Here is a 52732-nt window from a genome sequence, read left to right as displayed (position 1 = left end):
TAATTGTTTATCTTTACTTAATTTACTGCGTTTCATACTTAAATTTTAACAAATTTAAGTTATCTAGGACAGCCCCCTAATTTATAATATTTTTAGATAAAACTACATATTTTTTTGATTAATTTTGATTGATTTTGATTATTTTTGATTGATTTTTTATGAAAATTTTATATACTATAATTATAAAGAGGTAAAAATGCTAAAAGTAAGCAGATATGAACTAATATTAGAAGTTATAAAAGAGAAAAGAAACATAAAAGTAGAAGAATTAATTGAAAGGCTAAATGTATCAGAGGCTACAATTAGACGAGATTTAACATTTCTTGAAAAAGCAGGAAAAATAAGAAGGGTTCATGGCGGTGCGATATCAATTGATACACAGGAAGAGAGTTTATTATACAAAAAAGAAATATACTCAGAAGAAAAAGAAAGAATAGGAAAGTTTGCTTCTTCATTAGTAGAAAGCGGAAGCACTATATATTTAGATGCTGGCACAAGTGTTTTTGCTATGATTAAATATTTAGCTGGAATAGAAAATATAAGAGTAGTAACTAACGGGCTTAGCCATATAGAAGAACTTTATAACAAAAAAATAGAAACTTACCTCATTGGCGGCAAGATAAAAATGCTTACTGGTGCTTTAGTTGGTGCTAGTGCTGTTTTATCTCTAAAAAGTTTTAATTTTGATTTGGCATTTATGGGGGCAAATGGAATGGATGTTAACGGATATTCTACTCCTGACAGCGAAGAGGCATTGATAAAAAGTGAAGCTGCTTCAAAGGCAAATAAAACTTACTTCTTATGCGATGAATCAAAATTACAAAAAAAGAGTTTAATTAATTTTTACAACTTAGAAGATTCCTACTTAATAACAAATGCTAAAGAAATAAATGAAGAGATAAAAAGCAAATTAAAAGGCTTATATATTGTTAATTGATAAAATAAATAAAAGAAAGAAAAAATAAAAACAAGGAGGATTAACTATGATATATACTTTAACATTAAATCCTGCCGTTGATTATTATATAGACATAGAAAACTTTGAAGAGGGTGATTTAAACAAAGTTAATAATGCCTATACATTAGCAGGCGGCAAGGGAATAAATGTTTCTAAGGTACTTAAAAATTTTAATGTTGAATCTACTGCATTAGGTTTTTGCGGAGGCTTTACAGGAGATTATATAAAAAAACATCTTAAAGAATACGGCATTAAAGAAAGTTTTATTTATTTAGAGGAAGATACAAGAATAAATATTAAATTAAAAACAAAAAAAACGGAAAGCGAAATAGCAGGAAAATCTCCTAATATTTCAAAAGAAAAAGTTAATGAACTTATAAACTACATAAAAAATAATGTAAAAGAAAATGATGTTTTAGTATTATCTGGAAGCGTTCCTAATTCTATTGACAGTTCTATATACAAAGATGTTATATCAAATTCAAATAAAAATATAAAAGTGATATTAGATGCAAGAGATGAAGCATTTAAAATAGGATTAAGAGAAAAAGTATTTCTCACAAAACCTAATAAAAAAGAATTAAGCGAATACTTTAATAAAAATATAGAATCAACAGATGACATCATAAAATATGCCAGAGAATTAATAAAAGAGGGAAGCGAAAATGTAATAGTTTCTTTGGGTAAAGATGGTTCTATACTCGTAACAAAAGATGAGGCTTATATTGGAAATGCTCCTGATGGCAAATTGATAAGTTCTGTTGGTGCAGGGGATTCTATGGTTGCTGGTATAGTTTATGGATTAAGCAATAATTTAAGTATAGTTGATTCTTATAAATATGCTATAGCAAGTGGAAGCTCTACTGCATGTTCTGAAATGTTAACTACATTTGAAAATATGAATAAGTTTTTAGAAAAAGTTGAAATAAAAAAAATTAATTAAAGTTTATATAAATGGAGGCTAAAAATGCTAAAAGATGTTATAACTTTAGATTGTATTAATATAGATTTAAAGGGACAAACAAAATCAGAAATTATAGATGAAATGATAGATATTCTCTATAATAACGGTAAATTAAATAATAGAGAAGAGTATAAAAAAGAAATATTAAAAAGAGAAGCTCAAAGCTCAACGGGTATGGAAGAAGGTATAGCAATACCCCATGGTAAAACTAATGCAGTAAAGATTCCTACAGTTGCAATAGGTATTTCTAAAAAAGGTGTTGATTATGAATCATTAGACGGAGAGCCTTCTCATTTATTTTTTATGATAGCAGCTCCAGAAAACTCTAACGATTCTCATATTGAATTATTATCAAAAATAACAACACTTCTTCTTGAAGATGATATAAGAGAGGCACTTCTTAATGTAAAAAGCAAAGAGGAAGTATTAGATATATTAATAAAGAATGCTGAAAAAGATAATGAAAACTCATCATTAAATCAGGAAAATAATAACAGCAGCGATTCATATCAAGTATTAGCAGTAACAGCATGCCCTACAGGAATAGCACATACTTACATGGCTGCTGATGCTTTGCTTAAAAAAGGTAAAGAACTTGGCATTACTATAAAAGGTTCAAGCGGTGTAAAAAATGAACTTACAAAAGAAGAGATAAAAAATGCAAAAGGAATAATAGTAGCAGCTGACAAAAATGTTGCTATGGAGAGATTTGATGGAAAGAATGTTGATATAGTAGGAGTAAAAGAGGCGATAAAAGACCCTGAAAGATTAATAAATAATGCCATAAATCAAACAGCTCCTATATATCATAGCAGTGAAGACAGTAGTCAAACTTCAAATAAATTTGCTAAAAAGCCAAAAACAGGAGTATATAAACATCTAATGTCAGGGGTATCAAATATGCTTCCATTTGTTGTAGGCGGAGGTATATTAATAGCATTTTCATTTATGTTTGGTATTAATGCAAGCAACCCTAATGACCCTTCATACAATTATTTTGCTAAACTTTTAAATGATATAGGAGGAGGAAATGCATTCTTCTTAATGGTTCCTGTAATGGCAGGATTTATTGGTATGAGTATTGCTGACAGACCTGGTTTTGCTCCTGCTATGGTTGGAGGTTTGATATCATTAAATAGCGGCGGCGGATTTTTAGGCGGTTTAATAGGCGGATTTCTAGGAGGATACATCACTCTTTTATTAAAAAAAGTATTTAATAAATTGCCTGAAAGTTTAGACGGAATTAAGCCTGTTTTATTATACCCTTTATTTGGTATATTTTTTACTGGTGCTATAATGTATTTATTCATTGTTAATCCAATAGCTGCAATTAATACAGGAATATCAAATTTCTTAAAAAACTTAGGCACAGGAAACTTAATATTATTAGGTGCTTTGCTTGGTGCTATGATGTCTACTGATATGGGAGGACCTATAAACAAGGCTGCTTTTACATTTGGTATAGCAATGATAGCTTCCGGTCAATATGCCCCTCATGCTGCAGTTATGGCTGGAGGTATGGTTCCGCCTTTAGGTATAGCATTGGCTACTACTATATTTAAAAATAAATTCTCTGCTGATGAAAGAGATGCTGGAAAAACTTGCTATGTTATGGGATTATCATTTATTACAGAAGGAGCAATACCTTTTGCCGCATCAGACCCTATAAGAGTTATTCCTTCTTGTATGATTGGTGCTGCAATTTCTGGAGCTTTGTCTATGGCTTTTCATATAGAGTTAAGAGCTCCTCATGGAGGAATATTTGTTTTGCCTATAGTTAATAATCCTATAATGTATTTGCTTGCTATAGTAATAGGTTCTGTAGTTACAGCGGTGATTCTTGGATTTATCAGAAAGAATGTTAACGATTAATAATTAAATAAATATATATAAAAAGAAGTATAGTATTATTTTTTACTATACTTCTTTTTTAACTTAATTTTTAATTCGCTTTTTTAACTCACTCTGTCAGTTTTCATTTTATAAACTTTGTCAGCTATGTTAAGCGTAGAGAGTCTATGCGAAACCAAAACAACGGTTCTATCTTTGCTATTATCTTTTACAGATTTTAATATAACAGCTTCGTTTAAAATATCAAGATTGCTTGTAGGCTCATCAAGAAGCATAAATGGTGCTTTATGTAAGAAACTTCTTGCTATTCCTATTCTTTGTTTTTCTCCGCCGGATAAAGTGTCCCCGAGTTCGCCTACATTGGTATCATATCCATTTGGAAGACTCATTATAAAGTCATGTAATGATGCCTTTTTGCAGGCTTCTATAACTTCTTCTCTTGTGGCATTTTTATCTGCTATTTTTATATTATTTTCTATAGTGTCTTTAAAAATAGATGTTTCTTGTGTTACATAGCTTTCAATATCTCTTAAGCTATCAGTGTTAATATTTTTTATGTTAGAGCCAGATATTTTTAAGTTTCCTTCTTTTATATCCCAAAAACGCATGAAGAGTTTTAAAAGCGTTGATTTTCCGCTTCCGCTCTTTCCGCTTATACCTATTATCTTATTAGGCTCTATCTCTAAATTATAATTATTTAATATCTCTTCGCCTTCATAATCAAAGCATACATTTTCGCATTCAAGCCCATTAAACTCTAAATCTTTCTCGCCGTTATAAACTTCTTCTACAATAGGCTTTTCTGCAAGTAAATTAAGAACCCTCTCTCCGCTTGCTAATGTCATAAATAAATTGTTTGATAAATTACTCAATGCTATCACAGGTCCGAAAGAACTCGCCATTGCTATAGTGGGGATTAATATGTTAGATAAATTTTTGTCTTTTGATATTAACACACTTACTACAAGAATAGCCAATGTGAATAATGATACAGCAGAAGCGGCAAGTCCTGATATTATGCCTTCATATTTTTTTAATTTTTTGTTTAAATCCATTAAGTCATCAGTTTTGTTTTCTATTGTTTGTATTCTTTTCTCACCGTATCCAAATTGGAGTATCTCTTTTATACCCCATAAACTATCAAGAAAATAGCTGTTTAATTTACCAAAATTATTTCTGTATTCCATTCCGTCATTCTTTCCAAACTTTGATGAAAAATAAGGAATGATAAACCCTATAGTAAAATATCCAAGTAAAGCAATAGCACCCAACACAATATTAAAACTTCCTATAAATATTGTCATTATTATTGAAGTTAATACGCCTATAGCTATTGGTGAAATTGTATGAGCATAAAACACTTCAAGAAGTTCAATGTCGCTTGTGATAAGTGCTATTAAATTTCCTTTATCTCTTCCTTCAAGTTTGGCAGGGGATAATTTTCTTAGAGCCCTAAAAACCTTATCTCTAATCAATGCCAGCAGCTTAAAAGCTATAAAGTGATTGCTTAACTGTTCAATATAGTGAAGCAAGCCTCTTAAAGCTGCAAGCACCAAAACAGTAATAAATATTGTTTTTATTGTAAAGAAATTATTTAACCCCAAAAAAGTTAATATGGCATATCCGCCAAGTATTGTTATAGATATAGCACACAAGAATCCCAACACTCCTGTAGTTATTGCTAATATCATAACATGCATAAGCGGAGCAATTAGTCCGATTAATTCTGCCATAATTTTAATACCGCTTCTTCGCATCGTGTAAACTCCTATTAATTTTTATTGACTATACTTTATATAAAGTAATATTAAGTATCATTAATTATATATTTGCACTTTTTGGTTCTTTGACGAAGTCCGCACAGCGAAGGCGGGAAAAGAACAACAAAAAATAATAAAATTTAATAAGTTTATATTTATTAAATAATTAAATTTTATTAAAAATAAATTTATATTCTATTTTTATATTTGGGGCTTTGCCCCCTGCGAAGCGTACCCGTAGGGTAAAACCCCACTTCTTTTACCGAGTAGGTACCTTTCGGTATTGGTATAAAAGAAGCAAAAGAACTGCATTTTTTTATCAAAACTAATTATTTTATGCTAAATTATTATATTCATAAAAAATCAGAAATTAATAAAATAAAATTTTTAAAATATATAATTATATCGCTATGCTTAAACTCTCTCCTTTTGTTATGCTCTCTAAATTTGTTTGCTCATTAAATATTCTCGCATACTCTCCATTTATACTCATCAATTCATTATGTGTGCCTTCTTCCTCTATAACGCCGTCTTTTAAAAAATATATCTTGTCTGAAGGTATGCAGTTATAAAGCCTATGAGATATTAATATAACTGTCTTCTCTCTGGCAATATCTCTTATCACCTCCATAATGCTCTCCTCACTTTCAACATCAACATTAGAAGTAGCCTCATCAAATATATATATATCAGCATTAAAAAGTATAGCCCTTGCTAATGCTAATCTTTGTTTTTGTCCTCCCGATAGGTTGGAAGCTTTCTCCATTATCTTTGTATTAAGACCATCTTCAGTTTGTAAAAAATCATAAAGCTCCACTTTTTTTAATGCTTCATTCATCTTTCTTTCTGTGATAGTGCTTCCTGCCATTTTTAAATTATCATATACAGTGCCTTCAAATAAATAACTGTTATGATCAACTACCACTATTTTTTTATATAAATCATCTTTGTCTATTGTAGAAAGTTCTATATCACCTATTTTTATAGAGCCTTTATAATTTTCATTTTTTAAAGATATGAGTCCTGCAATGGTGCTTTTTCCAGAGCCAGAAACCCCTACTATAGAAACAAATGATTTTTCTTTTATATTGATATTTATATTTTTTAATATAGTTTTATCTTCGTTGTAGGCAAAACTTACATTGTTAAAAATAATCTCTTCATTGTCTTTATTTATTTTGTTTATTCTGTTTTTGTCTTCTTCCATATCAAGTATTTCAAACATCTTATCGCTTGCAGATATTCCATTCATAGCTATATGGAAGAATGAACCCAAAAGTCTTAAAGGAATAAAAAACTCTGCAGAAAGCATTATTATAGTGAATGTGCCTGCAAGGTTAATATTTCCTTTCATATATTCAAGTATAGATATTATTACCCCTAAAGCAGCTCCGCCATAAGCTATTATATCCATTATAGTTGTAGAGTTTAATTGCATAAATAGCAGATTCATTGTAGCAATTCTAAACTTTTCTGCCTCTATATTCATCTCTTCATTTTTCTTTTCATCAGCCTTATATATTTTTAGAGTGGTAAGCCCTTGTACATCTTCTAAAAATATCTCTCCCAAATCGCTGTAGCTTCCCCAGTATTTTTTTAATATTTTCTTAGCAATTTTTACTATAGCAACAATTGATAAAGGTATAAGCGGCACACATATTAAAAGTATAACCGAAGCCTTTAAGCTCACTGTAGAAAGCACACAAAAAAGTACAATAGGAGCTATCATACTATAAAAAAATTGAGGCAAGTAACGTCCAAAATAAGTTTCTAATTGATCAACGCCTTCCATTGATATTTGTACTATCTCACTTGTTGAAAACTTTTCTTTGTATCTGCTTCCAAGTGTGAGAAGTTTAGCATACATCTTCTCTCTTAAAGTTTGTTTCACTCTCCCAGAAGCATGATATGACATATTAGCAATTAAAATATTAAACCTAAATCTTAATAATATTATCACAAAAATAGCTATAGATAGTTTTATAATATCTTCTTTTAAAACATTTCCGTTATAAACTTTTTGTATAATATCTGCCATAAAAAATACTGCTGCTATATTAAGTATCAGATTAGCAAGCTGTATTATTACATGCCAAGCTATATATTTTTTGGCCTTGCCCATTAAAGCTATAAGCCTTTTATTAATCATAATTTTTTCTTTATATATTTATTTTTTATTATATTAATAAATAGTTCTCTTAATTATCTCTCTTATAGCAGAACTATCATAATCGCCTTTCATCATAGAGCTCATTATAAATGAAAATATAGTGTCTATAAATTTATTAGCCGTAAAATTATCATCAAATGCATCGCTTCTAACTTTTTTATCATTTGAAAGAGTTTTGTATAATCCATCTTTCATATGCTTTATTATAGTGTTCATCATATTAACACCCTTATCTTTATTTTTACCAAATATCATAGAAGAGTGATAAGAAAAAAAGTTAGGGTATTTTTCATTTCCTTTCTCTAAACTTTGAAAAATTATATCAACACTATCTATAAAACTGTCAGATTCTAAACAAACATTTGCAGGGTGAAATATATCAAACCATACGCTGCCAACAACCGCAATAGTAAGTTCTTCCTTTGAGTTGAAATAGTTATATATAGAACCAACCGCTATATTTGAAGCCTTGGCAACCGAACGTATGTTTATGGCATTAAGCCCATTCTCTTTTATTAATTCTCTGCTTGCTTTTAATATATCTTCTTTTGATGTTATTATATTATTCATAAAAATACCTCAATTAAAAATAATACCTAGTACCTATACTTATTCTTCCAAATCCAATCATATTTAGCTTTCTCGGATATCCAAGTTTAGAGCCATTAATAATATCATGAAGCCCGCCTCCAAATTCTAATACTATAGAAGAATGTCTGCTTACATTAATATTAAAACCAGCTCCTCCGCCTACTTCCCAATAAAAAGGCTCTGCAAATAAAAATTTATGACTCGTATTAGAGTTAAATGATATAAATCCAAAACTTCCAAAAGCAAATCCGTATCTTGATATGCTTATCCTATCCTCATATAAATCCTTGCTGCCAAAAGTAATTTTCTGCATAAACCCTAATTCATATAAATCTGGATTATCATCATATATCTTTGAACCTACTACAGATGTATAGCTTCTCATCTCAAAATTATTATATTTGAAAATCTTAAAACCAACCTCTATATTAACACTTGTCTTTATAGTGTCTGCACTGCTGTATAACCCTATAGAAAAAAATCTGTTATCAATAGGAGATTCAATAGCATTTCTTTTCTCCTCCTCTGTGTAAATAATATCAAAAAAACTAAATACGAAAATATTAACTATAATAATATATCTATTCATAAAAAACTATCCAAATCATTATTTTATTATTCTTCTAATCCAACATTATTTTCTACTCTTTCATCATATTTTATAGTTTTTATACATATGAAAAAATATAAATATTTTACTATTATTAAAATAATTAACGCTATCCTCGCATGCAAGTTATTTACAAATATAAATGCAATTATTAGCATAATAGTTACAGGTATAAGTATGCTAAGTTTAGATTTTAAAGTCATAGATTTTGATTTAACAAAACTCTCTAAATGTTTCTTATAAAGCTTTGTTGATATAAACCAGTCATGAAACTTCTTTGAGCCCTTAGCAAAAAAGAATCCGGACAGAAGTAAAAAAGGAGCAGTAGGAAGTATCGGAATTATCACTCCTATAATGCCTATCCCCATAAATAAAAAACCTAAAACTATAAATAACACTCTCATAATTGCAGCCTTATATTGAACCTTGTTCAGTGTGCAAACAAAATAAAAGTTCAATATATTTTACTTTTCACACCTATATTGAACAATGTTCATTATAAACTATATTTTTGTTTTGTCAATAAAACAACATGTAATTATAAATGTTTTTTATTAATATTATTTCTGTCTAAAGCCTCTTTTAATAATTCTCCCTTTGGATATACCCTTTTACACATATTAATATATTTTTGATAATTTTCTTCATCTTTAGTTTTAAAATAATATTGTGAAAGCCAAATATATGATAAATACTTTTGATATTCTTCTTTAGCATTTATTAAAGCCTTATTAAAATATTCAAAAGCCTTTTTATTGCTTCCGCCTGCTATGGCTGGTGCATGCATATAGCCTACTCCTGTACCAAGAAGAGCAAAAAAGTTTTCACTGTCTTTTTCTAATATTTTTTCATATATATCTCTGCTTTTTGAACCAAAAGAAATTTTTTCTGGAAGATTGCTAAAATAAATTATATAATTCATCAACTCAGATACACTTATTAAATAATCAATATCATCAGACTTTTCATAATCATTATTTTCTTCTATAGCTTTTTTTAAATAATTATACTTCTCTTTTTCGTTAACTATAGTTTTTGAATAAACCAAATGATATATATTTTTATCTGTTTGAGATGAATTATTTTCTATTTCTTTTATATCATAATTAGCAGAATAATAACTGTTATAAAAACTGTTAATATCTTTAGAATTATATGAATATAAAAAGCATGAAAATGCTGATAATATAATAATTAAATATTTCATATACAAATCTCCTAATAAGTTTTTAAGTGAACAGTGTTCAGTTTATACAAAAAAATAAAAGCCCGAATAAATGCAGACCTTTATAATTTATTCTAAATAATTAATTATTTTTTGTCAACATTGAAAAACAAATATGTAAATAAATTATTTAAAAACTTTCATATAATTAATAATTAAAGAGAGAAATATATCTTTCCTGTTTCTATATTTGCTTTTACAACAAAAATCTTAACCATATCTCCAAGCTCATACATCTTAACTTTATCAATATAAATACTTTGCATATCCTCATAAAATCTATAATTTGCACCAACATAAGTGGATTCAATAAAACCCTCTATATCAAGTCCCTCTATCTCAACTGTAATACCATTCCTTGAAAGCAAACTAATAAAGCCGTAATATTCATCTCCAAGCCTATCTTTCATATACCTTGCAGCTTTTATTTGCCTTAAATGCCTTTCTGCCTTCTTTGATGTTCTGTCAAGCAAAGTGCATTCATCTGCTACGGACATATATTTGTTATCATCATTGATATATGTTTTTTTATCTATAATATAATCTTTTACTATTCTATGTATTGTTAAATCAACATACCTTCTTATAGGCGAAGTAAAGTAAGTATAATAATCAAAACCCAAACCAAAATGACTTTTATTAATTACACTATATGATGATGGTGTCATAGAACGCATTAAAACACCTGTAAGAAGTTTTTCTTCTGCCTTTCCTTTTATCTTTTCTAAAAAATCAATTAAATCATAATTATTTTCATCTAATTTTTTTAATTCATAGCCTTTATTATGTGCTAATATCTTAAAATTATTGAATCTGTAATTATCAGGTGCACCATGATAGCGGTATATTACCCCCTCATAATCTCTTAACTTTTTTGCTATTTCACTATTAGCCAAAAGCATTAAAGATTCTATTATAAGCATAGACTCCTTTTTCTCTTCAGCATAAAACTCTATAGGTACCCCATTATCATCTAATACTATATTAATATCATCACTCTCAAACTCTACACCTTTGCTTCTTTTTTTATGCAATATATTTTTTACTTCCAAAGCATTATTTATTAGTTCCATAAGCCAATCTTCATCATTAGCCTTTTTGTTTATAATATCTTCTACGTAATTGTATGATAATTTTTTGTCTGAGTTTATAATGCTTTTAACAAAATCGCTTTGCAAAATATTTCCGTCTTTATCTATAACACAAATTAAAGTCAAAGCAAATCTATCAGCTTTTTCATTGAGTGAAATTATTCCATTTGAAAGAATCTCTGGAAACATGTTATATACTTTATCTATTAAATAGGTTGAGTTTCCTGTTTTTTTTGCTTCTATGTCAAGAGGAGAGTCAGGTTCTATAAAGTGGCTGACATCAGAAATATGCACATACACTTTATAATTATCATCTACCCTTTCTATACTGAATGCATCGTCTAAGTCTTTTGAATGCTCTGAGTCTATTGTAACAGTTTTTAAACTCCTAAAATCAACCCTGTCAGTAGTATCATTAAAATTAGCATTGTTATTAATATTTTCTGCTAACTTCAATAAATCATCAGAAAAGTTTAATTTAATATTATAAGCATCTGCTATTATCTCTGAATCTAATTTCGCATTATCTATATTAATATTTATTTTTTTAGCGTGAACTGGAGTTTTTACGGCTTCTTTGTTGGCACTATTTGGGTTTATAAATAAATGCCCAGCTTTAGTTACTTTAAGTAAATTACTGTCGGTCTTTTGTATATATCCGTCGCTGATTGCTTTTCTTATTAAATTAGTAAGAGAAGTTTTTTCTAACGGTGTTTTGGCATTAAATTTTATAAATACGTTATAGTCCATTTGGTTTTTAGACAATTTTGCTATAAGCTCTTCTATGGTTTTCATAAATACTCTCTAAAAAATAATAATATAAAAATTATACTAAAGTGATTGCATTTTGTCAAAAATTATTTTTATAATTTTGAATACTTGCGGGGACTAGCCCCCGTACCCCCACTTCTTTTACTGGTATAAAAGAAGCAAAAGAACTTTATTTTTAAGAAATCAAGCTTTAGCTGTTACCAAAAATACATATGATATTATTTTATACATATTCCAACATATAAAGCTAAAACATTTGCACTTTTTGGTTCTTTTTGCGGCGGGAAAAAGAACAATAATTTTTTACTTAAAATTTTTCAACATAGACTAAGAATTTCATATTTAAATTTATTGTTTGTGGTGGCTTTGCCCCCACGCCCCCACTTCTTTTATTGGTATAAAAGAAGCAAAAGAACTATATTTTAAATAAATCAAGCTTTAGCTGTTTCCAAAAATACATATGATATTATTTTATATATTCCAACATATAAAGCTAAAACATTTGCACTTTTTGCGGCGGGAAAAAGTTGATTAAAAAATTACATAAAAATACAGTTAATTAATATATAACTATTCGTTTGTAACTAACTTCTCTTCGCTGCCGTTTACAGCTCCGTCTTTATCAACCTTCACTGTAAATATCTTAGATACGCCCTTCTCTTCCGCTGTAATTCCATAATAAGTATCGGCTATAGTGGCAGATACCTCATCATGCGTGATAATTAAGAATTGAGTTTTATCAGATAAGCCCTTAACCATATTCTTATATCTTATAATGTTAGCACCGTCCAAAGCAGCATCCACCTCATCGAGTATACAAAATGGACTAGGTCTATACAAAAATATAGCAAATACCAAAGCAAGCCCTGTCATAGTAAGCTCACCACCAGAGTATGACACTATGTTTTCCATTTTCTTGCCCGGCGGCTGTGCGAATATATCAATAGGACTGTTTAATAAATCTTCTTCGTTTTGTATTTTTAAGCCAGCATTACCGCCGCCAAATAATATCTTAAATGTTTCAGAGAATTTTTTGTTTATTTCGTTAAATGTTTTAAGAAAATCTTCTCCTGCCTTTTTGTTGGCATCAGCTATTATTTTTAATATCTCTTCTTTCGATTTTTCCAAATCCTCTTTTTGTTTGCTTAAAAACTCAAATCTATTTTTTGCCTCTTGATATTCATCGAGTGCCATCTCATTAATATGACCTAAATTCTTAATCTTGTCATTAATAGTGTTGAGCTTGTTTCTAAAAACTTCTTCATCAATCAAGCCTTCAGTAACAGCCTCATACTCTTTCAAATTAATAGCATTGGTTTCATAAAAATTATTATATATATCATTAATCTTATCTTTTGTCTGATTAATTCTTTCGCTTATTCTTGTAATATTCTCATTTGTTTCGTTTAACTTTTTTATATGCTTTGAATGATTAACATCAAAGTTAGATAAAGCAGATTCAGCCTTTTTAATTTCACTAGCCTTTAATCTTGCCTCACTCTCCATTTTTGTTTTTTTCTTTTCTAATTCTTTAAAATTACTTATATTATCTTTAAGCTCTTTATCTAATAATTTATAATCTTCTTCTTGTTTTTGTATCTTATCATTTAATGTTGCAAACTCTTCTTCTACAATGGCTATGCTTTTTATTATCATCTCTTTTCTATCTTCAGAAGCCTTTTTATTTGTCTCATATTTTGCTTTTGATATTGTAAGAGTAGTAAGATTAGAGTTTGACAAATTAATATTTTCTGTTGCTTTTTTTATTTCGTTGTTAAGCTCTTCTATTCTGTCAAGATTGTTTTGAATAGAAGATTCCAAAGAAGCTATCTCTTTATCTATAGCCTCCTTTTGCATATAAGTACCCTCTTTATCAAACAACAAATCAACAAACGGGTCTTTTATTTTAGTATATTCCTTAAAAATATCTTGCAAAAGTAAAGCATCTCTTTTCTCTGTATCAAGCATCTCTTTTAAATTTCTTACAAATGATGATAAAGAATTAAAACTAAGCTCATTGAGATTATCTAAAACACCGTCATCTTCAAACTCTTTTATAGTGTTCATTTTGGTGTTAATAGAACCAAGCAAGTTATTAAAACCTATATCAATATCAGCCTCATGCTTTCCTATATTCTGATAAAAACTATTACCCATTATATCTTTTTTCTTCTCATCAATCTCTGTAATTATTTTATTTATCACTTCAAGCTGTCTTTCTCTCGCATCGGCTATTTTTAAAGTATTGCTTTGATTGTTTTGAGTAAGCATTGCTATTTCATCGTTGCAGCTGGCTATTTTGTTTTGCTCGCTTGCAATATTGCTCTCTTCTACCTCTTGTTCTTTTAATGCTAACTCAATATTTTCTAATATGTTTTTTATGTCTTTATCTAATTCTAATATTTGATTTTTATCTTCTTCTATTCTTTTAGCTAATGTATTTTTTCTATTTATTGTTTCTTCTTTTTCTTTGAACTTATTTTCTAATTGTATTTTTAATTGGCTAGACATTTTTTCTATATGACCAAGCTCTGTTACTATTAATGACACCTGCTTATCAAGCTCTATAGATAAAGTTCTCGTCTCTTCAAATTTCAATAGTTCCTGCTGTTTTTGTTTATCCAAATCTAAGAGGTTCTTTTCAAGTTCTTGCTTTTTACTATTAAACTCTTCAAGATTTTTATTATAATCCTCTAAAGTAATTTTTGCCTTTTTAATCTGATTAACATTTATGCTTATGCTTATCTTTTTCTTTTCATCTATAAGCGAATAATATTTCTCTGTGCGTGCAGCTTGGTCTTTTAATGATTTATAATTTTTCTCAGCATTTTTTATATCTATCTTTACATTATCAAGGTTTCTCTCAGAGTCTTCAAGTTTTTTGGTAGCCTCTCTTCTTCTCTCAAGATATTTACTAATACCCGCAGCATTTTCTATTATATATCTTCTCTCTTCAGGTTTTTGTTTGGCAATCTCAGAAACTGTTCCTTGTTTAATTACAGAATAGGCATTTTTTCCAAGTCCTGTATCAAGAAACATATCCACTATATCTTTAAGCCTAACCTGCTCATCATTGATATAATATTCTGATAAACCCTTTCTATAATACTTCCTTGTAACTATTATCTCATCTTTATCATATTTTTTTATCCATCTTGAAGTATTATCTAAAGTTAAAGCTACTTGAGCCAAAGAAGATGGTTTTCTGGTATCTGTACCATGAAATATAACACTCTCAAGCCCTTTGGAACTGTCTATTCTTAATCTGCTTGCAGACTGCTCTCCCATTACCCATAAAAAGGCCTCTACTATATTACTCTTACCTATACCATTAGGTCCAAGCACTACAGTAACACCCTCATTAAACTCTATATTAGTTTCTATGGCAAATGATTTGAATCCGTGCAAATTAAGATTCTTTATATACATTTTCTTTCCTATTTTTCTATATATACTAATTGTTATTTACAATTTTATAATAATTATCGTCATCTACAATAATTAATTACAGTATAAATACTAAAACATTATAACAATCGTGTTAAAAAAAAGCAATGAATTTATATATAACTAAAAATGATTACATTTTACTAATTAAATATTTTTTTAATAAGTTATCAGCTTTTTGCTGCTATGAAAACGCAGATACTCTCGTTGGTCTCTGTGCGGCTTCATTAAAAGATTGCAAAAAATGCATATATTAAATATAAGCTAATACTATAATTATATAAAAAAATAAAATATTAATAAAAATATATATAAAAAATAAATCTTTCAACGAAATAAACTTAATAACAAAAAATATATTTAACTATATAAAATACTAAAAAGAACAACAAAATGCAATCAATTCATATGTAAAGCATAAATTGATTTTACTCTTCTTCTAAATTCTTTTTAGATACTATAATTCCATAGCCTGTAATTTGTAATTCTACATTATTATTAAGCACAACAGTAAAAAACTTATTTTCTCTCGTTATAGAAGTTATTTTTGAGGAAGGATATTCATTATCTATTACTTTAACCATGCTTCTATGTATACAGCTTCTTGGTATTCCGTTTGGGTTATTTTCTAAATTGTCTATTTTAATGCTTTTCCAAAGTCCGCTTTGATAAAATATGATATTAAAACCCAATTTAGTATTAACTTCATATCCTCCGCCATTTTGATACAAACTAACAGTATCTACAGTATCACCTTCTAAATTAAGATTAATAAAATTTTTAGCTTGAAGCGGCAAAGAAGCCTCTGTGATGCTTTGTGTATATAAAAATGAATACAAAATTATAAAAAACAATAAAACTTTTTTCATATAACAAAAAATGAATATATATTTATATTATATATTCGTATTTTATCTATTTTAATTTAATATATATTATATAAAAATTAAGGCTACAGCAAAAAGCCATAGCCTCAATATGAACACACAACTTGAGAATTATCTTAAAAATTATTTCAAAGCGTTAATTTTCTTCATCATTTCAGATTTTTTAACGCTAGCTCTGTTACTATGAATAACAGATTTTCTAGCAGCTTTATCTAAAGCACTAGCATATTTATTAAATTCAGCTATAGAAGCATTTTTATCATTAGCATCAATAGACTTTAATACTTTCTTTTTTTGAGTATTTAAAAAGCTTTTTATTTTTCTGTTATAAAGATTTCTCGTAACATTTTGTCTTAATCTTTTAGAAGCGGATCTTATATTAGGCATTCATTACTCCAGTGAAAAATAGTTAAAATAAAAATCGGAGTTAACGGGGCTCGAACCCGCGACCTCCTGCGTGACAGGCAGGCGCTCTAACCAAACTGAGCTACAACTCCAAAAAACTTTTTAAGTTTAATTATTATACTACAAACATATTTTTTGTCAAGTGCAAAATTCTTTTTTTACAAACAATTTAAAAATATTTAAAATAAACTTTCATAAATAATAAATATTTAATTAAGATTTTTTGATTTTTTATACTTTTAACTATATAATAAATAAAAATACACTTTTATAAGGAGTTCATTAATGACTAAAGTTGTTTTAATAAGACATGGGGAAAGTGTTTGGAATAAAGAAAACCTTTTTACTGGTTGGGCTGATGTTACTTTATCAGAAAAAGGTATTGAAGAAGCTAAATCTGGCGGAGTAGAACTTAAAAAAGCTGGTTTTACTTTTGATAAGGCTTATACTTCTACACTTACTCGTGCAATCAAAACTCTAAACTTAGTATTAGAAGAAATGGGACTTTTATGGATACCTGTAGAAAAATGCTGGCAGCTTAATGAAAGACATTATGGTGCTTTACAGGGATTAAACAAATCTCAAACTGCTGAAAAATATGGTGAAGACCAAGTAAAAATATGGAGAAGAAGTTATGATACTCCGCCTCCTGCTTTAGAAAAATCTGATGAAAGATATCCCGGAAATGACCCTCGCTACAAAAGCTTATCTGAAAAAGAACTTCCTCTTACAGAATGTTTAAAAGATACTGTTGCAAGAGTTGTTCCTTTCTGGGAAAATGTTATACTTCCAGATATTAAAGCAGGTAAAAAAATTATAATCGCTGCTCACGGAAACAGCTTAAGAGCATTAGTTAAATATTTAGATAATATTTCTGATGCTGACATCACAGAGCTTAATATACCTACTGGAATGCCTTTAGTTTATGAACTTGATGATAACTTCAAAGCTGTTAATAAACAGTATTTAGGAGACCCTGAAGCTGTTAAAAAAGCTATGGAAGCTGTAGCTAATCAAGGCAAGAAAAAATAATTATTAGTTTTTTAATTAAATATTTTATAAAAGCAGTTAATTATTTTCTATAAACACAGAAAATAATCAGCTGCTTTTTTATACAATTTATTAAAGAATTATAAATTTTATCCTACTATAGGTTCAAATATAGGATACTGTTCTTCTAATTCGAGACAAACACAATAATTATATTTATCATACATATCTTTAGGTAAATCAACTTCTATTACACTATTTCCTTCGCAGGCTTTTAAACAATCACATTTTAATTCTCTTTTATCTTTAAGAACATAAGCTTTTTTTACTTTATTTTTTACATTTAGAAGCTCTATATATTTTATAGGGGATAATACATGAACAAACAGCTTATAATCTTTTTGAGTAAATTGAGCCCATTCCAATTCATACGGATATATATCAACTTTCTTGCTTGCAAATATAGCTTCTTCATTATCCTTTACATATTTTCCTACAGTGTCTAATATATCTATACTTTCTTTAGGCACATTGCCCAAACTATCAGGACCAATATTAAGAAGATAGTTTCCGCCTCTGCTTACAATTTTTAAAAGTATCCTTATAATATCATTAGGGTTTTTCCAATTATGATCATCTTTTTTAAATCCCCAAGTATCATTCAAAGTAGCAGGTATTTCCCAATCTCCATCATAAGGAAGCCTAGGTATAAAATTATCACCTGTTGTCATATATTCGCCTATTTGATTGCCTATTCTTCCGCTTACTATACAATTAGGCTGTATTGATTTTACTAAATCATATAATGATTTGCTTTGTTCTGGGGTGCTTTCCATTGGAGTATCAAACCATATTAAAGCTATCTCTCCATATTCTGTCAATATTTCTTTTAACTGAGGTTTTACTTTATGGTCTAAATAATACTGATAATCCTTTTTTGAATTATCTTTACCAGCCATAAGTCCATTAGGGTCATGCCAATCCTGTGCTTGAGAATAATATAATCCTAATTTCATAGAATGTTTTTCGCATGCTAATTGCAGCTGTTTTAATATGTCTTTTTTATATGGTGTTGCTTTTACAACATTATAGCTGCTGCATTTAGAATCATACATAGCAAAACCTTCATGATGTTTGGAGGTAAATACAATATATTTCATTCCCCAATCTTTAGCTTTTTTCACTATATATTCAGCATCAAAATTTACAGGATTAAATTCAGCTGCTAACTTCTCATATTCCTCTACAGGTATATTTAAACTATTCATTATCCATTCGCCTATTCTCTCAGTTTTTTTACCTTTATATTCTCCCGCTAATATAGAGTATAATCCCCAATGTATAAATAAACCGAACTTAGCATCTTTAAACCATTGCTGTTTAGTATCTTTAATCATTTTTAGTTCTCCTATAATTTGTAATTTTTTATTTTAATTTTTAACCTTTAATAGAACCAGCCATCATACCAGCCTGAACTTTTTCATGGAAGAATATATATAATACAAGCATAGGAAGAACGGCTATAATTATGCACGCAAATATAGGTCCTAATCTCTGCTGATATCCGCCTGAAAAAGCAAGCATAGACCTAGCTACAGTATATTTAGACTCATCTGTAAATAATATCATAGAAAAAATCAACTCTCCATATCCTGCTATAAAAGCTAATATAGCCTCTGTAGAAATGATTGGTATTGATACAGGATACAATATTCTAAATAATAATTGAAAATCATTACATCCATCTATAATAGCAGCCTCATCTATTTCCTTGTCTATTCCATCTAAATATCCAGTAAATAAAAACACTGCCTGTGATAATCCGAAAGCTACATAAACTAATATTATAAACCAATATGTATTTTTACCATTAAGTATAGTAGAAAGGCTTGATATAGGTATTATAGTACAATGTACAGGTATCATAACGCCTACAACAAATAATAAATATATTAATGATTTATATTTAAACTTTTTTCTTGATAAAATATATGCAGTAAACATTCCTATTACTATAGTTAGTGCTGTAGATATTATCGCAATAAAAATAGAATTTAATATACCCCTTCCTATTTTTGCCACAGTAAAAGCATCTGTATAATTTTGCCAAATCCACTCTTTGGGCAATGAGAACATACTTAAATATATTCCATTATTGTCTTTAAATGAAGAGAGTAAAGTAATAGCAAGAGGAAATAAAGTTGTTATACCCCATAATATAGCAAAAGCATAAGCTCCGTATTTAAACATTTTTCTGCTCATTTATAATCCTCCGCAATTATTCTTCTTTTTTGAATAAAGTTTTTGTCAATAAAAAACTCAATATAATACCTAACAGCAGCAGTATTACTCCTATGGCACTGCTTGTACCAAAAGATTTAAAAGTAAATGCTTCATTATATAATAATGTGGCAGGTACTTCTGAAGTTCTGTTTGGTCCGCCCTTGGTCATAGCCCAAACTAAATCAAAAACCTTTAAACATCCTGTAATACACAATATAGAAAATATTTTAAAAGATTCTTTAGATAAAGGTATAGAAATGTATATTAATTTTTTAATGCCCGTACATCCGTCTAATTCAGCAGACTCATAAATAGAATTAGGTATAGCTATTAAACCTGCAGCAAATATAAGCATATTATACCCTGCATAAGTCCACTCGTTTACAAGAACAATAGACCATATATTTAAAGTAGGAGTAGAAAGCCATTCTTTTGCTAAAAAATCTAACCCTATTGCTTTTAATATAACATTTAAAGCACCATAAGTAGGATTTAATATATATACCCACATTAAAGCTATTGCTGTACCTGAAAGCATAATAGGCATAAAAAATGAAGTTTTCATTAATTTTGTACCTCTTAGCTTGGAAGTAATAAGTAATGCTAAAATGAATGATAAAGGCATTAATATTAAAAAACCGCCTATCATAAAATAGAATGAATTTAATAATGCTTTAAAAAAACTAGGACTTTTTAAAACATTTATAAAATTATTTAACCCTACAAATTTTAAAGGAGAGCCAAATATCCCTTTCCAGCTGAAAAAAGATAAATATATTGTATTTAAAACAGGATATATTATTAAACCAAAAAATATTATCAAAGCTGGAGCTAAAAATAATATAATTATAAAGGTGTCCTTTCTTTTTTTATTCATAAATTATCCTATTTTTTATTGATTCAAACGTTCTACAATTTGTTTTCCGCACTCTTCAGGAGTATTTCCCATACCTAATCCTTGCAAAGCATTTCTAACAGAGTCTAACATATGTGAAGCAGGGTCAGAATTTTGAACATCTGAGCCTAATGCCTCATAGCTGTTTAATATTTTAAATACTTCATCTAAAACAGGATTCTCAGGTGCATTTTCTGAAGGAGTAAATTTAACAGGAGGTATAGCAGCAGCTACTTCATTTAATCCTCTGAAATATTCTTCTGATGTAATATATTTTAAAAACTTTATAGATGCTTCTATTTCTTCTTCAGATTTATTTAATTTAGAAATATATAGCATATCTGAAGCTCCGCCTTGAGCATGTGTTTTATATTGAGGGTTAATATATGGGAATGGAACAACACCTATTTTATTATATATATCCTTTCCTACAGTTTCTAATACATACCAAGAACCATTCCACATCATAGCAGATTTTTCTGATTCAAATGAAGCTACCTCTGTACCATAATCTGTATTTAATATATCTGTACCTAAATATCCTTTTCCTAACATATCATAAATCTTTTGATAAGTACTTATCATCTCAGGGCTGTCATAAGATAAAGTTCTATCAGCAAGCTTTTTGGCAGCACCTACTCCTAATGTCTTATATACTATATTATTATGCAAATGTCCCAATCTCCAAATATCTTTTTCGCCTGCTTGGAAAGGCTTAATACCAGCCTGTTTTAATTTTTCGCATACTGCCAATAATTGCTCATAAGTTTCAGGAGGAGTCAAACCGTTTTTAGCAAAAATATCTTTATTATAATAAAGTAATATAGTATATGACTTGAAAGGTACTCCCCAAATTCCATCATAATCATCATATTTCAAATCACTGAAAAGAGAAGCATAAAAACTGTCATACCAAGCTTTATCTGTATCAAAATATGTCTGTATATTTACTAAAGCATCTGCCTCTAAATAATCTTTAACTCTTGAACCGCCGTATTCAAGAAAAATATTAGGAGTATCCCCATTAGCAAAAGAAACCCTCAACTTATCCAAATAATTGGCTTCCTGAACAACATAATCTGTAACCACTTTTACACCATTGCTCATATTATTAAACTCTTCTACTTTCTGTCTGAAATAAACCTCATCCGGACTTTCAGAACCGTATCTTGTAAATACTTGAATAATAATACTGCCATCTTCAGCTACATTTTTTGATGACTTGTTACAAGAGATTGCAAGAAACACACTCGTTAAAACAAATAAATAAAACACTATTCTTTTCATATTATTTTCCTATTAAAAAATATAATATACTAAATTAGCATATAAATATAATTACAAATGTCAATAAATATATAATTTTTTTAATTCAAAAAACATTTAATCTCTAAAAAAATAATTAATGAACTAAAATTTTGATGTTTGTTTCATAAATATAAAATTATAAACTCTAATAATTTGAAATAACATATTATAGCAAAATATTTTATAACATATATATATTAATAAAACTATAATTTACAGATAATATTTTTTATTTTTATAATATAAAAATTATATGTATTCAAAATTATTATATCCTTGATTTTTTAGTGCATAACATATAATATAAAAATTAAAATAAATTGATAATGATAAGGAAAATTGATGAAATACCCTGAATTTTTTACTCCGTTTGTATTTCCAGAAAATATACCAGTGCTTGGTGCTATTAGATGGTATGGACTTATGTATATAGTAGGCATTGCAGTTTCTTGCTTGATACTTAATCATTTAGAAAAAAAAGGCTGGATTAAATTTAACAACTCAAAAGACGGCGGAGCTTATGATATGGTTTTTTATGCCGCTGTGGGAGCTATAGTAGGTGCTAGAGTTGGATATTTTTTACTTTACTCACCTTCTTCTTTTTTAAAGCCTTGGGAGATATTAGGTTTTAATCTTGATAATGGAATTACTTTTTTAGGTTTTGCTGGAATGTCTTTTCATGGCGGACTTATAGGAATGATTATTGGAGGGTATATATTCAGCAAAAAATATAAATATGAATTTTTAAATATAGCAGACCATGCAACACTTCCTTCAAGTTTCGCTTTGTTTTTTGGAAGAATAGGCAATTTTATGAATGCAGAGCTTTACGGCAGAGTTACAGATTCACCGCTTGGAATGATATTTCCAGATTATGATACTGTTGGAGGATATGAAAATTGGAAGGAATTAATACCTGCAATTAGACCATATACAGAATTAAGATACCCTTCGCAATTATATGAAGCATTTCTTGAAGGTTTAGTTCTTGCTTTAGTTTCTTATATAATATTAGCATTAAGCCAAAAAAACAAAAATATAAGAAAAGGTACAAGGCTATTTGTATGGATATTTTTATATGGACTTTTTAGAGCTGTAATAGAGCAGTTTTTTAGAGATGTTACAGAATGGACTATAGACAATATCACATCTGGGGCAATATATTCTATAATAATGATGATAGTATCTTTAATAATGCTTGTATATATTTACACAAAAAAGCCAAATACAAAAACATCAAAAACAAAAAAATAACTAATTAAAATAATTAAATAAAGGTTTATTATGTCATTTTCTTTTGAAGTATTAAAAAACTCTAATCAAACACATGCGAGACTTGGTAAAATAGAAGTTAATGGTGTTGTAATAGATACGCCTGTTTTTATGCCTGTAGGAACTAAAGCTACAGTAAAGGCATTAACCCCTGCTATGATAGAAGAAACAGAAAGTAAGATTATACTTGCTAATACTTATCATTTAGTTTTAAAGCCTGGTTTAGAGGTGATAAAAAAGTTTGGCGGTGTAAAAAAGTTTATGAATTGGAAAGGGGCAATGCTTACAGATTCTGGTGGTTTTCAGGTATTTTCACTTGCTCAGCTAAGAAAAATTACCGATGAAGGAGTTGAGTTTAGGTCTCATATAGACGGCTCAAAATATTTCTTTACTCCAAGAAGTGTGATGGAGGCAGAGCATATTATAGGTGCTGATTTTATAATGAGTTTTGATGAATGCTGTAAGGCAGATGCTGATTATAATTATGCTAAAGAGGCAATGCTTAGAACTCATAAATGGGCTAAAGAATGCAAAGAATATCATGACAGCACACCTAACAGTGAATATCAATACTTAGGCGGTATAATACAGGGCGGAATGTTTGATGATTTGAGAAAAGAAAGTGCTGAAACTTTGGTTAATATGGACTTTCCTTTTTATTCTATTGGGGGGCTTTCTGTTGGAGAGACTCCGGAAAAAATGCATGAAGTGCTTTCTAAAGTTATGCTATATACAAACAAGCAAAAACCTCGTTATTTAATGGGGGTGAGTGAGCCTCGTGATATACTTAATGCTGTAATGGAAGGCATTGATATGTTTGACTGCGTGATGCCTACTAGAAATGCTAGAAATGGTGAAGCTTTTACTATGAATGGGGTTGTGAGGATTAGAAACTCAAAATATAGAATGGACGATACTGTGTTAGAAGAAGGCTGCGACTGCTATACTTGTAAAAATTTCTCTAAAGCTTATCTTAATCATCTTGACAAATCGCATGAAATACTGTTTTCTATACTCATGACTATACACAATATAAGATTTATGCAGAGATTTATGAAAGATTTAAGAGCTTCAATAGAAAATGATAATTTTAGCGAATATAGAAATACTATGATGAAAAAATTTTACGATAATGAACAATAATGATTTTTTAAAGGAGGAGGAAATAAAAATTATTAGTAATATTTTAATATAATAATTTTTATTGTTATATATTATGGCAAAAGATTATAGCGAACAGATAAAAAAATATAATGAAATATTAAATAATAACCCTAATGATATTAACGCCCTCACTTCTTTAGCAAGAATATATATAAAAGAAAACAAATTAAATGAGGCTGAAAAATATTATAATAAAATATTAGAAAACAATTCTGATAATACTGAAGCTTTGTATATTATAGGTTTTATTAATATGCAAAGAAATAATTATAAAAAAGCAATAGAGAATTTTATTAAATTAATAGAACTTGGCATAGATAATTCTTTTATATATGAATATTTATCTATAATGGATAAAAACAACAGAGAAACATTTTTAAATAAAGCAATAGAAAAGCATAATACAGACAAATTAAGAAAAAAAGATTATGAAAGAATATCATATATGGCTTATCAAAGCTACAAATGGAGAATGTATGACTTTGCTTTGCATTATGCTGAGCTTGCCTATTCAATAAAGCAAACTAATGATATTATAAACCTTCTTGGCTGTATTTGTTTTTATAAAGGAGAATATGACAAAGCACTTTCATATTTTCATGAGCTTAATTTTAATTGCAATAAAACAAATATATATGCATTATGCAATATTGCTTCTTGTTACAGAAAGAAAAACAGCAATAATATGGCTATAAAATATTTAGATAAAGCAAAAGAATTAGATGATAGTAATAAATTAATATATTTTAACATAGGAACTATATACGATAAACTTGGAAATAGAAAATCAGCATTAGAAAACTTCAACAAAGCTATAGAGATAGATTCTAATTATACTGAAGCAATAGATGCCAAAAACTTAATATCTATATAATTTTTTTATAAAAATTTAATAAAAAAACATAAAAATATATATAATGTCTATTGACATTTTTATAAATAGTATTACAATTAATAGTAAGAAAATCAAATTAGGAGATAAAAATGAATAAGATGTATTTTTCTACACTTCAATTATCACAATTCTCTTCTCCTAAACATCACCATCATCATCAATAATCATTTCTTTAATAAACAAATATAAAAAACAATTTTAAAAACATTATTTTTTTATTACGTTTATATAGATTAATTTTAAAAAAAATTATTTAACTTAGGAGGAAAAAACTATGAAACGTATATTAATTTTATTTTCTATGATTATTTTTGCTATATCTTGTTCAAAAACAGAAACGCAAAACACACAAGCAGGAGCTGACAATTCTTTACAAAAAGTAAAAGAGAGCGGCAAATTGATATTAGGTTTAGATGACACTTTTGCCCCTATGGGTTTTAGAGATGAAGCTGGAAATGTAGTTGGTTTTGATATTGATTTAGCTCAGGAAGTTGCTAATCGTTTAGGAGTAAAATTAGAAGTTAAGCCTATAGATTGGGCAAGCGGTATATTAAGCTTAAACAAAGGAGATGTTGATATGTTATGGAACGGCTTTACAATTAATGAAAGCAGAAAACAACAAATTAATTTCTCTAAGCCATATCTTAATAACAGACTTATAATAGTAAAATCTTCCGACAGAACAGATATTAACAGCAAAGAAGATTTGAAAGGAAAAGTTTTAGGTGTACAGGTTGGAAGCAATCAGGAAGCATTAGAAGCTGACCCTATTAGCAAAGAGGCTAAAGAGGTTAGACCTTATGATGTTAATGTTAATGCTTTCTTAGATTTACAAGCTAAGAGAATAGATGTTGTTGTAATAGATGAAGTAGCAGCACGTTATTATATAGCTGAAGAAAATGTTAATTTTGAGGTTGTAGAAAATAGCCCATTAACTGAAGAGCTTTATGGTATAGGTTTTAGAAAAAATGATGTAGAATTATTAAATGCTGTTGACAAAGCTTTAGATGATATGAGAGCTGATGGAAAAGCAGCAGAGATTTCTACTAAATGGTTTGGTAAAGACATCGTTGTAAAATAACAAAAAATTAATGGGGGCTAAAAAACAATATAAAGCCTCCATTAAATAAATAATAAAAAAACAAATAATTCAAAAAAATAGGAGATAAAAAAATGAATAACAGCAAATGCTTTTTCAAAGTTCAATTCTTAAAACAATATTCTCCTAAACATCATCATCATCAATAATAATCATTTCTTTTATAAACAACTTTAAATTTTAAAAACATTATTTTTTTTATTACGTTTATATAGATTAATTTTAAAAAAAACAATTATTTAACTTAGGAGGAAAAAACTATGAAACGTATATTAATTTTATTTTCTATGATTATTTTTGCTATATCTTGTTCAAAAACAGAAACGCAAAACACACAAGCAGGAGCTGACAATTCTTTACAAAAAGTAAAAGAGAGCGGCAAATTGATATTAGGTTTAGATGACACTTTTGCCCCTATGGGTTTTAGAGATGAAGCTGGAAATGTAGTTGGTTTTGATATTGATTTAGCTCAGGAAGTTGCTAATCGTTTAGGAGTAAAATTAGAAGTTAAGCCTATAGATTGGGCAAGCGGTATATTAAGCTTAAACAAAGGAGATGTTGATATGTTATGGAACGGCTTTACAATTAATGAAAGCAGAAAACAACAAATTAATTTCTCTAAGCCATATCTTAATAACAGACTAATAATAGTAAAATCTTCCGACAGAACAGATATTAACAGCAAAGAAGATTTGAAAGGAAAAGTGTTAGGTGTACAGGTTGGAAGCAATCAAGAGGCATTAGAAGCTGACCCTATAAGCAAAGAAGCTAAAGAAGTTAGACCTTATGATGTTAATGTTAATGCTTTTTTAGATTTACAAGCTAAGAGAATCGATGTTGTTGTAATAGATGAAGTGGCAGCACGTTATTATATAGCTGAAGAGAATGTTAATTTTGAAGTTGTAGAAAATAGCCCATTAACTGAAGAGCTTTATGGTATAGGTTTTAGAAAAAATGATGTAGAATTATTGAATGCTGTTGACAAGGCTTTAGATGATATGAGAGCTGATGGAAAGGCAGCAGAGATTTCTACTAAATGGTTTGGTAAAGACATTGTTGTAAAATAACAAAAAATTAATGGGGGCTAAAAAAATAATATAAAGCCTCCATTAAACAAATAATAAATAAAAACATATAGGAGATTAAAAATGAATAACATCAAATGCTTTTTCAAAGTTCAATTCTTAAAACAATATTCTCCTAAACATCATCATCATCATTAATAATTTCTTTTTATTATATAAACTTATATAAACATCAATTTTAAAACAACATTATATTTATTAAAAATTTATTTAAAAATTATAATTTAAAAAATTAAAATAACAGGAGAAGACTATGAAACGTATAATAACTTTATTCTTTATATTTATTTTTGCTTTATCTTGTTCAAAAACTCAAACACAAAATACAGAAGCGGATAATTCTCTGCAAAAAGTAAAAGAGAATGGAAAACTTGTATTAGGTTTAGATGACACTTTTGCCCCTATGGGTTTTAGAGATGAAGAAGGAAATATAGTTGGTTTTGATATAGACTTAGCCAAAGAAGTTGCAAACCGCCTCGGGGTGGAGTTGGTGGCTAAACCTGTAGATTGGTCTAGCGTCGTATTGAGCTTAAAGAAAGGCGATGTTGATGTGGTATGGAATGGATTTGCTATTAATGAAACTAGAAAAGAGCAAGTTAATTTTACTAAACCATATCTTAATAACAGACTTATGATAGTGAAAAATGCAGATAGGGCTGATATTAAAACTAAAGATGATTTAAAAGGAAAAATATTAGGAGTACAAACAGGAAGCAGCAATTATGAATCATTAGAAGCTGACCCTATAAGCAAAGAAGCTAAAGAAGTTAGACAATATGATATTTATGCTAATGCTTTTTTAGATTTAGAGGCTAAGAGAATAGATGCTGTAGTGGTAGATGAAATAGTAGGACGCTATTATATATCTAAAGAAAAAGCTGATTTTGAAGTATTGGAAGATAATCCTATTACATCTCAATATCTTAGTGTTGGGCTTAGAAAAACAGATACAGAATTATTAAATGCTATTGATAAAGCTTTAGATGATATGAGAGCTGATGGAAAGGCTTCTGAAATATCTACTAAATGGTTCGGAAAAGATATATTTATAAAAGGATAATTACTAAAAATTAGAACAGAGGCAATAAAATCCTCTGTTCTAAAAATTAATTTATATAAAAAACGATAAATCAATGAAAAAAAGCAAGGAATATTCCAACAGTGATAGCACCTGAAATTATACCAGAAATATTAACAGCCATAGCATGAAGAAGCAAACAGTTAGAAGAGCTATTTTCCTGACCATATATATGAGCTCCCCAAGCAGGCACAGGGAAAGCACTAAGTCCAGCTGAACCTATTATAGGATTAACCTTGCCGCCTGTAAGTACATTAATAATCTTAGCAACTAAAACACCTATTATAGTATTTAATATTAATGATAAAAATCCAAATGCAAATATTAATACTGTACTTAAAGATATAAAATTATCCGCAGAAGCAGATGAACCTATAGCTATACCAATAAGCATAGTAAGAATGCCGGTTAAAGACTTTTGTATTGTAACTGAGAAATTTTTAATAATATCAGATTCTCTTAAAATACTTCCAAAAAGAAGAGCCGCTATAAGTGGAAAAGAATTAGCTAAAAATATGCCGCAAAGCCCCATAGCAACCACAGCAAATATAATCTTCTCTCCCCTCGAAACATGTCTTAAATATGACATAGATATAGTTCTTTCTTTTTTAGTAGTTAAAAACTTGGTAACGCCAATCTGAAGTATAGGCAAAAGCTCCATATAAAGATATGATGCCATCACAATAGGAGCAAAATATTTAGCATCAGTTACTAAAGCTGTCATATACATAGCCAAAGAACCGTCAGCAGCCCCTATAATAGAAGTAGCAGCAGCCACATCAGAGCCTATTAAATTGCTAATCATGAAAAATACAACAAATATACCAATCTGCGAACTAGCCCCTATAAAAAAGTTTTTAGGGTCAGCAAGCACAAGACCCAAATCTATCATAGTTCCAACTGCGAAAAATACAAGCACAGAATAAACTCCGCTGCTTGCCCCATTATATATCATACCCAAAAAGCCGTTAATTACATCTTCAGTTATTTTTGGCAAAGGCATATTAGCTGCAAGTATAGCAACTCCCATAGGCAAAAGAAGCAAAGGTTTCTTATTATAATATATAGACATATAAATTAAATAAGCACCTATCAATATCATTATTATCTGCGAAAAAGACGGCGGATAAAAACCTGCAAATAAATAGTTAAAATCCAACCCTAAAGAATTATTCATATTCACCTCTCGAAATTATATCACTTAATCTGCAATATCACTTGACCTTCTACAACAGATGAACCTTTTTCAACATGTATAGATATAACCTCTCCGGAAGCAGGAGCTGTAAGTTCATTTTCCATCTTCATAGCTTCTAATACAGCAACAACCTGCCCCTCTGTTACCTTATCTCCTATAGCAACATTAAATGATAATATAGTGCCTGGCATAGTAGCTTTTACTGATATAGCATTCTCATCTATAGCAGGAGCTTTTTGAGCAGCAGGTGCTGGTGCTGTAGTTGGTGCAGAAGCTTTTGTATTAGCTGCCTGATTATTTACAACTTTATTAACAGCATTAGATAAAACTTTATTTGAAGCAACAGATTCATTTCTTATCTCCTCAACAGATACATCATAACTTTTTCCATTAACAGTTACTTTATAATTTTTAATCATCATTTATCTCCTAAATTATTTTTTATTTTCTCTTTTTTTTATTTTATCCTATTTTATTCTATCAGCCATACCCCATACAGGAGTTTTAGACTCTTTTATTGAAGTTATTACAAATTTAGAATTACCGCTATAAGCAGTGATACAAGCAGTGATAGCCGCTACAAGCTCACTGTCATCTAATAAATCCTCTTCTTTAGTTTTACTCTCTTCTACAACCTTGCTAATCTCTTCTTCTTTCTTTATATTTCTCGGTTTAAAAATAATACCCAAAACTAAAGCCAAAACATAAAAAACCAAAGCAACAATTAAAACAGATATTATACCAAATATTGTAATAGCAGCATTATGATCCATAAATTTTTACTCCTTTTCTATTAGAATTACAATACAAAATCACAAAGGTATATTACCATGTTTACGAGGAAGTCTAGTCTCTCTCTTACTTACTAATAAATGAAGTGCATTAATGAGATAGCTTCTAGTATATTCAGGCTCTATTACATCATCAACATATCCCCTAACAGCAGCTCTGTAAGGATTAGCAAACTCTTTTTTATATTCTTCTATCTTTTCAGCTCTCATTTTCTTAGGGTCTTGAGCTTTGTCTATATCTTTTTTAAATATAATGTTAGCTGCACCATCAGGTCCCATAACAGCAATCTCAGCAGAAGGCCAAGCATAAACCATATCAGCACCTAAATGCTTAGAACACATAGCTATATAAGCTCCGCCGTAAGACTTTCTTATTATAAGAGTAATCTTTGGAGCAGTAGCCTCAGAATAAGCATATAAAAGTTTAGCACCATGTCTAATAACTCCATTATGCTCCTGACCTACACCTGGCAAATATCCTGCAGTGTCAACCAATGTAACCAAAGGAATATTAAAACTATCACAGAAACGAATGAAACGAGCAGCCTTGTCAGCAGCATTAATATCAAGTACACCCGCCATAGAATTAGGCTGATTAGCTATTATACCAACAGATTTTCCGTCAAGACGAGCAAAACATATCACTATATTAGTAGCAAATAAAGGCTGAAGCTCAAAAAACTCTCCATTATCAACCACTCTTTTTATAATCTCTTTTATATCATAAGGTTTATTAGGACTGTCTGGAAGTATGTTTGATAATTCTTCATCATTTCTATTAGGGTCATCATTAGTATTTTCTAAAGGCACATCTTCCAAATTGTTTTGAGGTATATAAGAAAGTAATTTTTTAACACCGTCCAAAGTAGATGTCTCATCTGGGAACATTAAAGAAGCAACACCTGAAGTTTTGCTGTGAACAAATGCTCCTCCAAGCTCTTCTGCAGAAACCTGCTCACCTGTTACAGCCTTTACAACCTGAGGACCAGTAATAAACATATTAGCTGTTTTATCAGTCATAAGTATAAAGTCCATCAAAGCAGGAGAATAAACAGCTCCTCCAGCACAAGGTCCCATTATTACACATATTTGAGGTATAACACCAGAAGCTTGTACGTTTCTATAGAAAATATCTCCATAGCCTCTTAATGAATCAATACCCTCTTGTATTCTTGCTCCGCCAGAATCATTAATTCCAATACAAGGACAGCCCAATTTAATTGCCATATCTTGTACTTTACAAATTTTAGCAGCATGCATTTGTCCTAAAGAACCGCCTATAACAGTAAAATCCTGAGCATACACGCACACTTGTCTGCCGTTAATCTTACCGTATCCTGTAACTACACCTTCGCCTGCTATCTTATTTTTTTCCATACCAAAATCACTGCATCTATGTTCTATAAAAGCATCAATCTCGCAGAAAGTGCTCTCATCTAAAAGATACAATATACGCTCTCTCGCTGTTAATTTTCCTTTAGCATGACGCTCCTCTATTTTATCTTTGCCGCCAGCTTCCTCTATCTTTTCTTTTCTTTTTTTAAGTTCATTTATTTTTTCTTGCATATTTGAAACCTTTTATTTGTATTTAATTGTGTTTTTTTATTAAAAGTTAATTCTGCTAAATTACAAAATACAACTAATTAGTATTTATTGCAATCATATTTTATCATTTTTGTATATTTTAACAAACTAGTCGAAAGTTTTATTTTATATAATAATCTTTTTTATATTCTACATATAATTATAATAATTTTATATTTAATGATTTTTTTATAGTTTTTAATTGACTTTTATATATTTATTAATACACTAAAATGTATAAATAAATGTAACCAGTTACCTATTTATTGATAATAAAAAATAAGGAGTATTTAATATGAAAAAGTTATTATTAATTATTTTCTGTTTCAGTTTATTTCTATTTTCTTGCGGAAGTAAAAGCGATACAACTGCTGACGGAGAAAAAATTATAAAAGTATGGTCTCAAGCTTCTCCTGAAATAGCTGAAGGTATAATAACTAAACAAATGATAGAAAAATTTAATGAAAAATATAAAGGTCAGTATAAAGCAGAAGTAGAATTTATTGCAAGAGGCGGTGCAGGTTCTGGATTTGATGATAAAGTAAATGCTGCTATTACAGCTAATGAACTTCCAGATGTTTTACATATAGATGGACCTAATGTTGCAACTTTTGCTGAAAATGGAATCATAGTTCCTATAGGAGATTATTATACTCAAGAAGAATTAGACAGTTTTGACCCTAGTATCATAGCACAAGGTACTTACAAAGAACAATTATGGGCTTTAGGATATATAAACAGTGCTGTAGTTTTATTTTATAACAAAGATATATTTGAAAAAGCCGGCATCACGCCTGCTAATGGTTTTGATGATGTTTGGACTTGGGATAATTTATACGACGCTTTAGTAAAAGTAAAAGAATATGACCCTAATATACTTCCTTTAGATATGCATTTAAATGAATGGACAGAATGGCTTATTTATGGATTATTGCCTTTTGTACAATCTGCTGACACACAAAATAAAGGTGTAGTTTCTCCAGATGGTTTAGAAGTAGTTGGATATTTGGATTCTCAAGCAACTAGAGAAGCTTTCAAATTTATTCAAAAATTGGTACAAGAAAAATTAACTTCTATATCACCAGCTCAATATGTATTTAATACTGGAAATGCTGCTATGTTATTATATGGTACTTGGGAAATAGAAAATTTAAAGAAAAATTATACTAATTTAAATTGGGGATATATGCCTTATCCTCGATATCATCAAGGTGAAATAAAAGGTCCTATGGGTTCTTGGACTTTTGGTGTAACTTCTTCTTCTAAAAATCCTGAAATAGCTGCAGAATTAATAAAAATATTATGCAGTGAGGAAGCTTCTTTAGAAATGGCTAGTCAATCAGGAAATTTACCTGTTCATAAATTGTCAGAAAATGATACCTCTCCTTATTCTGAAGGCGGAGAATATTATTTAGCTATGCAGCAAACTTTATTATATGGCACTCCAAGACCTATAACACCTGTTTATCAATATTTAAGTTATCAATTCCAAGCTGCTATTCAAGCTATAATTTCCGGACAAGATGTAGATAAAGTAGTAGATGATATGACACAAAAAGTGGAAAAAGAATTATCAGTTTATAGAAAGTAATATATTTTTTGAATATACCGGTAAGATTTACCAATCTTACTGGCTTTTTATTTTATTGTAAAGGATAAAAATATGAAATCTAATAAAAAAGAAATGCTTGCTGCTATTGCATTTTTAGCTCCCGGTTTAATAGTTATATTGATTACTGTTGTTGGTCCGCTTCTTTACACCTTTTACTATAGTTTTTTAGACTATAATATGTTAAGACCTAATGCAAAAACATTTATAGGTGTAGAAAATTATGTAAATGCATTTAAAGATGAATTAGTAAGTAAATCAATATTAAATACATTTTATTTTGTTATTTTTGTAGTACCTTTGCAAACTTTATTAGGATTTATTTTTGCCTTATTAATTAATAGATCGTTTAAAGAAACTATATTTTTTAAAGTTGCGTTTTTCAGCCCAACAATAATGTCATTAGCTGTTATATCTGCTTTATGGATGATTATATTAAATCCAAGCAATGGGCTTTTAAATAGTATGATTGGTAAAATAGGAATAGCCCCACAGCAGTTTTTATTTTCAACTAAACAAGCTATGCCGTCTATAATATTAATATCAGCATGGCAAGGCTGCGGAACTCAAATGCTTATTTTACTTGCAGGTTTAAAAAATATACCTCCGCAATTATATGAAGCTTCTTCAATAGACGGTGCCTCAAAATGGCAGCAGTTTTTATATATAACTATTCCGAATTTAAGAAACACATTCTATTTTATTTTTATCACAATAACAATACAAGCATTTAAATTGATAGTTCAGCCTATGATAATGACTAATGGAGGTCCTTTAAATAGCACAAAAACAATACTATTCTATATATTTGAAAACGGATTCAGATTTAGAAATGTAGGATATGCTTCTGCTATTTCTGTATTGTTTATCATTATGGTAGTTATTATTTCTATAATACAGCAAAAAGTCTCTAAAAACTTAAATGATTAATGAGGTATTGTTATGAATAAAAAAAATATTATTTTAATAAAAAGAATTTTATTCTTTATATGTGTTTTACCGTTAGCTTTACTTTTTATATTTCCTATGATATGGATGTTTGTTAGTTCCATAAAACCAGAGGCTCAAATATTTGAAGATTTAAGTTCAATAAAAGCTTTCTTACCGCCTTTAACTCCAATAAATCAATGGTTTAACAATTATATAGAATTAAATGAAAGATTTAATATGGTAGGATATCTTTTAAACAGTTTAAAATACTCTTTAATAGCTATGTTTATTTCTTGTCTTTTAAACTCTTTAGCAGGTTATTCTCTCTCAAGAATGAAAATGCCTTTTAAAAATGTGATTATGTCTTTCATTATAGCAACTATGATTATTCCTACTGAAACTACTATGGTGCCTTTATATTTAATAGTAAGAGGTCTTAAAGGGGTAAATACTACTTTTGGATATATATTCCCATTTATTGTTAGTGCTATGAACATATTTTTATTTAGACAATTTTTCATATCATTACCGAAAGAACTTGAAGAGGCGGCAAAAATAGATGGAACTAATGCAATTCAAACCTATTTTTTAGTAATATTGCCTAACTGTAAATCAGCTTTTGCAACTGTTGCAATATTTAGCTTTATTGGTGTATGGAATGATTTCTTATGGGCAATAATGGTATTCAGTGATGTTGATAAGCAAACTGTACAAGTTGGTTTACAATCATTTATGTCTGTTAACCCTGTGTATACGGGTCAAGTTATGGCTGCTTTAACAATTATAACTATACCAATGGTAATAATATATTCTGTATGTCAAAAATATATAGTAAAAGGTATAGCACACGTTTCTGCAAAAGGTTAATTAAACAATAAAAAAATTAATTGAAGGAATTTAAAATGAAATTAAGACCAAAATACCATTTCACACCAAAATCTAATTGGATGAATGACCCTAATGGACTATGCTATCATAATGGATTATTTCATTTGTATTATCAATATAACCCATTTGGCATTTGCTGGGGCTGTATGCATTGGGGACATGCTACAAGCAAAGATATGATAAATTGGAATCATGAAGATATAGCATTAAAATATGACAATGAATATGACAAAGACGGATGTTTTTCAGGAAGTGCTATAGAAAAAGATGGAAAATTACACATATTCTATACTGGTGTGAAATATCATAAAATAAAATATAATGAATATAATATACCTGTTCAAGATGATCCAAACGGATTTACACCATGTCAAATACATGCTATTTCAGAAGACGGCGGATATACATTTAAAAAAATATTGCCTCCTGTTATAGAAATAGATACAAGATATATGCATGATGTTCATGTTAGAGACCCTAAGGTATTTAAAACTAAAAATGGTTTTTATAGAATAGTTTTGGGAAATACTGAAAATTATAAAAATGGAAGTTTAATATTTTATAAGAGTAATGATTTAAATACTTGGGAATTTGAAGGAAAATGGGAAAGCAATGAATTTGGCTGGGGTTGGGAATGTCCTGACTTTTTTGAAATAGATAATAATGATGTTTTAGTATTCTCTCCTATGGGTGCTGGAAGTAAAGAATATCCGAATATTTCTATGTATTTATTAGGAAAGATGGATTTTAATAATTTTAATTTCAATATAGCAAATAAAGGTTTAATAGATGACTCTTTAGAGATATATGCTCCTCAAACTTTCAACTATTATGATGATAAACAAAACAAAGAAAGAAGAATCATTATAGGCTGGATAAGAATGATAAAGCCATTTGATGACAATGAGTTTTGCGGAATGATGACTATACCGAGAGAATGTTTTGTAGAAAATAACGTATTTAAAACTTATCCTGTAAAAGAATTTGAAAATGAAAGAAAAGGGGCATTAAACGATTTTAATAATACTAAAAACCTTTATGATATAGAGTTTAAAATAAAAGATAATTTTGATATTACTTTATTTGCCGACAGCAGCAAAAAAGGTTTATATTTAAATTATGATAAAAATAATTCTCTATTAACTATAGACAGAAAAGATGTAAAATATAATGGAATGTCAGGACTTGAAAAGATAGAAATAAAAGCTAAATCAGGCGATGATGTTAGAATAATATCAGATATATCAGTTGTAGAGATATTTATTAATAGAGGTGAGAAAACTTCTTCATTTACAGTTTCTCCTTTGGGAGATAATATATTTATAAATAAAAATGAATTAAATAATTTAAATATTTATAGTATTTAAAATCATTAAGTTTAAAGTATTAAAAGTTAATAACAAATATTAGCTTTTAATACTTAGTTCATAAATTAAATGATGCTTAATAAATATTATAAAATAAAAATTAATATAATAAAATTATTAACAGTTTATATAAATTTAGTATAAATAGCACTTTATAATTCTTTGACCAACTAATTTTATGCCAACTGAAAGAAGTCTTTGATTACAACAAAATATACTTCCAGTTTGGGTGCGTAACAGCAGAAAAAGAAACATAAAAAAATTGAAAAATTAAAATTTCAAATACATCATATTTTTTATATATTATGCAGTATAAGATGTGCATTATTTTATGAATATATTTTGTAGTACATATAAGAAAAATAGCTTGCAAAAAAGTTAGAATAATCTTACAATATAAACAGTAATTATTCAGATAACATTATTGTATATAGAAAAAATAAACAAAAAGTAAATTATATATGGTTTATTTTTTTAATTACTATAATTTAATATATAGATACATTTTTTAGGAGAAAGAAACAAAATGAAAAAATTAATTATAATAACAAGTATATTAGTAATGAGCATAAGCAGCGGACTTATGGCTAAAACAGGATTTGGTTTAGGGTTAATAGTACCGCTTGGAGCAAGTTTCAGCAGTTTCAGCGGAAATGAAGCTCAACATGTAAAATCTGATACTGGATTTGAATTTGGTGTTCATGTACAGCCTGCATATTATTTTGGGTTTGAGTATTTATCATTTGGTTTAGGATTGGATTTAGGATATAATAGAGATGTGTTTGCTTTCAAAGCAGTTATTGATGAAAAATCAAAAGGCGGATTAACTTTCGATAGCTTAATGGTAGGAATACTTCCTAGAATAGATGTTTGGTTTGTATCAATAGGTGTAGGTGCTGGTGTAAAAATACCTTTAGCAGGAAGCAGTTACTTTAGAGAAAGTGACGGAGGGTACACTTCTCAAGGATATGATTATAAAAGACTTAAAGATACTTTTAAAAATCCTTATATACCTTATGTAAAAGGGGTTGTTGATTTCTTATTGCCTTATAACCTAGTTTTAGGTATATATGCTTCTTATGATATACCTTTGGTAGAATATAAAGACCCTAATAATAATATTAAAATGTCTTCATTTGATTTAGGCGGAGAAATTGGATTAAGATTCTAATAAAAATTAATTAAAAATAATATTTAAGGAATGCATATTTAATAATATGTATTCCTTTTTTTAATAGTTTTTTTATTATAAATAGATTATTACTATTTCCGACTATAAAAAATAGTACATACAATATAAAGGATTATAAAAAATGAAAAAAGCAGTGATAATTGCAAGTTTATTAGTAATTGCATTAAGCGGAAATTTGATGGCAAAAACAGGTTTTGAAGTGAATGTACTATTTCCTTTCGGCGTAAGTTTAGGAACATATACAGGAACAGATGCTTCCAAATATACTAAAGCCGATGCTGGCTTTGAATTTGGAATTCATGTTATACCGGGATATTATTTTGGAATCAGCAATATAGGTTTAGGAATTGGATTTGATATTGGTTATCAAAAAGATGTATTTGCTTTCGGCTTAAAATCTCAAAGCGGAAGATATGGTGCTTCTTTTGATAGTTTTAATTTAGGGTTATTACCAAGAATTGATATTGGATTTGTATCTTTAGGAGTTGGAGGAGGTTTCAAGTTTCCTATAGCAGGTCTTATGTATCAGAGAGATGGTGCTGACGGCATAGGTCAGGCGAGCATGTATGATACAAAAAATATTTATAAAGAGTTTAATAAGCCTTTTATACCTTATGTAAAAGTTATGCTCGATTTTATATTACAGCTTAATTTAACAGCAGGTATTTACATTGCTTATGATATTCCTTTTATGGAAAGCAAAAGTTATAATTTCAAACTTTCTAGTGTAGATTTGGGTGCACAATTAGGTGTGAGATTTTAAAAAATAGTTGAAAAAATTAAAGGAGCTTATAGAAATACTATAGGCTCTTTTTTTTATTTGTATTTAATTATATTTTTTTTAATTAAAAGTTAATTCTGCCAAATTAAAAAATATAACTAATTGGTATTTACTGCAATCATATGTTATCATTTTTGTATATTTTAATAAATTATACAAAAGTTTAATTTTTAATTATAGTAAAAAATATAACAAATATTAATTTTGCACTTTTTGCTTCTTTGACGAAGTCCGCAGAGCGAAGGCGGGAAAAGAACAATAAAAAATAACAAAACTAAAATTTTTAACATATCTTATTTTTTATACACTAAAAAATAGTTTATTTAAAAATTACTTATAAAGAACTCTCGTCCACCTCTGTTGCCTGAAGACGTGTTTTTAATTTGTCTATAACATTGCCTTCTACTGCCTTCTGAAATTGTATTGCTACATCTTTATTTTTAGTGAATCTTGGTATTGCACTTGCTATTAAGGCTGATATTCTTTTATCAGATTGAACCATATCGTAAATATGCTCTGGAATAGCTACTATTAATGTGGCACCTTTGCTTTCTATCGGGTTTCCTTGAGATAACAAAGAATATATTGTTGGGCTTTCTGTTTCAACATATGAAAGTATTTTATTGTAGAATATATGCCTTTTGTCATTTGGGCTAAGAGGAACATCATATGCTGGTTTAGGAGCGTTATTATTCTCTTTTGGTTTTGAAACATTATCATTACTAAGCCCATAGTCTTCATTAGCGTCAGAAATAGCTTGAACATTGTTTGAAGATATAATATCCACAGGGCGAATTAAATTGTCTGTATCAAGAAGCAAAAGCATACGCATCTCAAATATAACTCTCGCATTAGAAGCATTTCTTATACGCTCTTCTACATTTAATATATAATCAAGTATTCTCTCTATCTCATCATCACTATAATTGCTGGCAAAAGTTTTTAAATCATCTCTCTCATTTTCTGTTATCTCTAATAATTTAATATCATCAATACCGCTTTTTATCATTAACACAACACGCATATAATCAATTAAATTATTAATAAATGTTCTTGGATCAACAGACTCTTCAAAAAGTTTTTTAACAAATTGAAAATAATTTTTTTTGTCTTTTGAAATCATTACATCAAAAAACTCTTTAACAAAAGAAAAATTATTTCCACCAACTACAGCTATAACATCAGCACTTGTAATATGCTTCTTGTCTGCAGTATAGGCTATCATCTTCTCTAATATTGTTTCACTGTCGCGTACAGAACCCCTTGCCTGCTTCGCTATCAAAAATATAGCCTCATCATCATATGAAATATTTTCTTTGTCTAAAATGCCTTTAAGAATCTTCTCTAAATCCTCTATACCCAAAGACTTAAAAATATACTGCTGACATCGGCTTCTTATTGTAGGAAGAACCCTGTCTGCTTCAGTTGTAGCAAGTATAAACACAACATGAGCAGGCGGCTCTTCTAATGTTTTAAGTAAGGCATTAAAAGCCTCGTTGGTAATCTGATGAACCTCATCTATAATATATACTTTGTACTTACCAGCAACAGGCGATATACGTACATTTTCTATTATTGTTCTTATGTTTTCTATACCTCTGTTGCTTGCACCGTCTATTTCAATAACATCTAAAGGAGTACCGTTTTCTATTTGAGTACAAGAAGGACAAACTCCGCAAGGTTTATCTGTGGGTCCATTAACACAGTTTAAGGCTTTAGCTATAATTCTTGCAAGAGATGTTTTACCTACACCATGAGCACCAGAAAAAAGATAAGCATGTGCTATTTTCTTTTGTGCTATACTTTTAGATATTGTTTTTGTAATATGTTCCTGCCCTATTACCTCTTCAAAAGTTTGAGGACGATATTTTCTTGCTATTACTTTATAGTTTTCAGCCATATTGATAATATTCCATATATTTTTTGTATTGTTTAAAATTATTTTAACAAACTATATTTATTTGTCAATTTTTATTTATGCTCAAGCCATTTACATTCTGTTATATGCATATCTGAAAATACTGCTCTAAAAGATGAATCTCCCGGACTGCAAGCATATATTCCAAAAGGTATTTCTTTATCTGCTTTAAACAAATGAAACATACGCATCTGATGATAGTCTTTATTATCTAAACTATATTCAATATAAAAATCTTTTTCTCTTCTGCTTAATCTAAACCATATATCCTTTATAGATACATCTATATCTGTAGTAGCCCAATCAGAATATCCATTATTGGTAACAACACTTCCTAAACGTTGAAAACTTTTATTCTCATATTCTACAGAAGCTTTAAACCAGTTTTCGCTATCTATATAAATTGCAACTCCAGCCTGTTCAAAAAGATGATTAGTTTCAAATTTTATATTTACTACAAAAGAAAAATATTTATCACTCGTTTTTGTTTGGAGTACAGGAGCATTGTCATTTTGAAAGCCATAATATGTTCTCTGCCAAAGGTCTGTATTAGGCTCTGTATATATTTCTATTTTCTCATCATCAATTAATATTTTTTTAGGTTTTCTAATCCAAAATAATTCTTCTTTTAAAAAACTTTTCATTTTATAATTCCTTTTATAAAAATATATCATAATTTTATACTATATAATTATAAATTCAAATAAATTATTTTGGCTCCAGAACCGCCTAATTCTCTTGGAGCATCTGAAGCATATTTTATATAAGGCTTGCCTTCTGTGGCAATATAATATTCAACTATGTTTTTTAATACCGGTATTTTATTTTCGCTTCCAAAACCTTTGCCATGTATTATAAGTATTGGGCTTATTTTATTTTTTTTGCATTCACCGATAAAATGCTTTACCTCAATTAAAGCCCTATCAGCTGTAAGACCATGCAAATCTATTTTTTCTTTCGGATTAGCATTTTTTATATTTGGCTTAAACTTTATATTCTTTTTTGGAAGCTCTTTTTTTGAATGATTGCTGCAATCAAGGTTTTTAACAGCATTTATAAATAAAAGCTTTTCTTCTTCAGTTATAATATATTCTTTATTATTATCTTGTAGATTTTCTTTGTATTCTTTATCTCTTATCTTTATTGAATGATTAGAAGTATTTTCTTTTTTATTATTTAGAGTTCTGCTTTCTTTATTTAATTCTTTACTATTTTTATAATCTGGAGGTAAATATCCATGCTCTACAAAAAATTTAAATAGCCTCTCATCATCATATTTATCAGACATTTATACTAAAACCTCATGAGTTTAATAATTTTAAAAACTCAGAATTATCTTTAGTATTTTTCATTTTAGCTATCATCTTCTCAATAAAGTCATATTCATCAATATTGATACCCTGACCCTGAACGCTTCTAACAAGATTCATCTTAGCAAGCTCTTCCTCATTAAGAAGTAAATCATCTCTTCTAGTAGAAGAAGAATCAATATCAATAGCAGGGAATATTCTTCTATTAGCAAACTTCCTCTCTAAATGAAGCTCCATATTACCAGTACCCTTAAACTCTTCGTAAATATAATCGTCCATCTTACTTCCAGTATCAACTAAAGCAGAAGCAATTATTGTAAGAGAGCCGCCCTCTTCTATATTACGTGCAGCACCGAAGAATTTTTTAGGTTTATGAAGTGCATTAGAATCTACACCTCCTGTTAATACCTTACCGCTTGCAGGCACTACTAAGTTGTAAGCCCTTGAAAGTCTTGTTATAGAATCTAATATAATTACAACATCATGTTTATTTTCAACTAATCTCTTAGCCTTCTCTAATACCATCTCTGAAACTTGACAATGCTTCTCTGGAAGTTCATCAAAAGTAGAAGCTATAACTTCAGCCTCTGGAACTTGCCTTTTCATGTCAGTAACCTCTTCAGGACGCTCATCTATAAGAAGAATGAAAAGTTTAATATCAGGATAGTTTTTACATATAGCATTAGCAATCTCTTGAAGCATCATAGTTTTACCAGCTTTAGGAGGTGCTACTATTAATCCCCTCTGGCCTTTACCTATAGGAGATACTAAGTTTATAATACGAGTAGAAATTTTATTTGGAGCAAACTCTAAATTAATTCTTTCATTAGGAAATATTGGTGTGAGTTTATCAAATAAAGGTCTTCTATGCAAATTATCAGGTTTTTCGCCATTAACAGATTCTATTCTAAGTAAAGCAAAAAACTTTTCACCTGCATTATCTTTAGGAGGTCTTACTTCTCCGCTAATAACGTCTCCTGTTCTAAGTCCGAAAAGTCTAATTTGTGCAGGAGAGATATATATGTCATCAGAACCTACTAAGTAATTTGTGTTTTTAGAACGTAAGAAACCAAATCCGTCTTGCAAAGTTTCTAAAGTACCTTCTGCAACAACTTTACCTTCTAAATTAATATGAGATTTTACTATTAAATGCATTAATTCCTGTCTTCTTAAATTGCTGTTAGTATCTTTCTTAATGCCGTAATTTTCAGCAAAATCTATTAATTCGTCAAAAGTTAAAACGCTTAATTGGCTAATATAAAGTACATCAAAAGGTCTTTGAATTTTATTACTATTCTCTTCCTCTTTATTATTATCTTCATCATTAGTAGTAGGAATTTCTTCTTTTTCTTCTTCTTGAACTTTAGCAACAACCTTTCTAACAACTTTTCTTACTTTTCTTACCTTCTTCAAAGGCACAACATTTTCATCAGCAGAAAACTCTAAATTGTTATCTTCAGACATAAGGAACCTCCATAAACCTTATATGTAAGTTATAGTCTATAAAAACTATAACCAACACATAAAATTTACTTTTGTTTATATATAATTAGATTAATAAACGATTATTATTTTAAATTATTAAAATTATTTTTTATTTTGCTTCAGTTTTATTAGCAGATGAGCTATCAGAATCGCATAACATCACAATACACATATCAGCTCCGTCACCAAATCTTTTGTATGATAAGATTTTTCTTACAAATCCGCCATTTTTGTTAACATATTTAGGAGCGATATCTTTGAAAAGTTTAGCAAGTATTGCTTTATCTTTTACATATTTAGAAACTAATCTTCTATTATGAACATTATCAACTTTAGCTCTATAAATTAACTTATCAGCTAATTGTTTTAAAGCTCTACCTTTCTCTTTAGTAGTTTCAATTTTCTCATATTTGAAAAGAGAAGTTATCATATTGTTAAACATAGCCTTTTTGTGGGCACTAGTTTTATTAAATTTTTTAACAGTAACTCTATGTCTCATACATTATCCTTAATTTTATTAGCCTCTCATACCAAGATGAGCATTATATTCTGCAAGCTTTTCTTTAATCTCTTCTATAATCATTTCATTAGCACCAATTAATCTTAACAAATCAGCATCAGTTTTAAGAGCAACTTTATCTAAAGTTTTAAGATCAGAAGATATCAAGAAATTAGCAGTTCTAACAGAAAACTCAACTTCTTCAACATGTTTATCTTTTAAAGAATCAAGTACAGAATCTTTAGGAGTTTCTTCTATTTTTTCATCATCACCATTAGCCTCTTCAGGAAGCATAAAAGGAGTGAGATTATCTCTAAGTAATTTAGCTGCCCAAGATAGAGCTTTTTCAGGGGCAATATTACCTTTAGTTTCTATTTCTAAAGTAAGTTTACCATAATAATTTATACGCTGACCCACTCTAACATCATCAACAGCAAATTTAACACTTACTATAGGAGAATATATAGCATCTATAGCTATAGCATTCACATCTTCAAGCAACTCCATATTAACTTCAGCAGGCACATAGTTATAACCTGATTCTATCTGAACGTCCATTTCAAAAGTATAACCTTCAGCTATAGTAGCAATATGATGTTCAGGATTAAATACAGATACATCAGCATCAGCAGAAGCGAAATCAGCAGCAGTAACTGTACAAGGACCTTCTTTTTTAATATGTATAGTTTTAGCATCAACATTTTCAGGAAGAGCTACCACAACATTTTTAAGATGCATAATCATCACTATTGTGTCTTCTTTCATACCAGGAACATTTTCAAATTCATTAGTAACGCCATCTATTTTGATAGCAGTGATAGCATATCCAGGTATAGATGATAATAATACTCTTCTTAGAGCATTTCCAATAGTAGTGGCATATCCTCTTTCAAAAGGCTGTGCTACAAATTTACCATAATTAGGAGTTAAATCTCTAGCTTCAAATGTAACTCTATGCGGATGTCTAATAGATTCTAATATTTCTTTTAATGCCATTCTTTCAATACCCCTTATCAAAGAGTTCCATTACTTAGAATAATACTCAATAATGAGCTGTTCATTAATAGGATACTCTATATGCTCTCTTATTGGTAATGTTACTATTTCACCTTGTTTAGCAGACAAATCTAAACTTAACCAAGCAGGAACATATTCACTTTTTAAACCATCAAGCAATTCTTTTACTTGAGTAATAGAATTTCCTCTCTGAGAGAAAGAAACCTTATCTCCAACTTTCATACTATAAGAAGGTACAGACATAGTTTTTCCATTAACATTAATGAAACCATGTTGTACGAATTGTCTAGCCTGAGCTCTGCTTTTAGCAAGACCAAGTCTATAAACAACATTATCAAGGCGAAGCTCTAATAATCTGAGCAAGTTTTCACCAGTAACACCAGCTACACGGTTAGCCTCATGATAATAGTTTCTGAATTGTTTTTCTAATATTCCATAAATACGTTTAACTTTTTGTTTTTCTCTCATCTGAATACCGTATTCTGACAATTGTTTCATTTTACGGTTAGTAGGACCTGGAACTTCTCTCTTTTTTGTTATAGCACATTTAGCCGTAAGACATCTCTCGCCTTTAAGCATAAGTTTCATTTTTTCACGGCGGCATAATCTGCAGCTTGCATCTCTATATCTAGCCATAATTATTTATCTCCCAATTAATTATATTCTTCTTCTTTTTTGAGGACGGCAACCATTATGAGGCATTGGTGTAACATCCTTAATAAGTTTTACTTTTAATCCTGCAGCTTCTACAGCTCTGATTGAGCTTTCTCTGCCCATACCAGGACCTTTTACATAAACTTCAACTTCTCTTACACCCATCTCATAAGCTTTTTTAGATGCCTTCTCACTAGCAACCTGTGCAGCAAATGGAGTAGATTTCTTACTGCTTTTATATTCTCCATCTAAACCAGCACTAGCCCAAGATAAAGTATCACCGTTTCTGTCAGTGATAGTAACTATTGTATTATTAAAGCTAGCTTTTATATGCACTATACCAAAAGCTTCCACTTTTCTATCTTTTTTTATTTTTTTATCTTTTAGTGTTTTTTTACCTTTTTGAGTAGCCACTATTCTCCCCCATTAAAGTTTATTTTTTACTTCTTACCTGGTGCTTTTTTCTTACCAGCTATAGCTTTTCTTGCTCCGCCGCCTCTAGCGTTACGAGAGTTAGTTCTTGTTCTCTGACCGCGTACTGGAAGTCTTTTTATATGACGCATTCCGCGATATGAGTGAATATCTTTTAAACGTTTAATATTATTAAAAAGCTCTGTACGCAAATCTCCTTCCACTTTAGTTGTGGCTTCTATTGCATCTCTTAAAGCTGTAATTTGAGCATCTGTAAGGTCTTTAGCTTTTATAGAATAATCTATATTAGCCTTATCACAAATTACATGTGCTAAAGTACGTCCTATACCATATATATCTGTTAGGGCGATTTCTATTCTTTTATTATTTCTTATTTCAACACCCATTAAACGTGCCATACTAATTATCTCCTTAAATTAATTACTTCTGTTTTTGTTTATGTCTTGGGTTTTTCTTACATATGACTCTAACTACGCCTTTTCTTCTTACTATTTGACAGTCATTACAACGTTTTTTTACCGAACTTTTTACTTTCATATTAAATGTTCTCCATTATTTTACTTATAACGATAAATTATTCTACCCTTTGTTAAATCATAGGGCGACATTTCTATAGTTACTTTATCTCCGGGAAGTATACGAATAAAGTTCATACGCATCTTTCCAGAAATATGTGCCAATATCTTATGACCATTCTCTAACTCTACTCTAAAAGTAGCATTAGGAAGAGGCTCTACTACTGTACCTTCTACCTCTATATTTTCTTTCTCTGCCATATTAATTACCTTCTCACCTTAGACTTCTTCAATATACCATCATAGTTATGCATCTGTAAGTAAGACTCTATTTGCTTTAACAACTCAACAGCAACACTTACACTAATCATTACAGATGTACCGCCCATCAAATAAACTAAAGAATTGTTAGTTCCTTTGAAAGGAGCAAATACAGGAATCTTAGACATTAAATCTGGGAACACAGCAATAGCAGCCAAGAACAATGAACCGCCTATTGTTATTCTGCTTAATACAGTTCTTAAATATTCAGCAGTTTGTGTGCCGGGTCTGTAACCGGGGATAAATCCGCCTTGTTTTTTAAGATTCTCTGCTATATCATCTGGGTTAAATTGTACAGATGTATAAACATAGGCAAACATAATAACTAAAAGACAATAAAGAATTATATAAGCCCAACTTCCATAAGAGAAAAATCTAAGCAAAGCGTCCAACCATCTCCATTGAACACCTCTTGTTAAACTAGCAATCTGTGCTGGAATAGCCATCAAAGCTGATGCGAATATTATAGGTATAACACCAGATGGGTTAATTTTGAAAGGTATATGAGTTGATTGTGCACCAAATACCCTTCTTCCTACAACTCTCTTAGCATATTGAACAGGTATTCTTCTCTGTCCGCTTTCTTCATAAACTACGCAGAATATCACTATAGCAAATATTATAAAGAAAAGAACTATTACTAATGAGTTCAAATAATCAGTATCTTTTTTCTGTATAACATCATAGAATCCTGCAGGAATGCGGGCAACAATACCAGCGAATATTATTACAGATATACCATTACCAAGGCCGCGTTCTGTAATTTGGTCACCTAGCCACATTAAGAACATGGTACCAGTAGTAGCTGTAATCACTACGAGAAGTATAAAACCCAAACCGGGTCTCATAAATATCATAGCACCTTCATTTATACTTTGAATCCAGCTAGCCATAGCTGCAGATTGAACCACACAAAGACCAAGTGTTAGATATCTAACATATTGGTTAATTTTTTTACGACCGCTCTCACCTTCTTTTTGCATTCTCTCAAGTGCCGGTATAACAACACCAAGAAGCTGCATGATGATAGAAGCGGATATATAAGGCATAATTCCAAGTGCTAATATAGAAAATCTAAATAAAGCACCGCCGGAAAATAAATCCATAATAGTTAAAAGACCGCCGCCGCCTTGAGCTGATGATAAAAAGCCCAAAAGTGCAGTTGGGTCTATACCCGGAGTTGGAATATGACTGCCTATTCTATATACCAAAATAGCAAGAACTGTAAACAGTATCCTGCTTCTTAATTCTGGTACTCTAAATATATTAGTTAATGACTTAAACATTTATAAACAACCTTACTTCTTTTCTCTAATATATTTTTTGCGTTCATGTATTATAACTTTACCGCCAGATTTTTCAATCTTCTCTATAGCTTTTTTGCTAGCAAGATCAACGGTAATAGTGATAGCACCTTTAACTTCACCCATAGAAAGAAGTTTTATATAATCTTTAGTAGAAGATAAATAACCTAATTTAACCAAAGCCTCTCTCGATATTTCGTTAGAACCTAATGAATCTAAATCTCCAACATTGATAACATCTACAGACTTTTTGAAAGCAGCATTAGTGAAACCGCTTTTAGGAATTCTTCTATGTAAAGGCATCTGTCCGCCTTCAAAACCAGCTCTTCTGCTGTAACCTGCACGAGACTGAGCACCTTTATCACCTCTTCCTGCAGTACAACCCCAACCAGAACCTTGTCCGCGTCCTACTCTATGACGATTCTTGCTCGATCCTTTTGGAGCTCTTAATATTTTTGTATTTTCCTGTGCCATTCTCTAGCCCTCACTTATACTCTACTTTTAAAAGATGTGATATTTTATTAATCATTCCATTTATTTGAGGAGTTGCTTCATGTTCTACAACTCTTCTTCTCTTTTTGAAACCTAAAGCTACAACAGTATCTCTTTGAGACTTCTCATAGCCTATAGGAGATTTAACTAATGTTATTACAACTTTAGCCATTATTCAGCCCTCCCATAAATCTGGTCAACACTAAGTCCTCTTTTGTTAGCCATATCTTGAACAGTTTGTAAAGATTTTAAACCTTCAAAAGTAGCTTTAGCCAAGTTCATAGAATTGTTGTTGCCTAAAGATTTTGAAAGAATATTTTTAACTCCTGCTAATTCTAATACAGCACGTGCAGGACCGCCTGAAATAACTCCTGTACCTTTAGAAGCTGGTTTCATTATTATTCTGCTGCTTCTAAATACGCCAACTGTATTATGAGGAATAGTTTCACCTTTAAGGTTAACTTCTATCATATTCTTTTTAGCCTGCTCTATAGCTTTTCTTATAGCATCAGGTACTTCGTTTGCTTTACCGTAACCTAAACCAACATGTCCGTTTTTATCACCTAAAACCATTAAAGCTGCAAATCTAAAGCGTCTTCCACCTTTCATAACTTTAGCTACTCTGTTTAGAGTTATTAGACGCTCTTCAAACATACTTTTTTCTTCGTTATTATCGTGTGCCAAGGTTATACTCCTTAAAATTTCAATCCTGCTTCACGAGCACCGTCAGCTAAGGATTTTATTTTTCCATGATATATATAGCCGTTTCTATCAAACACTACTTCATTAATATTTTTTTCTTTTGCTCTTGTAGCTAATACTTTACCTATCTCTTTAGCTACATCTACATTCTTACCGCTTTTTAAATCTTTCTCTTGAGAAGATGCTGATACTAAAGTTACACCTTTACTATCATCTATTATTTGAGCAGATACATATTTAAGACTTTTATAAACTGTAAGTCTAGGACGCTGTGAACTTCCTTCTATTTTTATACGTATGCTTCTCTTTCTTCTTTCGCGTTGAGCTTTAATTTTTTCTCTTAAACTCATATAGCTTACCCCTTACTTAGCAGCTTTTTTACTTTCTTTCATTTTAACATACTCGCCTTCAAATCTTACACCTTTACCTTTATATGGCTCAACAGGTCTTTTCTTTTTAATATTCATAGCGAGTTCGCCTACTTTCTCTTTATCATTACCTTCTATAATGATTTTAGTGTCTTTTTCTACTGTTACTTTGATACCCTCAGGGATTTTCATTTTTACATCACTAGAGAAACCTAATTGTAATGTTAAAGTATCTCCCTGAACATTAGAACGGTAACCTGTACCTTCTAATTGTAATACTTTTTTATAACCAGTATTAACACCTTCTATCATGTTAGAAATAAGTTTCCAAACTAAACCTAATTTAGCAGAATACTTAGCTTTATTTTCTTTTATAGCTTCTTCATCAGTGCTATCAATCTTAGGAGGTTTAACCCAAAGAGAATTATTTTCAAGTTCAAGTATTATATAATCAAAAAACTCTCTTGTCAACTCCCCTCTTTTACCTTTTACGACTACTTTGTGGCCGTCAATTTTTACTTCAACGCCTTGAGGAATCGCTATAGGCTTATTTGATAATCTACTCATTGTAAATACCCTCTCTCAATTTATATTACCATACATAACATAAAACTTCGCCGCCGACTTTCTCTTTTCTAGCTTCTTTGTCAGTCATTACACCTTTACTAGTAGAGATTACAGATATACCGAAACCATTTTTTACTTGAGGAATAGTATCTACTGATGTATAAACTCTAAGACCTGGAGTTGATACTCTTTGAATACCTTCTATAACAGAATTTCCCTCATAATATTTCAAATCTATTTCTATGCGGAAGAAATTTTTATCTTTTACTTCTACTTTTTTGAAGTCATTAATATACCCTTCTTTTTTCAAAATTGCAAGTATATTTTCCATTTTTGTAGAAAAAGGTATAGTTACATTCTCTTTTTTTGCTCTGCAACCATTTCTAATCACAGTTAAAGCATCTGCTATTGGATCATGTACGCTCATTTATATACTCTCCTTAAATTACCAACTAGACTTAGTTACGCCCGGTATTAAACCTTTATTTGCTAAATCTCTAAAACAGATTCTACACATTTTATACTGTCTTATATAAGCACGAGGTCTTCCACATATAGGGCAGCGATTATATTGTCTTGTTTTATATTTTTGTTTTTTTGTAGCTTTAACTTTAAGTGCCAATCTAGCCATTATTTATTCTCCTGACTTTTAGGTGCAGCACGAAATGGCAAACCTATACGTTCTAATAAAATGCGAGCCATATCGTCATTATCTGCAGTTGTTACTATTGTTATATTTAATCCCTTAACAGCATCTGTTTTGTCGAAACTTATTTCTGGGAATATAATATGCTCTTTTATACCTAAATTGTAATTACCTCTTCCGTCAAAACCTCTTCTCGGAATACCTTGGAAGTCTCTTACTCTTGGTAAAGCTATGAAAATTAACCTTTCCAAGAAGTCATACATTCTCTCTCCTCTCAAAGTTACTCTACAACCTATAGGCATACCTTGTCTTAATTTGAAGTTAGCTATAGACTTTTTAGCTCTAGTGATAACAGCTCTCTGACCTGCTATTTGACTAAGTTCTTCTACAGCAGAGTCAACATATTTTTTGTCTGTTACAGCTTGAGTAATACCCATATTGATAATAATTTTCTCTATTTTAGGTATAGCCATAGAGGAGCTTAAATTCATATCTTTTAATAAAGATTGTCTTATTTCTTTTTCATATCTATCTTTCAATACTGACATATTTAATAACTCCTACTTACTTATCAAGAACTTCGCCTGATTTTTTAGCATATCTTTTTAATTTTCCATCAACTTCTTTTCTTCCAACCCTAGTAGTTTTACCGCCTTTGTCAACCAACATAAGATTAGATATATGTATAGAAGCCTCTTTCTCAACTATACCGCCTTTTTGATTCTCTTGACTTTTAGGCATAGTTTTTTTAATCATGTTAATATTCTTTACGAAAGCTCTTCCCTTTGCTCTGTCTATAGACAATACTTCACCGCGTTCTCCGCTCTGCTCTCCAGCTATCACTTCAACAGTATCGCCTTTTTTTATTTTGTATTTTGTATTACTAAAATCTTTTTTCTTTATCATAATTATATTACCTCTGGTGCAAGTGATACGATTTTCATAAAGCCTTTATCCCTAAGTTCACGAGCTACAGGTCCGAATATACGTTTACCACGAGGCTCTTTTTTATCGTCTACTATAACAGCTGCATTCTCATCAAAACGTATGTATGAACCATCAGGGCGTCTAACTTCTTTTTTTACTCTTACTATTACAGCTTTTACAACTTTACCTTTTTCTATAGAGCAAGTAGGGATTATATCAGTTACAGAACAAACTATAACATCTCCTAAAGTAGCATATCTGCGTCTACTTCCTCCTAATACCTTAATACATTTCAACTTCTTTACGCCTGTGTTGTCGGCTACATTAAGAGTAGTTGGTACTTGTATCATAATTCTTACTCTCCTTCAACCTGTGAAGAAACTGCTGCTTCTGGAGCATGCTTCTCACGTTTTAATACGCTTTCTACATCGCTATC

The 52732-nt window shown here is 29.6% G+C and carries 56 protein-coding genes and 1 tRNA gene; 16 read left to right on the top strand and 41 right to left on the bottom strand.

Annotated elements, in window-relative coordinates:
• Nucleotides 1-196 precede the first annotated feature (196 nt).
• From Q0H31_RS00570 to Q0H31_RS00560, 3 genes are read left to right on the top strand one after another with little or no spacing between them, the layout of a single operon-like run.
• The gene (locus tag Q0H31_RS00570) at nt 197-937 is read left to right on the top strand and encodes a DeoR/GlpR family DNA-binding transcription regulator (protein ID WP_295294960.1); all 741 of its coding nucleotides are present in this window, start codon (nt 197-199) and stop codon (nt 935-937) included.
• A 46-nt stretch (nt 938-983) separates the two neighbouring features.
• Complete coding sequence (gene pfkB / locus Q0H31_RS00565) at nt 984-1901, top strand: 1-phosphofructokinase (protein WP_295294958.1); 918 nt, start codon at nt 984-986, stop codon at nt 1899-1901.
• Nucleotides 1902-1925: 24 nt separating this feature from the next.
• Complete coding sequence (locus tag Q0H31_RS00560; RefSeq protein WP_295294956.1) at nt 1926-3794, top strand: fructose-specific PTS transporter subunit EIIC; 1869 nt, start codon at nt 1926-1928, stop codon at nt 3792-3794.
• An 83-nt stretch (nt 3795-3877) separates the two neighbouring features.
• Here the strand turns inward: Q0H31_RS00560 and Q0H31_RS00555 are convergent, their stop codons facing one another.
• From Q0H31_RS00555 to Q0H31_RS00505, 11 genes are all read right to left on the bottom strand, one after another.
• Nucleotides 3878-5530, bottom strand: coding sequence for an amino acid ABC transporter ATP-binding/permease protein (locus Q0H31_RS00555; RefSeq protein ID WP_295294954.1), 1653 nt, complete (start codon nt 5528-5530; stop codon nt 3878-3880).
• A 403-nt stretch (nt 5531-5933) separates the two neighbouring features.
• The gene (locus Q0H31_RS00550) at nt 5934-7682 is read right to left on the bottom strand and encodes an ABC transporter ATP-binding protein/permease (RefSeq protein ID WP_295294952.1); all 1749 of its coding nucleotides are present in this window, start codon (nt 7680-7682) and stop codon (nt 5934-5936) included.
• Between the two features lie 33 nt (nt 7683-7715).
• On the bottom strand, nt 7716-8273 hold the full coding sequence (locus Q0H31_RS00545; protein ID WP_295294951.1) for a TetR/AcrR family transcriptional regulator: 558 nt from the start codon (nt 8271-8273) through the stop codon (nt 7716-7718).
• Nucleotides 8274-8286: 13 nt separating this feature from the next.
• On the bottom strand, nt 8287-8883 hold the full coding sequence (locus Q0H31_RS00540; RefSeq protein ID WP_295294950.1) for a hypothetical protein: 597 nt from the start codon (nt 8881-8883) through the stop codon (nt 8287-8289).
• A gap of 26 nt (nt 8884-8909) precedes the next feature.
• Nucleotides 8910-9308, bottom strand: coding sequence for a YbaN family protein (locus Q0H31_RS00535; RefSeq protein WP_295294949.1), 399 nt, complete (start codon nt 9306-9308; stop codon nt 8910-8912).
• Nucleotides 9309-9442: 134 nt separating this feature from the next.
• Nucleotides 9443-10111: a hypothetical protein gene (locus tag Q0H31_RS00530; RefSeq protein ID WP_295294948.1), complete on the bottom strand. Its 669-nt coding sequence runs from the start codon at nt 10109-10111 to the stop codon at nt 9443-9445.
• Between the two features lie 173 nt (nt 10112-10284).
• On the bottom strand, nt 10285-12015 hold the full coding sequence (locus Q0H31_RS00525) for a ribonuclease R family protein (RefSeq protein ID WP_295294947.1): 1731 nt from the start codon (nt 12013-12015) through the stop codon (nt 10285-10287).
• 546 nt (nt 12016-12561) lie between these two features.
• Entirely contained in the window at nt 12562-15420 is a 2859-nt protein-coding gene (locus tag Q0H31_RS00520) for an AAA family ATPase (RefSeq protein WP_295294946.1), read from the bottom strand.
• A 446-nt stretch (nt 15421-15866) separates the two neighbouring features.
• Entirely contained in the window at nt 15867-16307 is a 441-nt protein-coding gene (locus Q0H31_RS00515) for a PepSY-like domain-containing protein (protein ID WP_295294945.1), read from the bottom strand.
• Between the two features lie 141 nt (nt 16308-16448).
• Complete coding sequence (gene rpsT / locus Q0H31_RS00510) at nt 16449-16712, bottom strand: 30S ribosomal protein S20 (RefSeq protein ID WP_295294944.1); 264 nt, start codon at nt 16710-16712, stop codon at nt 16449-16451.
• 35 nt (nt 16713-16747) lie between these two features.
• Nucleotides 16748-16822, bottom strand: a tRNA-Asp gene (locus Q0H31_RS00505).
• Nucleotides 16823-17015: 193 nt separating this feature from the next.
• On the opposite strand from Q0H31_RS00505, the gene gpmA reads away from it, so the two are divergent.
• Complete coding sequence (gene gpmA, locus Q0H31_RS00500) at nt 17016-17762, top strand: 2,3-diphosphoglycerate-dependent phosphoglycerate mutase (RefSeq protein WP_295294943.1); 747 nt, start codon at nt 17016-17018, stop codon at nt 17760-17762.
• A 107-nt stretch (nt 17763-17869) separates the two neighbouring features.
• Here gpmA and Q0H31_RS00495 read toward each other — a convergent pair whose 3' ends face one another.
• The 4 genes from Q0H31_RS00495 to Q0H31_RS00480 are packed head-to-tail and all read right to left on the bottom strand — an operon-like array spanning nt 17870 to nt 22185.
• A complete protein-coding gene (locus Q0H31_RS00495; protein ID WP_295294942.1) occupies nt 17870-19117 on the bottom strand; it encodes an alpha-L-fucosidase in 1248 nt (415 codons plus the stop codon).
• A gap of 40 nt (nt 19118-19157) precedes the next feature.
• Nucleotides 19158-19982 (bottom strand): carbohydrate ABC transporter permease, encoded by an 825-nt coding sequence (locus Q0H31_RS00490; RefSeq protein WP_295294941.1) that lies wholly within the window; start codon nt 19980-19982, stop codon nt 19158-19160.
• 16 nt (nt 19983-19998) lie between these two features.
• Nucleotides 19999-20880: a carbohydrate ABC transporter permease gene (locus tag Q0H31_RS00485; RefSeq protein WP_295294939.1), complete on the bottom strand. Its 882-nt coding sequence runs from the start codon at nt 20878-20880 to the stop codon at nt 19999-20001.
• A gap of 15 nt (nt 20881-20895) precedes the next feature.
• Nucleotides 20896-22185, bottom strand: a complete 1290-nt coding sequence (locus tag Q0H31_RS00480; RefSeq protein WP_295294937.1) for an extracellular solute-binding protein — start codon at nt 22183-22185, stop codon at nt 20896-20898.
• A 363-nt stretch (nt 22186-22548) separates the two neighbouring features.
• On the opposite strand from Q0H31_RS00480, the gene lgt reads away from it, so the two are divergent.
• The 6 genes from lgt to Q0H31_RS00450 all read left to right on the top strand — a co-directional run bounded on the left by lgt (nt 22549) and on the right by Q0H31_RS00450 (nt 28781).
• Nucleotides 22549-23460, top strand: a complete 912-nt coding sequence (gene lgt / locus Q0H31_RS00475; RefSeq protein ID WP_295294935.1) for a prolipoprotein diacylglyceryl transferase — start codon at nt 22549-22551, stop codon at nt 23458-23460.
• Nucleotides 23461-23490: 30 nt separating this feature from the next.
• Nucleotides 23491-24621: a tRNA guanosine(34) transglycosylase Tgt gene (gene tgt / locus Q0H31_RS00470; RefSeq protein ID WP_295294933.1), complete on the top strand. Its 1131-nt coding sequence runs from the start codon at nt 23491-23493 to the stop codon at nt 24619-24621.
• A 73-nt stretch (nt 24622-24694) separates the two neighbouring features.
• Nucleotides 24695-25516: a tetratricopeptide repeat protein gene (locus Q0H31_RS00465; RefSeq protein ID WP_013243932.1), complete on the top strand. Its 822-nt coding sequence runs from the start codon at nt 24695-24697 to the stop codon at nt 25514-25516.
• Nucleotides 25517-25811: 295 nt separating this feature from the next.
• Nucleotides 25812-26618, top strand: a complete 807-nt coding sequence (locus Q0H31_RS00460; RefSeq protein ID WP_295294931.1) for an amino acid ABC transporter substrate-binding protein — start codon at nt 25812-25814, stop codon at nt 26616-26618.
• Between the two features lie 278 nt (nt 26619-26896).
• The gene (locus tag Q0H31_RS00455) at nt 26897-27703 is read left to right on the top strand and encodes an amino acid ABC transporter substrate-binding protein (protein ID WP_295294931.1); all 807 of its coding nucleotides are present in this window, start codon (nt 26897-26899) and stop codon (nt 27701-27703) included.
• Between the two features lie 271 nt (nt 27704-27974).
• Complete coding sequence (locus Q0H31_RS00450) at nt 27975-28781, top strand: amino acid ABC transporter substrate-binding protein (RefSeq protein ID WP_295294929.1); 807 nt, start codon at nt 27975-27977, stop codon at nt 28779-28781.
• A 70-nt stretch (nt 28782-28851) separates the two neighbouring features.
• Here Q0H31_RS00450 and Q0H31_RS00445 read toward each other — a convergent pair whose 3' ends face one another.
• The 4 genes from Q0H31_RS00445 to Q0H31_RS00430 are packed head-to-tail and all read right to left on the bottom strand — an operon-like array spanning nt 28852 to nt 32354.
• Entirely contained in the window at nt 28852-29976 is a 1125-nt protein-coding gene (locus Q0H31_RS00445) for a sodium ion-translocating decarboxylase subunit beta (RefSeq protein ID WP_295294926.1), read from the bottom strand.
• Nucleotides 29977-29996: 20 nt separating this feature from the next.
• A complete protein-coding gene (locus Q0H31_RS00440; protein WP_295294967.1) occupies nt 29997-30416 on the bottom strand; it encodes a biotin/lipoyl-containing protein in 420 nt (139 codons plus the stop codon).
• Nucleotides 30417-30464: 48 nt separating this feature from the next.
• Nucleotides 30465-30770, bottom strand: coding sequence for an OadG family protein (locus tag Q0H31_RS00435; protein WP_147732355.1), 306 nt, complete (start codon nt 30768-30770; stop codon nt 30465-30467).
• 39 nt (nt 30771-30809) lie between these two features.
• Nucleotides 30810-32354 (bottom strand): acyl-CoA carboxylase subunit beta, encoded by a 1545-nt coding sequence (locus tag Q0H31_RS00430; protein WP_295294924.1) that lies wholly within the window; start codon nt 32352-32354, stop codon nt 30810-30812.
• 313 nt (nt 32355-32667) lie between these two features.
• On the opposite strand from Q0H31_RS00430, the gene Q0H31_RS00425 reads away from it, so the two are divergent.
• From Q0H31_RS00425 to Q0H31_RS00400, 6 genes are all read left to right on the top strand, one after another.
• Nucleotides 32668-33963, top strand: a complete 1296-nt coding sequence (locus tag Q0H31_RS00425) for a sugar ABC transporter substrate-binding protein (protein WP_295294923.1) — start codon at nt 32668-32670, stop codon at nt 33961-33963.
• A gap of 72 nt (nt 33964-34035) precedes the next feature.
• On the top strand, nt 34036-34911 hold the full coding sequence (locus Q0H31_RS00420; protein ID WP_295294922.1) for a carbohydrate ABC transporter permease: 876 nt from the start codon (nt 34036-34038) through the stop codon (nt 34909-34911).
• A gap of 12 nt (nt 34912-34923) precedes the next feature.
• The gene (locus Q0H31_RS00415; RefSeq protein ID WP_295294920.1) at nt 34924-35778 is read left to right on the top strand and encodes a carbohydrate ABC transporter permease; all 855 of its coding nucleotides are present in this window, start codon (nt 34924-34926) and stop codon (nt 35776-35778) included.
• A gap of 35 nt (nt 35779-35813) precedes the next feature.
• Nucleotides 35814-37166: a GH32 C-terminal domain-containing protein gene (locus Q0H31_RS00410; RefSeq protein WP_295294918.1), complete on the top strand. Its 1353-nt coding sequence runs from the start codon at nt 35814-35816 to the stop codon at nt 37164-37166.
• A gap of 526 nt (nt 37167-37692) precedes the next feature.
• The gene (locus tag Q0H31_RS00405; protein ID WP_295294916.1) at nt 37693-38337 is read left to right on the top strand and encodes a hypothetical protein; all 645 of its coding nucleotides are present in this window, start codon (nt 37693-37695) and stop codon (nt 38335-38337) included.
• Between the two features lie 142 nt (nt 38338-38479).
• Nucleotides 38480-39121, top strand: coding sequence for a hypothetical protein (locus Q0H31_RS00400; RefSeq protein WP_295294914.1), 642 nt, complete (start codon nt 38480-38482; stop codon nt 39119-39121).
• A gap of 352 nt (nt 39122-39473) precedes the next feature.
• Here the strand turns inward: Q0H31_RS00400 and dnaX are convergent, their stop codons facing one another.
• The 22 genes from dnaX to rplN form a co-directional block, all read right to left on the bottom strand.
• The gene (dnaX, locus tag Q0H31_RS00395) at nt 39474-41039 is read right to left on the bottom strand and encodes a DNA polymerase III subunit gamma/tau (protein WP_295294912.1); all 1566 of its coding nucleotides are present in this window, start codon (nt 41037-41039) and stop codon (nt 39474-39476) included.
• 71 nt (nt 41040-41110) lie between these two features.
• Entirely contained in the window at nt 41111-41701 is a 591-nt protein-coding gene (locus Q0H31_RS00390; RefSeq protein WP_295294911.1) for a DUF1349 domain-containing protein, read from the bottom strand.
• A 47-nt stretch (nt 41702-41748) separates the two neighbouring features.
• Nucleotides 41749-42345, bottom strand: coding sequence for a Smr/MutS family protein (locus Q0H31_RS00385; RefSeq protein WP_295294910.1), 597 nt, complete (start codon nt 42343-42345; stop codon nt 41749-41751).
• Between the two features lie 13 nt (nt 42346-42358).
• On the bottom strand, nt 42359-43831 hold the full coding sequence (gene rho, locus Q0H31_RS00380; RefSeq protein ID WP_014935289.1) for a transcription termination factor Rho: 1473 nt from the start codon (nt 43829-43831) through the stop codon (nt 42359-42361).
• 130 nt (nt 43832-43961) lie between these two features.
• On the bottom strand, nt 43962-44351 hold the full coding sequence (gene rplQ / locus Q0H31_RS00375; protein ID WP_014935288.1) for a 50S ribosomal protein L17: 390 nt from the start codon (nt 44349-44351) through the stop codon (nt 43962-43964).
• An 18-nt stretch (nt 44352-44369) separates the two neighbouring features.
• Nucleotides 44370-45347, bottom strand: a complete 978-nt coding sequence (locus Q0H31_RS00370; protein ID WP_013243946.1) for a DNA-directed RNA polymerase subunit alpha — start codon at nt 45345-45347, stop codon at nt 44370-44372.
• Nucleotides 45348-45377: 30 nt separating this feature from the next.
• Complete coding sequence (gene rpsD, locus Q0H31_RS00365; RefSeq protein WP_013243947.1) at nt 45378-46004, bottom strand: 30S ribosomal protein S4; 627 nt, start codon at nt 46002-46004, stop codon at nt 45378-45380.
• 21 nt (nt 46005-46025) lie between these two features.
• Nucleotides 46026-46394, bottom strand: a complete 369-nt coding sequence (gene rpsK, locus Q0H31_RS00360) for a 30S ribosomal protein S11 (protein ID WP_345742549.1) — start codon at nt 46392-46394, stop codon at nt 46026-46028.
• Nucleotides 46395-46462: 68 nt separating this feature from the next.
• Entirely contained in the window at nt 46463-46852 is a 390-nt protein-coding gene (gene rpsM / locus Q0H31_RS00355) for a 30S ribosomal protein S13 (RefSeq protein WP_013243949.1), read from the bottom strand.
• A gap of 22 nt (nt 46853-46874) precedes the next feature.
• Complete coding sequence (rpmJ, locus tag Q0H31_RS00350) at nt 46875-46991, bottom strand: 50S ribosomal protein L36 (protein ID WP_014933892.1); 117 nt, start codon at nt 46989-46991, stop codon at nt 46875-46877.
• A 20-nt stretch (nt 46992-47011) separates the two neighbouring features.
• Entirely contained in the window at nt 47012-47230 is a 219-nt protein-coding gene (gene infA / locus Q0H31_RS00345; protein WP_013243950.1) for a translation initiation factor IF-1, read from the bottom strand.
• A gap of 5 nt (nt 47231-47235) precedes the next feature.
• A complete protein-coding gene (secY, locus tag Q0H31_RS00340) occupies nt 47236-48576 on the bottom strand; it encodes a preprotein translocase subunit SecY (RefSeq protein ID WP_295294903.1) in 1341 nt (446 codons plus the stop codon).
• Between the two features lie 12 nt (nt 48577-48588).
• Nucleotides 48589-49068, bottom strand: coding sequence for a 50S ribosomal protein L15 (gene rplO, locus Q0H31_RS00335; protein ID WP_295294902.1), 480 nt, complete (start codon nt 49066-49068; stop codon nt 48589-48591).
• A gap of 10 nt (nt 49069-49078) precedes the next feature.
• Nucleotides 49079-49258, bottom strand: a complete 180-nt coding sequence (gene rpmD, locus Q0H31_RS00330; protein ID WP_013243953.1) for a 50S ribosomal protein L30 — start codon at nt 49256-49258, stop codon at nt 49079-49081.
• Entirely contained in the window at nt 49258-49740 is a 483-nt protein-coding gene (rpsE, locus tag Q0H31_RS00325) for a 30S ribosomal protein S5 (protein WP_295294965.1), read from the bottom strand. The genes rpmD and rpsE overlap by 1 nt, the downstream gene beginning before the upstream one ends.
• 41 nt (nt 49741-49781) lie before the next feature.
• Nucleotides 49782-50138 carry a 50S ribosomal protein L18 gene (rplR, locus tag Q0H31_RS00320; protein ID WP_295294899.1) on the bottom strand — a complete coding sequence of 119 codons (357 nt, stop codon included), beginning with the start codon at nt 50136-50138 and terminating at the stop codon, nt 49782-49784.
• A gap of 12 nt (nt 50139-50150) precedes the next feature.
• Nucleotides 50151-50723 (bottom strand): 50S ribosomal protein L6, encoded by a 573-nt coding sequence (gene rplF / locus Q0H31_RS00315; protein ID WP_013243956.1) that lies wholly within the window; start codon nt 50721-50723, stop codon nt 50151-50153.
• A 25-nt stretch (nt 50724-50748) separates the two neighbouring features.
• Nucleotides 50749-51150: a 30S ribosomal protein S8 gene (gene rpsH / locus Q0H31_RS00310; RefSeq protein ID WP_013243957.1), complete on the bottom strand. Its 402-nt coding sequence runs from the start codon at nt 51148-51150 to the stop codon at nt 50749-50751.
• Nucleotides 51151-51168: 18 nt separating this feature from the next.
• A complete protein-coding gene (locus Q0H31_RS00305) occupies nt 51169-51354 on the bottom strand; it encodes a type Z 30S ribosomal protein S14 (protein ID WP_008723403.1) in 186 nt (61 codons plus the stop codon).
• Nucleotides 51354-51917 carry a 50S ribosomal protein L5 gene (rplE, locus tag Q0H31_RS00300; protein ID WP_295294897.1) on the bottom strand — a complete coding sequence of 188 codons (564 nt, stop codon included), beginning with the start codon at nt 51915-51917 and terminating at the stop codon, nt 51354-51356. The genes Q0H31_RS00305 and rplE overlap by 1 nt, the downstream gene beginning before the upstream one ends.
• A gap of 16 nt (nt 51918-51933) precedes the next feature.
• Nucleotides 51934-52275, bottom strand: coding sequence for a 50S ribosomal protein L24 (gene rplX / locus Q0H31_RS00295; protein ID WP_013243959.1), 342 nt, complete (start codon nt 52273-52275; stop codon nt 51934-51936).
• 2 nt (nt 52276-52277) lie between these two features.
• On the bottom strand, nt 52278-52646 hold the full coding sequence (gene rplN, locus Q0H31_RS00290; protein WP_014933895.1) for a 50S ribosomal protein L14: 369 nt from the start codon (nt 52644-52646) through the stop codon (nt 52278-52280).
• Nucleotides 52647-52732 lie beyond the last annotated feature (86 nt).

Origin of the sequence: uncultured Brachyspira sp. (assembly GCF_934747485.1) — a bacterium.
Classification (GTDB): Bacteria; Spirochaetota; Brachyspiria; order Brachyspirales; family Brachyspiraceae; genus Brachyspira.
This window is presented reverse-complemented; position numbering and strand designations above follow the sequence as displayed.

Bases quoted from the DNA above. Each gene is read 5' to 3' on its own strand.
- rplX (WP_013243959.1), bottom strand. From the start codon at position 52,275: ATGATAAAGAAAAAAGATTTTAGTAATACAAAATACAAAATAAAAAAA.
- Q0H31_RS00570 (WP_295294960.1), top strand. From the start codon at position 197: ATGCTAAAAGTAAGCAGATATGAACTAATATTAGAAGTTATAAAAGAG.
- rplN (WP_014933895.1), bottom strand. From the start codon at position 52,646: ATGATACAAGTACCAACTACTCTTAATGTAGCCGACAACACAGGCGTA.
- Q0H31_RS00400 (WP_295294914.1), top strand. From the start codon at position 38,480: ATGAAAAAAGCAGTGATAATTGCAAGTTTATTAGTAATTGCATTAAGC.
- Q0H31_RS00370 (WP_013243946.1), bottom strand. From the start codon at position 45,347: ATGGCATTAAAAGAAATATTAGAATCTATTAGACATCCGCATAGAGTT.
- Q0H31_RS00415 (WP_295294920.1), top strand. From the start codon at position 34,924: ATGAATAAAAAAAATATTATTTTAATAAAAAGAATTTTATTCTTTATA.
- Q0H31_RS00440 (WP_295294967.1), bottom strand. From the start codon at position 30,416: ATGATTAAAAATTATAAAGTAACTGTTAATGGAAAAAGTTATGATGTA.
- lgt (WP_295294935.1), top strand. From the start codon at position 22,549: ATGAAATACCCTGAATTTTTTACTCCGTTTGTATTTCCAGAAAATATA.
- Q0H31_RS00460 (WP_295294931.1), top strand. From the start codon at position 25,812: ATGAAACGTATATTAATTTTATTTTCTATGATTATTTTTGCTATATCT.
- Q0H31_RS00445 (WP_295294926.1), bottom strand. From the start codon at position 29,976: ATGAATAATTCTTTAGGGTTGGATTTTAACTATTTATTTGCAGGTTTT.
- Q0H31_RS00410 (WP_295294918.1), top strand. From the start codon at position 35,814: ATGAAATTAAGACCAAAATACCATTTCACACCAAAATCTAATTGGATG.
- rpsH (WP_013243957.1), bottom strand. From the start codon at position 51,150: ATGAGCGTACATGATCCAATAGCAGATGCTTTAACTGTGATTAGAAAT.
- Q0H31_RS00465 (WP_013243932.1), top strand. From the start codon at position 24,695: ATGGCAAAAGATTATAGCGAACAGATAAAAAAATATAATGAAATATTA.
- rho (WP_014935289.1), bottom strand. From the start codon at position 43,831: ATGTCTGAAGATAACAATTTAGAGTTTTCTGCTGATGAAAATGTTGTG.
- Q0H31_RS00305 (WP_008723403.1), bottom strand. From the start codon at position 51,354: ATGGCTAGATTGGCACTTAAAGTTAAAGCTACAAAAAAACAAAAATAT.
- Q0H31_RS00535 (WP_295294949.1), bottom strand. From the start codon at position 9,308: ATGAGAGTGTTATTTATAGTTTTAGGTTTTTTATTTATGGGGATAGGC.
- Q0H31_RS00485 (WP_295294939.1), bottom strand. From the start codon at position 20,880: ATGAATAAAAAAAGAAAGGACACCTTTATAATTATATTATTTTTAGCT.
- Q0H31_RS00385 (WP_295294910.1), bottom strand. From the start codon at position 42,345: ATGTCTGATAAATATGATGATGAGAGGCTATTTAAATTTTTTGTAGAG.
- rpsT (WP_295294944.1), bottom strand. From the start codon at position 16,712: ATGCCTAATATAAGATCCGCTTCTAAAAGATTAAGACAAAATGTTACG.
- Q0H31_RS00450 (WP_295294929.1), top strand. From the start codon at position 27,975: ATGAAACGTATAATAACTTTATTCTTTATATTTATTTTTGCTTTATCT.
- rpmD (WP_013243953.1), bottom strand. From the start codon at position 49,258: ATGGCTAAAGTTGTAATAACATTAGTTAAATCTCCTATAGGCTATGAG.
- rplF (WP_013243956.1), bottom strand. From the start codon at position 50,723: ATGAGTAGATTATCAAATAAGCCTATAGCGATTCCTCAAGGCGTTGAA.
- Q0H31_RS00420 (WP_295294922.1), top strand. From the start codon at position 34,036: ATGAAATCTAATAAAAAAGAAATGCTTGCTGCTATTGCATTTTTAGCT.
- gpmA (WP_295294943.1), top strand. From the start codon at position 17,016: ATGACTAAAGTTGTTTTAATAAGACATGGGGAAAGTGTTTGGAATAAA.
- rpsD (WP_013243947.1), bottom strand. From the start codon at position 46,004: ATGGCTAGATATAGAGATGCAAGCTGCAGATTATGCCGCCGTGAAAAA.
- Q0H31_RS00560 (WP_295294956.1), top strand. From the start codon at position 1,926: ATGCTAAAAGATGTTATAACTTTAGATTGTATTAATATAGATTTAAAG.
- Q0H31_RS00390 (WP_295294911.1), bottom strand. From the start codon at position 41,701: ATGAAAAGTTTTTTAAAAGAAGAATTATTTTGGATTAGAAAACCTAAA.
- Q0H31_RS00520 (WP_295294946.1), bottom strand. From the start codon at position 15,420: ATGTATATAAAGAATCTTAATTTGCACGGATTCAAATCATTTGCCATA.
- pfkB (WP_295294958.1), top strand. From the start codon at position 984: ATGATATATACTTTAACATTAAATCCTGCCGTTGATTATTATATAGAC.
- rpmJ (WP_014933892.1), bottom strand. From the start codon at position 46,991: ATGAAAGTAAAAAGTTCGGTAAAAAAACGTTGTAATGACTGTCAAATA.
- Q0H31_RS00455 (WP_295294931.1), top strand. From the start codon at position 26,897: ATGAAACGTATATTAATTTTATTTTCTATGATTATTTTTGCTATATCT.
- secY (WP_295294903.1), bottom strand. From the start codon at position 48,576: ATGTTTAAGTCATTAACTAATATATTTAGAGTACCAGAATTAAGAAGC.
- rpsE (WP_295294965.1), bottom strand. From the start codon at position 49,740: ATGTTTGAAGAGCGTCTAATAACTCTAAACAGAGTAGCTAAAGTTATG.
- tgt (WP_295294933.1), top strand. From the start codon at position 23,491: ATGTCATTTTCTTTTGAAGTATTAAAAAACTCTAATCAAACACATGCG.
- rplQ (WP_014935288.1), bottom strand. From the start codon at position 44,351: ATGAGACATAGAGTTACTGTTAAAAAATTTAATAAAACTAGTGCCCAC.
- Q0H31_RS00480 (WP_295294937.1), bottom strand. From the start codon at position 22,185: ATGAAAAGAATAGTGTTTTATTTATTTGTTTTAACGAGTGTGTTTCTT.
- Q0H31_RS00540 (WP_295294950.1), bottom strand. From the start codon at position 8,883: ATGAATAGATATATTATTATAGTTAATATTTTCGTATTTAGTTTTTTT.
- infA (WP_013243950.1), bottom strand. From the start codon at position 47,230: ATGGCAGAGAAAGAAAATATAGAGGTAGAAGGTACAGTAGTAGAGCCT.
- Q0H31_RS00495 (WP_295294942.1), bottom strand. From the start codon at position 19,117: ATGATTAAAGATACTAAACAGCAATGGTTTAAAGATGCTAAGTTCGGT.
- dnaX (WP_295294912.1), bottom strand. From the start codon at position 41,039: ATGGCTGAAAACTATAAAGTAATAGCAAGAAAATATCGTCCTCAAACT.
- rplE (WP_295294897.1), bottom strand. From the start codon at position 51,917: ATGTCAGTATTGAAAGATAGATATGAAAAAGAAATAAGACAATCTTTA.
- Q0H31_RS00490 (WP_295294941.1), bottom strand. From the start codon at position 19,982: ATGAGCAGAAAAATGTTTAAATACGGAGCTTATGCTTTTGCTATATTA.
- Q0H31_RS00545 (WP_295294951.1), bottom strand. From the start codon at position 8,273: ATGAATAATATAATAACATCAAAAGAAGATATATTAAAAGCAAGCAGA.
- Q0H31_RS00405 (WP_295294916.1), top strand. From the start codon at position 37,693: ATGAAAAAATTAATTATAATAACAAGTATATTAGTAATGAGCATAAGC.
- Q0H31_RS00515 (WP_295294945.1), bottom strand. From the start codon at position 16,307: ATGAAAAAAGTTTTATTGTTTTTTATAATTTTGTATTCATTTTTATAT.
- Q0H31_RS00430 (WP_295294924.1), bottom strand. From the start codon at position 32,354: ATGCAAGAAAAAATAAATGAACTTAAAAAAAGAAAAGAAAAGATAGAG.
- Q0H31_RS00530 (WP_295294948.1), bottom strand. From the start codon at position 10,111: ATGAAATATTTAATTATTATATTATCAGCATTTTCATGCTTTTTATAT.
- Q0H31_RS00525 (WP_295294947.1), bottom strand. From the start codon at position 12,015: ATGAAAACCATAGAAGAGCTTATAGCAAAATTGTCTAAAAACCAAATG.
- rplR (WP_295294899.1), bottom strand. From the start codon at position 50,138: ATGAGTTTAAGAGAAAAAATTAAAGCTCAACGCGAAAGAAGAAAGAGA.
- Q0H31_RS00435 (WP_147732355.1), bottom strand. From the start codon at position 30,770: ATGGATCATAATGCTGCTATTACAATATTTGGTATAATATCTGTTTTA.
- Q0H31_RS00425 (WP_295294923.1), top strand. From the start codon at position 32,668: ATGAAAAAGTTATTATTAATTATTTTCTGTTTCAGTTTATTTCTATTT.
- rplO (WP_295294902.1), bottom strand. From the start codon at position 49,068: ATGGCACAGGAAAATACAAAAATATTAAGAGCTCCAAAAGGATCGAGC.
- rpsM (WP_013243949.1), bottom strand. From the start codon at position 46,852: ATGGCACGTTTAATGGGTGTTGAAATAAGAAATAATAAAAGAATAGAA.
- Q0H31_RS00550 (WP_295294952.1), bottom strand. From the start codon at position 7,682: ATGATTAATAAAAGGCTTATAGCTTTAATGGGCAAGGCCAAAAAATAT.
- Q0H31_RS00555 (WP_295294954.1), bottom strand. From the start codon at position 5,530: ATGCGAAGAAGCGGTATTAAAATTATGGCAGAATTAATCGGACTAATT.